Genomic DNA, 55,310 nt, shown 5'->3' on the forward strand with positions numbered 1-55,310 from the left:
GGCGCGGGTGCTGCGCGCGTACGCCGGCGCGGCCCTGCGGCTGGAGCGCGAGCAGCCGGGCTGCCGGCTCGGGTGGAACACGCTCGCGGCGATCGGCGCGGTCGAGTCGGAGCACGGCACCATCGACGGCTCGGTCGTCACCGACGACGGTGTAGCCGACCCGCCGATCGTCGGCGTGGCGCTCGACGGCAGCGACGTGCGCGCCCTCAGGGACACCGACGACGGCGAGGTCGACGGCGACGACCGCTGGGACCGCGCGGTCGGCCCGATGCAGTTCCTCCCCTCGACCTGGGAGCGGTGGGGCGCGGACGGCGACGGCGACGGACGCGCCGACCCGCAGCACGTCGACGACGCCGCCCTCGCCGCTGCCCGCTACCTGTGCCACGGCGAGCGCGACCTGACCCGCGGCCCCGACTGGGTGGCGGCGATCTCCTCCTACAACGAGGGCAGCGAGTACCACGCCCGCGTCCTCGAGCAGGCGCGTTCCCTGGCGTCCCTCGCAGCGCGCTGACGTCGCGACCGCTCCGCGGGGTCAGGCCACGCGGTGCTGGACGGCCTGTGGCTCGACCAGCGCCTGCGGGTCGACACACACCTCGCGCACCCCGATCGGGTCGAGCATCGCGTGCGCCGCGGCGAGGCACATCCGTGCCGCGGGCACGTCGCGACCGAGCGCGGCACGCAGTCGCTCGACGTCGCTGAACGCCACGGCCACGCGACGTCCGTCGACGCGGCGCGCGAGCCGGAGCGCCGTAGTCGTCGAGGGTGACGCGAGCGGGAACAGCAGCATCGGGGAGGCGTGGTGGGAGGAGGGAACGCTCACCCGTCGAGTCTGCGTCCCACCGACGACGACCCGGAACCGTCGCGGCGACAAGATCGCGTCAAGATCGCGTCAGGCACCTGGCCGGCGCCCTCCCCGCCGCCCACGATCGAGACATGACCGAGCTCGTCCGCACCCTGCCCGCCGCCCGCCACGACCACGTCGAGGTGCAGGTGCGCCGCGCGTTGCGGCTGCTCGCCCTCGGCTGGGACACCGCACTCTCGGCGGTCCTCGCCGACGACCCCCGTGTCGCGCGCACCGTGCTGCGCACGGCTCCCGCGCGACGCCAGGCCGTCCGGGTCGCGGAGGAACGGGCTCGGCACGACGGTGACGGCGCGGTCGACCTGCTCCCGTTGCTCGCCGAGTCCGAGCAGGTCAACCGGCTGCTCGCCCGGCTCGCGCAGACCGTCCTCACCGAGCACGACCGTCCACTCGTCGACGACGCCGACCGCACCCACATCATAATCGCCCGGCGCCGCGGCACCGAGCGGCTCTGCCACCTCGCCGGCACGCCACACCTCCCCGTCGCCAGCGACGACGTCCACACCTGTACGACGGCGCTCCTGCGGGTCCGTGACCACCTGCGCGCCGACGAGCACGAGCACTCCCCGGCCGCGCACACCTGCGGCGACCTCACCGCCTACCTCCTCGAGATCGCCCGCCACTCCGCACGATCCGGTACGTCATCGCCCGTCTGAGGCCGCACTCCGGGCGATGACGTTCCACATCCTGGTGGGGGGAGCTGCCGGGATCCCTCCGACGGCCGCTCCGCGGCGCAGGGTGGGGCCCACTCGATTCACGGTGCCTGATTCACCGAGCCTCGAAGGCCCCACACAATGCACGAAAGCCCCGCACCGTCACGAGGACGGTGCGGGGCCTTCGAGGCTCGGTGGAGCTGCCGGGATCCCTCGCTGGGCGGCTGCGCCGCGAAGGGGGGCCCGACTCGATTGCTCTGCCCGATGCACGTCCCGGCAGGACCCCCGACCAGAACGCACAGGACCCCCGACCTCGCGAGAGGTCGGGGGTCCTGCCGTGACGTGGAGCTGCCGGGAATCGAACCCGGGTCCTCTGGCGCTGAGTCAGGACTTCTCCGGGTGCAGTGCGTCAGATCGCCTTTCTCAGCCCCGGTGCTCGGACGAACACGTCACCGACAGGCTCAGTCACGAAAAAGTCCCGACCGCGTCACGTGACGCTACGCGGCCAGCAAGTCCCCTAGATGAGACAGACGATCCGGGACGGGGACGCTCCCGGGTCTGCCCTTCACCAGTCGCTGTCAGGCAGCGAGGGCGAAGTCAGTGCGCTTGGAATCGGCACTTATGGGTTGCGACGAACGTTAAAGAGATGACGTCGCGTTCTCTACCCGCTTCTCCTGAGTCGAACGACCAAAGTCGAAACCGATCAGCCCCTCTTGAGTTGTCAACCACGCCCACCCTCGCGGGCACGGCGTCTCACCACTGTACAACCCCAGGCCCCCGTCGAAGATTCCCGACGCCCGGCGTCGGTGGCCAGGCACCCGCAGCAGCGCTGCTCAGGATGCCCAGCCACCGACACGCCGTCCCGCCGGCGCTGAGGTTGCCCAGCCACCGATGGAGGGCGGAACCGTCAGCCGAACACCGACTGCGCCCACTCCGGGTGGTCGATGAACGGGTTGCGGTTGCCCTGGTACTGGGAGTCGATGATGTCGTTGCGACGCTGCTCCGCCGACGACGGCGGGTCCTGCGCGTGCCACTGCAGCAGCACCGAGATCTTCCCCAGGTACGGCGTGCTGCCGTTGACCTGGTTGTTGGCCTCCAGGTCGGCGAAGCCGTCGCCGCCCTCGTAGCGCACCGCCATGTACATGACCATCCGCGCGACGTCGCCCTTCACGGCGTTCGGCGGCTCGAAGGAGTCGCCGTCGGTCAGGCACGACGAGCAGTTGCTCACCGCCGAGCCGCCGGTGTCGAAGTCCTTGTTGCTGCGCGTGCCGTTGACCTGCACGTCCTCCGGTCGCAGGTGGTGCAGGTCGGTGCCCGGTCCGGCGGAGGTGCCGAAGTTGCCGTGCGACTGCGGCCACACGTGCTCGCGGTTCCACTGGCCGGTGTTGCCGCCGTTCGCGGACTTCGCGCGCGAGACCTGCGAGTAGAACAGCCGCACGTTGCTGCTGTTGTTCGGGTCCTGGTCGGTCACCTTGAGCGCCTCCCAGACGGCAGAGTAGGAGATCGTCCGCTGCACCGAGATGATGTCGTGCAGCTCGTTCTTCAACGCCTCCCCGCTGAGCCCCTGGGCGCTGTCGTAGTAGCCGTCCCGCGGTGCGGCGTCCGCGGCACGCGGCACCACGGTCAGGACGAGCGTGAGGATGATGGTCAGGCCGGTGTACCGGGACGTGCGCCGGCTCGTGGCCGCGCACCCCCGTCCGGCTCCCCCGAGTCGGTTCATGGGCACACCCCACACCATCGGCGACACGACGCGCCAGAGGGCGCGCCGGAGTTCACCGGATGGTCACACAGGGCGTCACGACGTGGTCGGCGCGCGCTCCGGGTCGGCCGAGCGTCCGTGCACGAGAGCGGCCGCGCACACCGAGGCGACGACCAGCAGCCCGACGCACATCAGCGTCCCTGCCCGGAAGCCCGGCCCGAACACGTCCGGCGACGCGAAGTCGGCGCCGGCGATGCCCGCCAGCGGCGGGATCGCCGCCACCGCGAGCAGGCCGGCCGTGCGGGAGACCGCGTTGTTGATGCCCGACGCGATCCCGGCCTGCTCGTCGGGTGCCGCTGCGAGGACGGCAGTCGTCAGCGGCGCCACCAGCAGCGTGATCCCCAGACCCAGCAGGGTCGCGCCCGGCAGGACGTCGACCCAGAAGCGCGCGTCGGCGCCGACTCGCAGGAGCAGCAGCAGTCCCGCCGCCGACACGAGCGGCCCGACCGTCATCGGGATCCGCGGTCCGACCCGCTGGCCGAACGCCCCCGCGCGCGACGACAGCAGCAGCATGAGCACCGTGAGCGGCAGCGTCGCGAGGCCCGCCTCGAGCGGCGTGTAGCCGGCCACGTACTGCAGCTGCAGCACCAGCAGGAACATCGTGCCGCTCAGCGCCGCGTAGATCGCGAACGTGCAGATGTTCGCGGCCGTGAAGACTCGGTCGGCGAACAGCGACAGCGGGACGAGCGCGTGCGGCGAGCGCGCCTGGTGCACGACGAACGCCACGAGCAGCACCACGCCGACCAGCGCCGGCCACGAGGTCTGCTCGACCAGCCCGTAGGTGAGGAACGCGAGCGTGCCCACGGTGAGCGCAGCCCCCTCGACGTCGAGCCGGGTCTGCGCGCCCCGCGACTCCGGCACGTGCCGCAGCGTCACCCACACCACCGCCACGGCGAGCGGCACGTTGATCCAGAACACCGAGCGCCAGCCGACCGCGTCGACGAGCGTGCCGCCGACGAGCGGGCCCAGCGCGGTCGTGACGCCCGCCAGGCCCGACCACAGCCCGATCGCCCGACCGCGGTCCTCCGGCCGGATCGACGCCGAGATGATCGCCAGGCTTCCCGGCGTCAGCAGCGCTCCCCCGACGCCCTGCAGACCGCGCGCCGCCACCAGCACCTCGATCGTCGGCGCCACCGCGCAGAGCACCGACGCCGCGCCGAACCAGACGACCCCGACCACGAACACCCGACGTCGGCCGTAGCGGTCGCCCAGCGACCCGCCCACGAGGATGAGCGAGGCGAGCGCGAGCGTGTAGGCGTTGACGGTCCACTGCAGCCCGGCGACCCCCGCCTGCAGGTCGTCGTCGACCGCCGGCAGCGCCAGGGTGACGATCGAGCCGTCGAGGAAGGCCATCCCCGTGCCGAGCACCATGGCCGCCACGAGCCACCGGCCCGCCGCGGAGTCGAGCCTCACGTCTCGCGCCCGAACAGCGCGGCCCCGTTGTGCCACAGCACCCGGCGCAGCCAGTCGTCGCCGAGCTCGAGCCGCTGGAGCACCTCCACCTGGTGCGCGTAGGCGTAGGGGATGTTCGGGTAGTCGGTGCCGAACAGCACGCGGTCGCCGAGGTCTGCCAGACGCGGTCGTAGCGCCGTCGCGAGCTCGTGCGAGCCCTCCCAGAAGTCGACGAGCACCATGGTGGTGTCGAGGCGGACCTCGGCGAAGCGGTCGGCGAGGTCGAGGAACGCCTCGTACTCCGGCATCCCGAGGTGGGCGACCACGATCCGCAGCCCCGGGAAGCGCTCGAGCACCCGCGCGACGCCGTCCGGACCAGTGTGCGTGCCGGGCGCCGGACCCGACCCGGCGTGCAGCACGACAGGCGTGCCGCTCTCGGCGAGCGTGCCCCACACCGGGTCGAGCAGCGGGTCGTCGGCAGCGAAGTCGCCCACCTGCAGGTGCGCCTTGAACACCTCGACCCCCGACGCCACGAGCGCCGGCACGTAGGTCGCGGCCTCCGGCTCGGGGTAGAACGTCGCCGAGCGCAGCGCCTCGGGCACGCGTCGGACGAAGTCGAGGGTCCAGTCGTTCATGAACGTCGCGACGCCAGGGCGGTGGGCGTACGAGAGCGCCGAGAAGTGCCGGACGCCCATGTCGCGCAGGTGCGCGACGCGTTCTTCGTCGCTGCCGCGGTACGTGATCGGCCAGGGACGGCCCAGCAGCGGGCCAGCGGAGTCGAAGTACGCCCAGACCTTCGCCAGCACCTTCGGGTGCATGAAGTGCACGTGCACGTCGAACAGTCCGGGAAGGTCGAGCGACGCCGTGAGCGACGGCAGGTCGGCGTCGGCCAGCCCGGGGCGGTCGGCGTCCGCCGAGGTCATCTAGCGGATGCCCTTGATCTTGCGACCGATCTCGCGCTGCGCGTCGGCCTTGGCCTGGCGCTCGGCGATGGCGTGCCGCTTGTCGTACTGCTTCTTGCCGCGGGCGAGGGCGATCTCGACCTTCGCGCGACCGTCCTTGAAGTACAGCGCGAGCGGCACGATCGTCAGGCCCTTGGCCTGGATGCGCTGCTCGATCTTGTCGATTTCCTGGCGGTTCAGCAGCATCTTGCGACGCCGCCGCGTCTCGTGGTTCGTCCACGTGCCCTGGCTGTACTCGGGGATGTGCACCTGGATCAGCCAGGCCTCGCCGTTCGCGATCTCGCCGAAGCCGTCGACCAGGGACGCCCGACCGGCACGCAACGACTTCACCTCGGTGCCCGTGAGGACCAGGCCGGCCTCGTAGGTGTCCTCGATGTGATAGTCGTGGCGCGCCTTCTTGTTCTGCGCGATGAGCTTGCGCCCGGTCTCCTTGGCCACCGACCCATCCTAGTGCGTCGGGCCACACGGCCCCGGGCCGGTCACGGCCGGCTCGTCAGAGCCAGCCCATGGGGTTCACGGTGACGCCGTTGGCGATGACCATGAAGTGCAGGTGGCAGCCGGTGGAGTAGCCCGTGCTGCCGACGTAGCCGATCACCTCGCCGCGCGAGACCCGGGCGCCGGCGCTGCGGGCGAACCCGGAGAGGTGGTTGTACGTCGTCACGATGCTCTGGCCGCGCTTGATGCCGTTGGCGAGGATGACGCGGTTGCCGTAGCCGGCGTTGTAGTACTGCTGGATGATGGTGCCGCTCGCGGCGGCGTGGATCGGGGTACCGCAGCCGACGCCGAAGTCGGTGCCGTCGTGCAGCTTGTACACACCGGTGACCGGGTGCACGCGCATGCCGTAGGGCGACGTGATCGGGCCGTTGACGGGGTAGGACAGCGCACCGTTGTCGTCGCCGCCGGAGAGGCCGCCGTTGTTGCCGCTGCCCCCACGACCGGCGCGCTCGCGGGCGCGCTGGCGCTCCAGCTCGCGTCGGGCGAGCTCGGCGAGCTCGTTGTTGAGGCGGTTCCGCTCGGCCTCGTAGGCGGCGAGCAGACGCTCGTCCTCGACCTTCGCGGCGCGCGCCTTGCCGCTGGCGTCGGCGCGGGCGTCGACGAGCTTGCCGACCTCGGCGGTCTGCGCCTCGGCGGCGGCCTCGAGCTCGGTCATCTTCTGCAGGTTGGCGGCGGCGGCCTGGCGGGCCACAGCGACCTGGTCGCGCAGCTTCTCGACCTTGTCGCGGTTGAGGCGCAGGATGACCTTGGCGGCCGCGAGCTTCTGCATGCGCGAGACCTGCGCGTCGCCGACGGAGGCGTTGAGGCTCATCCGGTCGGTGAACGTCGAGGGGCTCTCGCCGCCGAGCAGCTCGCCGAACGCCTTCATCCCGCGGTCGCCCTCCTGCACGGTCTGGACGGTGAACGCCTTCACCTCGTCCTCGGACGCCTTGAGCCGCCGCTCCCCCTTCTTCAGGTCGGCGACGGCCTTGTCGAGGGCGGCCTGGCTGCGGTCGAGCTCGGCCTGCATGCGGGCGTCCTCGGCCTGCGACACGGCCAGCTGGCCGCGGGTCTTGCCGAGCGTCGCGCGCGCCGACGAGAGCTTGGCCTGCGCGGCGTCGAGCGCCTTCGCGGCCTTCGCGTACGCGGCGCTGGAGGAGTCGAGCGACTTCTGGGCGCCGTCGATCTTGCCGTTGACGCCCTGCCTCTGACGCTGGAGGTCGTCCTTCTTGTCGGCCAGCACCGGGTTCATCAGCCCGACCACGAGCGCGCAGGTCGCGAGGATCGCGAGCACGCCCCGCCCCGCGTGACGACGCGTGACGGTACGGGTGGGACGGGACGACGTGCGGTGGGACATGGGACCTCGGCCTTGGGGAAGGAGAACTGCGAGGCGACCCGCCGCGAGGCGGGTGGTGCAGGTGTTACTGGTGTGACTCTAGGCCATCACGGTCACACGTCAAGGTACTTGCGGGTCATCACGAGTGTCGGGACGAGCGCCAGGAGCATGGCGAGCACGGTCGTGTAGCCCATGACGGCGGCCGCCTCCTGCCACCTGATCCAGGTGGTCAGCTCCCCCAGCTGGGTGCGCAGGTAGCCGTAGACGACGAACGACATGAACGCGGCCAGGCCTCCTGCCGCCAATGCCGCCGACACCAGCGCCGCGAGCAGCGACTCGAGCACGAACGGCAGCTGGATGTGCCAGCTGGAGGCGCCGACCAGACGCATGATGCCGATCTCGCGACGCCGGGCGTAGGCCGTCATGCGGATGGTGTTCGACACCTGCAGGATCGCCGCGACGATGAGCAGCAGCGACGTGGCCAGCGCGGCCCACCGCATCTTGTCGAGGATCTCGAACAGCGGTCCGAGCAGCTTCTTCAGCGACTGCACGTTGCCGACGCCGTCCATGCCCGAGACCTGGCTGACGAGACCGTCGAACTGCTGCGGATCCTTCAGGGTGACGAAGTAGGACTCGGGGAAGTCCGACGGCTCGACGGTGTCGAGCTGGGCCTTGCCGGAGTCGGTCTGGCCGAGCAGCTCACGGGCCTTGTCGTAGTTCTCCTGCGGGCTGCGGACGTCGTAGGACTTGACCTCGGGGTTCGTCGACAGCGCCTCACGGACGGCTGCGGTCTGGTCCTTCGTCGCGGCACCGCCGACGCACGTGGGCGCCGTGGAGTTGTCGGTGCACAGGTTGACCTGCACCTGCAGCCGGTCGCCGTAGAACTGCTCGGTGCGGTCGGCCTGGCTCTGCAGCAGCAGGCCGAGCGCCGCCAGCAGCAGCGAGACGGTCATCGTGACGACCAACGAGATGGTCATGGACGTGTTGCGGGACAGGCTCGCGCGGAGCTCGCTCAGGATGGTGCGCACAGGATCGCCTCAGGACTGGTAGCCGTAGATGCCGCGGGCCTCGTCGCGCACGACGCGCCCCTCGTCGAGCTCGATGACGCGCTTGCGCATCTGGTCGACGATCGAGGAGTCGTGGGTGGCCATGACGACGGTGGTGTCGGTGCGGTTGATGCGGTCGAGCAGCTTCATGATGCCGACGCTGGTGGTGGGGTCGAGGTTGCCGGTGGGCTCGTCGGCGATGAGGATCATCGGCCGGTTGACGAACGCGCGGGCGATGGCGACGCGCTGCTGCTCGCCGCCGGACAGCTCGTCGGGCATGCGGTGGCCCTTGCCCTCCAGCCCCACCATCTCGAGCGTCTCGGGCACCAGCTGGTCGATCTCGGAGCGCGAGCGGCCGATGACCTGCAGCGCGAACGCGACGTTCTCGTGGACGGTCTTGTTGGGCAGGAGGCGGAAGTCCTGGAAGACCGTGCCCACCTGGCGGCGCAGCTTCGGCACCTTCCAGGACGAGAGCTTGTTGATCTCCTTGCCGGCCACGTGCACGCGCCCTGACGTCGGCCGCGCCTCGCGCAGGACGAGACGCAGGAACGTCGACTTGCCCGACCCCGAGGATCCGACGAGGAAGACGAACTCCCCCTTCTCGATCTCCAGGTCGACGGCGTCCAGCGCAGGACGCTTCTGGCCCGGGTAGGTCTTGGTGACCTTGTCGAAGCGAATCACCCGACGAGTCTAGGCACGCGGGTCCACGTCCCCGTGCAGACTCGCCCGCGCTCGGTAGCGTGACGGCATGCTCCCCCGCCTGCCCGACCCGCGCCGTCTGCCGGACCTGGTCGAGGCGGCCGCCTCGCTGCTGCCGCGGGCCGTGGGACTGCTCGACTCGGCCGAGGACCTGGTGCGCCGCGCGCACCGGCTGGTCGACGACATCGACGCCACCCGCAAGGCGGCGGACGCCGTCGTCGTGCGCACCGCGGGCACGGTGGCCAGCGTCGAGCCGACCCTCGCGCGGGCGCAGGGCCTGCTCGACACGTTCGGACCGATCCTCGACGACCTCGGTCCGTCGATCGAGCGGCTGGCCCCCACGCTGCAGCGCATCTCCGAGACCACGTCGCCCGACGAGATCGAGGCGCTGGTGGGCCTCATCGATCACCTGCCGATGCTCGTGGAGAAGCTCGAGACCGACATCGTCCCGATCCTGGAGGACATGAAGAACGTCGGACCCGACATCCACGCGCTCCTGGACACCGCGACGGACCTCGCGGGCATGCTCGAGAAGGTGCCCGGCCTGAACCGACGTCGCAGCAGGGCTCGACCCGACTGACGCGCGGTGGCAGGGTCGAGGCATGGCCGAGCCCCAGAGCCCCGACGTCGACGTCGACGTCGACGTCCACGGCACCGTGCCCGAGAAGGACCTCCTGCGCGACTACCTCTACACGGCGCGTGACGCGCTGCGCTGGAAGGTGGAGGGTCTCGACGAGCTCGACGCGCGCCGCAGCCTCACGCCCACCGGCCTGAGCCTGCTCGGGCTGGTGCACCACACAGCCGTGTGCGCGTGCGAGTACTTCGGGGTGGTGTTCGACCGTCCGTTCCCCGAGCCGACGCCCGACGTTGACGCCGACCCCCACGCCGACTTCGTGGTGCCGGCCGAGGTCAGCCTCGCGGAGGCGCTCGGCTACGTGGACCGCGCGTGGGCGCACGCCGACGCGACGATCGACGCGCTCGACCTCGACGCGACCGGGGTCGTGCCGTGGTGGACCGCCCCGCGCGACGTGGTGACGCTGCGGCGCGTGCTGGTGCACATGGTCGCCGAGGCACACAGGCACGCCGGTCACGCCGACGTGCTCCGCGAGCGCCTGGACGGTCTGGCCGGGCTGCGGCCCGACGCCACGAACCTGCCCGACGACGTCACCTGGCAGCACCACGTGGCGCGCGTCGACCGCACGGCACGCGAGGCCGCCGAACGATCCGCCTGAGGCGCGAGACCTCCTGGACCGCGGGGCGTCACGACGCACCCGCCGGGGGACGAGAAGGTAGGTATGCCTTACCTTGATCGCCATGGTCGATCTCTCCGCCCCGCAGCTGCGCGGCACCGGCGTCGTCGCCGGCTACCGACGCGCGACGGTGGTGCACGGCGTCGACGTGACGTTGCGCGCCGGGTGCGTCACCGCCCTGATCGGCCCGAACGGGTCCGGCAAGTCGACGCTGCTGCGTTCCCTGGCACATCTGCACACCCCCGCAGCGGGTCAGGTCGAGCTCGGTGACGGCACCCGCCTCGCCGACCTCTCCGGCCGCGAGGTGGCGCAGCGACTGACGCTGCTGTCCCAGTCGCGCAGCGTGCCCGGCGGCGTGTCGGTGCGCGAGGTCGTCGAGTACGGCCGGCACCCGCACCGCGGACGCTGGGGTGCGGGCGACCCCGACGGACCCGCCGTCGTGGAGCGCGTGATGGCCCTGTGCGGCGTCGACGAGCTCGCCGACCGCGCCGTCGACACCCTCTCCGGCGGACAGCTGCAGCGCGTCTGGCTCGCCAGCTGCCTCGCCCAGGACACACCGGTGCTCCTGCTCGATGAACCCACCACGTTCCTCGACCTGCGCTACCAGGTCGAGCTGCTCGACACCGTGCGTGACCTGGCCGACCAGCACGGCATCGCGGTCGGCATCGTCCTGCACGACCTCGACCAGGCCGCCGCCATCGCCGACGAGGTCGTGCTGCTCGTCGACGGTCGCGTCGCCGCCTCCGGCCCCCCGGCCGAGGTGCTCACCGCCGAGCGGCTCACCGCCGCCTACGGCATCCGGGTCGACGTCCACGTCGACCCGTCCACCGGCCACGTCCGCACCCGCGCCGTCGCCCGCCACCACTCCCGCACCCTCACCCCCCAGGAGATCCCGTGACGTCCATCCGCCTGCCCCTCGTGGCAGCCACTGCGATCCTCGCTACCGCCCTCGCCGCCTGCGGCACCACCGAGGAGGCGTCCGACGGCGCCTCGGAGTCGACCGGCGCGACCATCACCCTCACCGACTCGCGCGGCAAGGAGATCACCCTCGACGGCCCCGCGACGCGCGTCGCCGCGACCGAGTGGAACGCCGCCGAGTACCTCGTGTCGCTCGGGGTGGAGCCGGTCGGCGTCGCGGACGTCAAGGGCTTCGAGACCTGGGACAGCGCGGTCGAGCTGCCGGAGGACGTCACCGACATCGGCACCCGCGGCGAGCCCAGCCTCGACACCCTGGCCTCGCTCGACCTCGACGCGCTGATCGTCACCGACGGGCTCACCGGCGACGCCGTGAAGCAGATCGAGAAGACGATCCCCGTGATCGTGCTGCCGGGTGGCAAGGCCGGCGAGCAGATCGACCAGATGTTCGCCAACGTCGAGCTGGTCGCGAAGGCCACGGGGACCGAGGACAAGGCGCAGGAGCTGCGCGACGACTTCGACGCGAAGCTCGCCGAGACCAAGGAGGCCGTGGCCGACTCCGACCTCGCCGGCACCACCGTCGCGCTCGCCGACGCCTACGAGAACGGTGGCTCGGTGACGGTCCGCCCGTACACGCCGACGTCGCAGCTCGGCACCATCGTGGGCGAGCTCGGCCTCAAGAACGCGTGGGCCGACGTGCAGGGCCTGGAGCCCGACGCCGCCTACGGCCTCGCGCAGACCGACGTCGAGGGTCTCACGAAGCTGCCCGACGACGTGCGCTTCTGGTACTTCTCCAACGACACCGAGACCGACCCCTTCCGCGTCACGCTGAAGGACAACACGGTCTGGACGTCGCTGCCGTTCGTCGAGGGCGGCGACGTCACCCGTCTGCCCGACCGCATCTGGATGTTCGGCGGACCGGCCTCGATGGACCAGTTCCTCGACGCCGTGCAGGACCTGGCCGGCTGACCCCCGCCCACATGACCCTCACCACCGAGCGTCCCGGCGTCGAGGAGCAGGGCTCCTCGACGCCGGTGGCGGCACCGATGTCCGCGGTGCGGCTCACCGCCGTCAGCGCGACGCTGCTGCTCCTCATCGCCCTCGTGGCGGCGGTGCACGTGGTGCAGGGCACAGCCGCCGTGGGCCCGGCCGAGCTGTGGGGCTGGCTGACCGGGTCGACCGACGGCCAGGCCGCCGCCGTGGTCGTCGAGTCGCGGCTTCCTCGGCTCGCGGCGGGTGTCGTCGTCGGGCTGAGCCTCGGCGTGGCCGGAGCGGTCATGCAGTCCGTGGCCCGCAACGTGCTGGCCTCACCCGACACCCTCGCGGTGAACTCCGGGGCGTTCCTCGCGGTCACCGTGGGCGCGACCGTCGGCCTGCCGTCGGCGCTCGGCGGCGACCTCGTGCTCGCGTTCGTCGGCGGGCTGCTCGCCGCGCTGCTCGTGTTCGCGCTGGCCGGCACCGAGTACGGCACCGTGCGCCTCGTGCTCGCGGGCACCGTCATCTCGATGGGCCTCGCGTCGGTCTCGACGATGCTCATCATCCTGAACCCCATCGAGGGTGTCGGCCTGCAGGCGTGGGAGGCCGGAACCCTCACGCAGAACGGCCTCGGCACGGTGCGCCTGATGACGCCGCTCGTGGCCGTCGTGCTGGCGCTGGTGCTGCTGCACGCGCGGCGACTCGACCTCATGGCCCTCGGCGACGACGAGGCGCGCTCCCTCGGCGTGCCGGTGCGGCGCACCCAGCTGACGGTGCTGCTGCTCGCCGTGCTGCTGTCCGCGGTGGCCGTGACCCTCGTCGGCCCGATCGGGTTCGTGGGTCTCGTGGCACCCGCGCTGGTGCGCCTCGGCACGTCCCGCGTCGCCGGTCTGCACCGCCACCGGGCCCTCGTCCCGCTCTCGGGGCTCACTGGTGTGCTCGTGGTGCTCGGCGCCGACGTGGCAGTGCGTGCCGTGATGGGCTCTCAGCGGGCCGTGCAGGTGCCCACCGGCGTGGCGACGACGCTGCTCGGTGCCGCCGTGCTGCTGGGCTTCGCACTGCGGCTGCGCGCCTCGCGACTCGACGAGGGCGGCAACGCGCTCGACGTCCGCGGCCTCGGCGTGCGTCGCCCGCTGCTGCTCGTCGGCATCCTCGCCGTGCTCCTCGCGGTGGTCGCGGGGGCCTCGATGCTCGTCGGCGACCGGATGTTCCTCGTGGGCGACCTGATCAACTGGCTTGCCGGGCGCGGCGGCCCGGTGACGTCGAGCGTCATGGACGCCCGCGCACCGCGCGTGCTGGCCGCTGCCCTCGCCGGGGTCGCGCTCGCCGTGTCCGGCGCGATCATCCAGGGCGTCACCCGCAACCCCCTCGCTGACCCGACGCTGCTCGGGGTCTCCGGCGGCGCCTCCGTGGGCGCCGTGCTGGTGGTCACCGCTGCGCCGGCGGCGACCTACTGGGCCATCTCCGGCGCCAGCGCCGTCGGTGCGGTCGTGGCGGCGACGCTCGTGTTCGGACTCGCTGCGCGCAGCGGGTTCGCGACCGACCGGCTGGTGCTGCTCGGCGTGGGGGTGGCGTATGGAGCGATCGCCCTGGTGACCGTGCTCATCGTCGCGACCGACCCGTTCAACGCTTCCAAGGCCCTCACCTGGCTGTCGGGCTCCACCTACGGCCGGGCGTACGAGCACCTCGTGCCGCTCGTCGTCGCCTGCGCCGTGCTGCTGCCGGTGTGCGTCGCCGGCGCACGGCGCCTCGACCTGCTCTCTGTCGACGAGGACACGCCGCGCGTGCTGGGCGTCGACCCCGCCCGGTCGCGTCTGCTGCTGCTCGGGTGCGGCACCTTGCTCGCCGCCGCGGCGGTCTCGGTGATCGGCGTGGTCGGGTTCGTCGGGCTGGTGGCACCGCACGCGGCCCGCGCCCTCGTGGGCCGGCGGCACCGCCTGGTGCTGCCGGTCGCGGCCCTGCTCGGTGCCGTGCTGCTGAGCCTGTCAGACCTGCTGGGACGCACGGTCATCGCGCCGACCCAGCTGTCGGCCAGCCTGCTCACGGCCGCCATCGGCACGCCGTACTTCCTGTACCTGCTGCACCGCTCGCGCCGCAGCGGATGAGTGGGCCTGGCCGACCCGTCAGGGTCGGTCAGGCGGTGGCCTCGGCCTCCTGGCCGCGGCGCCAGCGGATGCCGGCCTCGATGAAGTCGTCGATCTCGCCGTCGAGCACGGCCTGGGTCTGGCCCGTCTCGTGCTCGGTGCGCAGGTCCTTGACCATCTGGTACGGGTTGAGCACGTAGTTGCGCATCTGGTCGCCCCACGTGGCCTGCACGTCGCCGCGCAGCGAGTCGAGGTGGGCGCGCTCCTCGGCCTTCTTGAGGGCGAGCAGCTTGGCCTTGAGGATCACCATGGCGCTGGCCTTGTTCTGCAGCTGGCTCTTCTCGTTCTGGCAGCTGACCACGACGCCCGTGGGGATGTGCGTCAGGCGCACGGCCGAGTCGGTCGTGTTGACGCTCTGGCCGCCCGGACCCGACGAGCGGTACACGTCGACGCGGATCTCCTCGTCGGGGACGTCGATCTCGTCGGTCTGCTCCAGCACGGGCACGACCTCGATCGCCGCGAACGACGTCTGGCGCCGGCCCTGGTTGTCGAACGGGGAGATGCGCACGAGACGGTGCGTGCCGGACTCGACCGAGAGCGTGCCGTAGGCGTAGGGCGCCTTGACGGCGAACGTCGTCGACTTGATGCCGGCCTCCTCGGCGTAGGAGGTGTCGTAGACCTCCACCGGGTAGCCGTGGCGCTCGGCCCAGCGCGTGTACATGCGCTGCAGCATCATGGCGAAGTCGGCGGCGTCGACGCCGCCGGCGCCGGAGCGGATGGTCACGAGGGCCTCGCGCTCGTCGTACTCGCCCGACAGCAGCGTGCGGACCTCGAGCGACTCGACGGCCTGCTGCAGCTTGGTCAGCTCGGACTCCGCCTCGGCGAGGGAGTCGGCGTCGCCCTCCTCCTGCGCGAGCTCGACGAGGACCTCGAGGTCCTCGAGCCGGCCGCGCAGACCCGTGATGCGCTCGAGCTGCGCCTGCAGCGTCGACAGACGACCGGTGACGCGCTGCGCGTTCGCCTGGTCGTCCCAGAGGTCCGGCGCGCCGACCTGCTCCTGGAGCTCGTCGATCTCGCGCTGCATCGCGTCGAGGTCGAGCACCTTCTCGATGGAGGTCAGGGTCGCGCCGAGCTCCTTGATCTGCTCGGGGAAGTCGGTGGCCACCTGTCGAGGTTACCGGCCCTGTGGTGGGATCGAGACCGTGGCGTGCCTGTTCTGCAAGATCGTCGCCGGCGACGAGCCGGCCGAGGTGGTGCTGGAGGACGAGCACGTGCTCGGCTTCCTCGACGTGCGGCCCGTGTTCAAGGGCCACACGCTGCTCGTGCCGCGCGAGCACGTGGACACCCTGCTCGAGCTGCCGGAGCCGATGACCGTGCCGCTGTTCGCGGCGGCCCGCCGGGCTGCCGCCGCGATGTCGAGCGAGCTGGGCGCGCAGGGCACGTTCGTGGCCATGAACAACGTCGTCTCCCAGAGCGTGCCGCACCTGCACGTGCACGTCGTGCCGCGCACGAAGGGCGACGGCCTGCGCGGCTTCTTCTGGCCGCGCACCCGCTACGCCGACGGCGAGGCGCGCGAGTACCGCGACCGTCTGCGTCACGCGCTCGTCGACTGATCGTCACCGCCGGGGGCTTGCGTCATGGCGCCGACTCGGGTTGGCATGGGAGCCATGAACACATCGGGGAACCAGAAAGCACCTGTCCTGCGACGGCTCGTCGTCCTCCTGACCGGCGCCCTGCTCGGGCTCGGCAGCGTGGTCGGCGTCGCGTCGTCCGCGTCGGCCGTGACCCAGGCGCAGGCCGAGTCGGCCTTCCGCGCGGCCGGCATCACGTGGTCGTCGTCGGGAGGCTGCACGACGCGCAGCAACTCGTCGTGCACGTCGTTCGAGGGCCTGCGCCAGACCAGCGTCGACGGTGCGCGCACCCTCAAGTCGGCCAGCGGCTGCGCGCTGAACATCACGGGCGGCACCGAGGTCGGCCACGCGTCGGGCACGTACTCGCACTACAACGGCTACAAGCTCGACTTCAGCCTGTCGACCTGCCTGACGTCGTACGTGACGAACACGTTCACCTACGTCGGCACCCGCAGCGACGGCGCGCAGCTGTACCGCTCCGCCTCGGGCAACGAGTACGCGAAGGAAGGCAGCCACTGGGACGTCACCTTCTACACCTGCGGCGGCTGCTGACGTCGCACCGACCCGTCCACCTCACGACGACGCCCACCCCGAGGTCGGGGTGGGCGTCGTCGTGTCTGGGTCCGTCGGTCGGGCGGGGTCAGTCGTTCGAGACGCCGAACCCGGCGACGGCGACGCGCGTGGCGTCGGCGACGAGGTCGTCGTCGGCCTCGGCGTCCTGGTCGTCCTTGGACGACATGATGGCGATGACGATCGGGGCGCCCTCCGCGCGGCGCAGGATCGCGATGTCGTTGCGGGTGCCGTACTTGGCCGCCCCGGTCTTGTCGGCGACCTCCCACGTGTCGGGGACGCCGGCGCGGATGAGGTCGTCGCCGGTGGTGTTGCGCACCATGAGGTCGGTGAGGAAGGCGCGCGCGTAGCCGTCGTTCACGTCCTTCTCGCCGTCGGCCGCCGGGAGCGCGAGCCGACGCAGGTCGGTGGCGAGCGCCTCGGGCGTGGTGGTGTCGCGGTCGTCGCCCGGCGTGGCCTCGTTGAGGTCGGGCTCGATGCGCGACACCTTCGTCGTCCGGTCGCCGATCTCGCGGAGCACGCCCTGCAGCTCCTCAGGACCACCGAGCAGGTCGAACAGCAGGTTGCCGGCGGTGTTGTCGCTGTACCGGACGGCCGCGTCGGCGACCTCGCGGACGGTGAGCTCGGTCTGCCCGGCCTCGAGCGCCTTCTCGACCTGCGGGGAGAAGTCGACGAGGTCGTCCTCGCTGATCTGCACGGTCTGGTCGAGCACCGACCGGGGCTTCTCGTGCAGCAGCGCGCCGACCGCGATCGCCTTGATCGTCGACGCGTACGCGAACCGCTCCCCCGCCCGGTGCTCCACGACCTGGCCGGTGCCGGTGTCGATGGCGTAGACGCCCAGCCGCGCGTCGTACTCCTGCTCCAGGTCGGCGAAGTCGGCCGAGAAGGTGGGCGACGCGGTGGGCGTGGAGGTGGCGCCGGGGTCGGCGCTGCTCCCTCCGCCGGTGCACCCGGCGAGCAGCAGGGCGGTGGCGACCACGGGCAGCAGCAGGCGACGCATGGCCCCTATTCGACCATCCCCGTCCACACGGAGGTGTCTGGGTGGCCCGCGGCGGGTACGCCTCCGGCCACCACGACGTGCGGCACCGCGCGTCGGAACCCACGAGGAGCCGACATGTTCACCCACCAGAAGCCGCTGCAGTTCACTGCTCGCCCCGACGCACCCGATCCCGCGTTCGCCCGTCGCTTCCAGGAGGTGCTGGGCGGCAAGTGGGGCGAGATGACCGTCGCCATGCAGTACCTCTACCAGGGCTGGAACTGTCGGCTGCCCGGCAAGTACAAGGACATGCTCATGTCGATCGGCACCGAGGAGCTGAGCCACGTCGAGATGATCACGACGATGATCGACCAGCTGCTCGACAAGGCGCCGCCGATGGCCCCGGACGACACGACGGGCTCGACGCAGGCCAGCGAGTTCGGGCAGCAGAACCCGCAGCAGACGATCGTCAACGGCGGCGGCGCCTACCCGCACGACAGCAACGGCGTGCCGTGGTCGGGTGCGTTCGTCACGGCGAGCGGCAACCTGATGGCCGACTTCCACCTGAACGTGACGGCCGAGATGCAGGGTCGCCTGCAGGTGGCGCGCCTGTTCCACATGACCGACGACCGGGGCGTGAAGGACCTGATCCGGTTCCTGGTCACACGTGACCACATGCACCAGATGCAGTGGTTGTCGGCCATCGAGGAGCTGAAGGCCGACGGGCTCGACGGCGTGCCGACGCCCGAGGCGTTCCCGCTGGAGGAGGAGTTCGACGAGTTCTCCCACACGTTCATCCAGGCGAGCGACGGCGAGGCGGCGACCGAGGGGTCGTGGGCGTCGGGTCCGGCGCCGGACGGTCGCGGCGACTTCCGCTCGGCGCTGATCGAGGCGCACGGGCAGATCCCCGAGCTGGCTCCGGGCGACCCGCGTCTGTACGGGACGCAGGAGCTGCAGGAGACGAAGGGGCTCATCGACAAGGCGAAGGACGCGCTGTCGTGAGCCCAGTCGCCTACGCACGGCAGGCGCCGACCGCGCCCGCGGCGCCGCGCGGCGTCGCCCGCCTCGTCGTCTTCGTGGCGGCGTGGTGGGCGGTGCTGGCGGTCACGGCAGCGGGAGGCCGATGGTGATCACGCTCGACGTCGCGCCCGGCGTCCACCGGGTGGAGCACGCGTCGACCTGCTGCTACCTCGTCGAGGACGACACCCACCGTGGTGGCGTCCTCGTCGACGGTGGCCTGCCCGGGTGCAGGCCGCTGGTCGAGCAGCTGCTCTGGCAGCGCAGGATGAGCTGGGAGTCGCTGGAGGCCGTGGTGCTCACGCACGCGCACTTCGACCACCTGGGCGTGTGCGCGGTGGCCGAGCGGCGCGGCGTGCACACCTGGGTGCACACGGGTGACGGGCCGATCGCGCAGCGCCCGTACCGCTACCGGCCGGGGAGGCCGCGGCTGCTCTACCCGGTGCTGCACCCCGGCTCGTGGCGCCACCTGGCCGCGATGGTGCGGGCGGGTGCCCTGAACGTCGAGGGGCTCGACAGTCCTGTGCTCGTCCAGGACGAGCACACGCTGCTCCCGGGCGGTCTGTGCGCGGTGCCCACGCCGGGCCACACCGACGGCCACGTGGCCTTCCACCTCCCCGACCGTGGCGTCGTGCTCACCGGCGACGCCCTGGTGACGCTCGACCCGTACACCGGACGTCGCGGGCCGCGCGTCGTCGCGCGCGCCGGCACCCGTGACCGCGACCGTGCGCTCGCCTCGCTCGACGCCATCGCCGAGACCGACGCCGCCGTCGTGCTGCCCGGCCACGGCGAACCGTTCCTCGACGGCGCCCGCGCCGCGGCCTCGATGGCCCGCGTCGCCGGGGCCGCCTGACCTGCACGCCCTGACCTGCCCTGTCCTGCCCCTGACCAGCACCGAGAGGTACCACCGTGTCCGAGAACCACCACCTGTCCAGCACCGGCCCGCGCCCCGACGAGGACCCCGTCGTCCTTGCCCGCGGGGCAGCCCTCCTCTTCGGTGCCGTGTTCCTCCTCGTCGGCGTCCTGGGCTTCGTCCCGGGCGTCACGACCGACCTCGACCAGCTGAGCGGCAGCGGCCACCACAGCGGCGCGGAGCTGTTCGGCGTGTTCCAGGTGTCGGTGCTGCACAACCTCGTGCACGTGCTGTTCGGTCTGCTCGGCCTAGGGGCGGCGCTGCGCCCACGCCTCGCTCCCGCCTACCTCGTGGGCAGCGGCATCATCTACGCCGCCCTCACCATCTACGGGCTTGTCGTCGACCACGGCTCCGACGCCAACGTCGTACCCCTCGACACCGCCGACACCTGGCTGCACGCCGTCCTCGCCGCCGCCCTCCTGCTCATCGGCTTCGCCGTCGGCTCGGCGTTGCAGCGGAAGGGGCAGTACACGCGCTGAAGCAGGTCGGCATCTGCCTCCCAGCCCCTCCCACAGGACGCATTCGTGTCGAGGTGAGACCGAGGTGGGACTCAGCGCATTTCTCCGTGCCTCTGCCTCGTCGGACATCCACAGGCGCGCACGACGAAGTGCTCCGGCGGAGACGGGGACCTACCGGCTCGTCGCTCGGTTCTCGTCCGTCCGTATGGCCGCAGCCAGGAATCGCGCGACGCCACTACTCCCCCAGCCTTCTTCCCTCTACGGTGCGCGGCAGATCCAGCTGTACCCCGTGATCGAGCCGACCTCAGCGAGGCGTTGGAGGGTGATGGATGGCGAGCCGACCAGCCATGATGCGACGACCTCACGTGAACGTCGTGCTGCTCCTGGTCCTTCTGTCCGCCTGCGCCTCGGCACCAGTGAGCCAACGCGAGTTCGATCGCCTCAGCGCTGAGGCGCAGACCGTAGAGGTCGCGCTGTCGAAGCGACTGGCAGCAGCCCTTCCGGGATCTCGGCCAATCTTTCGCGTCGCTCATCCTGTCACCTGCAAGGGATCGGACGCGGAAGAGAGCTTCATCGTCGAGAGGAGGTTCACGTCCCCGAGGCGTCGGTCGGGGACGTGATCGACTCGGCCACAGAAGTGCTTCGAGACGAGGGCTTCGAGGTGCGGAAGCCGGATCCACTGACAGCCCTTGGACAGAAGAGGAGCATCGACGTGAGCGTCTCCGTCTCACGGTCGGGTGCAAGCGACGCTGCCGTCGCCACGTCGTCGTCGACCGCTTGCGTGAAGGTCGCGCGACCGTGACCCGCTGAGCGCGCTCCAGCTCCGTCTCGCCCGGACCGAGCCGAGGGCACAGGGCGCTCGACCGTCCGGACCGCTCGAGGCAGGCACACCGGAGCGCCCCTGACTTGGCACCTCTGCGGCCGGATGTCAAGCCGTCTTCAGAAGATCGTTCGAACGCTTCTGCCCGCAACTCCTCCCATGGGTTGATCGACGCACACACCGTCGACGCTCCCAGGGGGGACACATCATGTTCAGTTCGCGACGCCGCCGCAGGCAACGCACCACCACCGGTCTCGGCCTCGCCGTCCTGTCGGCCGTCACGGTCGCCGCGCTGCTCGCGGCGGCTCCGGCCTCCGCGGCGGACGAGCCGGCCACGCCCGAGGGTCGGGGCATCGCGTTGCCCAGCGGCTACGAGTCACTCGGGGACCTGCCGTCGGTACAGGCCGAGAAGCCGCTCAACGACGCCCTCGACGCACTGCACGCGCTCTACGCCGAGAAGTACCTCGCCGGTGGAGCCGGCGCCGCGACCGCGCAGGCCGACGGCGAGCCGACGCTCGACGAGCGGATCGCCGCGGCACGCGCGGAGGTCGAGCGCGTCGCCGGGCGCCCGTACTCGGAGATCGAGCCCGAGCCCGACTTCTCCGCCGACGCGTCGACCACGTCCGACTCCGACTCCGACGCCCAGATCATGGCGGCGACGCAGAAGGCGCTGCCCGTGCGCCACTCCACCCAGCGGACCTCCTACTACTGCGGGCCCGCGTCCGTCGCGATGGCGATCCGCGCGTCGTGCAGCGCCTGCGAGCGGAGCCGCTACAACTCCTCCGACACCATCTCCCAGACGACGCTGGCAGCGTCCCGCTACCTCGCGACCACCACCAGCGGCACGAACATGTCGCGCATCCCGCTCACGCTCAAGAGGTGGGCCGGCTTCGCGTCCCGCCTCGTCTCGAGCCCGTCAGCGGCGTCCATCAAGAGCGGTGTCGTCAACTCGATCGGCGTCTACAACCGTGCCGTCGTGTACGGGACGCGCGAGCTGGCCGGGGCGGGCAACCCGCACTACAACTACCACTACACGACCTTCACGATCGACCACCTGATCATGGGCTACGGCTACTCCGGCTCGGGCTCGAGGCTCGCCTACGCGGACCCGGTCGCGGGCCGGTGGACGAACACGGGCCAGTCGAAGGCTCCGCAGAAGACCAACGCGATGCGGAACACCAGCATGCGCATCTTCACCCAGCCGTGGGGCGTCGTCCTGTGACGTCAGCGCGCAAGACCGCCGCCATCGCCTCGGCGATGGTGGCGGTCGTACTCGGCACGACGTCCTGCACGACGACGAAGGAGCCCGAGCCGCAGCGTCAGTTCGCGCTCTCTCCCGCGCCGCCGTCGTTCACGGAGGGCGACGACTACACCGTGGAGTCACGCATCCCGACGGTCCTGGACGGACAGCAGGTTGTCTACTTCGACCGCACCGATGGTCGGCTGATCATGTCCCTCTCGGGAACCTCCAAGTCGGGTCAGCCCTCCGAGGACGACCCTCGCGGAGGTGCACTGATATCCGTCGACCCGAAGACCAACGAGGTCACAGAGCTTGCCCGTCACGGGAAGCCGGGGGCCCCGCGCTACATCGTCGACGTCGCCGTTGCCGGCAAGACCGTGGTCTGGGTCGAGACCACGCAGGGAAACTATGACGCGATGCCGTGGCGGTTGTACGCGCTGAATCTCGAGACGGGAGTGGAGAAGGAGCTCGCGTCCTACCAGCAGCTCGGCATCAAGGACCCGCCCTGGCCGTCACCCGACGCCATCCGGCCGCAGGTCGTGGGCGACGACGTCTACGTCGTCGCGGTCGATCGTGTGGACGACCAGCAGAACGTCGTCCAGACCTCCGCCTACCGCGTGCCTTTGACCGGCGGCAAGCTCGAGAAGGTCGTGCCCAAGGCAACCGGCGCCTGGGCGGCGGGCCGCGAGCTCGACGTCCTCGTCGACAGCACGCTCACACGCTGGGACCCGGACCGTGGATCTTCCGGAGAGGCCACGGGCGCAGGGTTGCCGGCGGATTGCGGCGCCTTCGCTGCGAAGGGTGTCCGCGTCGCCTGCACGACAGCCGATGGCCGCCGCCGTCTGACGGTCGAGTCGACCGAGCACGGTCGCTTTACCGTCGACCTCGGCAGGAACACGGTCGGCTACCTCAACGGCACCAGCGACTGGGTCAGCTTCTCCACAGGCGACCGCGCCTTCGTCCTCGACCTGCGACGCGGGAAGCTGTTCTCCCTCCCCGGCAGCAACGACACCGGCACGAGTCGTCTCAGCGGACGCAGCTTCATCTACGTCAAGCAGACGTCCAGTCCCGACGCGATGCGGCTGGTGACGCTCGCGGACAAGGACCGGTGAGCACGATCCACGTGCCCGAGGTTTCTCGGATTCTGACAACTCCCATACGCGCCCCGCGGTTCCAGTGCTGCAAGGGTGCGCTGACGGGGTTTCAATTGGGGCGCATCGCTTGTTCGTTAGGGCGGTGAGTGGAAGCGGCGCGGTGGCCGGAACCTCTGTGGCGGCCGGGGGTCGCCGCCTGACTGACCGACCGTTTGGCAGAGCAGCGTTTGGTGCTTGATGAAAGACCGCCGCGCACCAGCCATCGCGACTCAGGCGGTGCGTGCCTACTTGGGATCGGGATGCCGTAGTCCCGCGACTGGCTCAACGACTACGTTGGTGATGTGAGCGAGTACGAAGTCTTTCTAAGTTGCGCGCACTTGATGACGACGACGGATGGATCGAAGGATTCCGCAACGACCTTTCGAAGGCCATTAATAGGTTGGCTGGCGAGCCTCCTAGGATCTTCTTCGACCGGACCGAGCTCATGACCTCCGACCTCTGGGAGTCGCGGATCGCGACAGCTCTGGAACGCAGCCAGCTGGCGGTTGCGATCTTGTCTCCTTCATATTCTCGGTCCGAGTGGTGCAGGCGCGAGTGGGCATCCTTCGCCGGCCGCGAAGGCGAGTTGCGTGCCAACCGAACCTTCGCCGAAGACCGCGGGTTGATCTTTCCGATTTTATTCTCTCCTCTCGGCCGTGGACGGTACGCGGATGGCGATGAGGAGTTCGTTAAGGCGGTAGGAAAGCGGCAGATGGTGGATGCCACATCCCTAGTCGAGGGTGCGCCCGTGCGCCCGGCGCAAGTCCGCGGGTTGGCGGAACAGGTGCTCGACACTGTCGACGAGCCTCGAGCCGCTACGCGCGACGCGAAGTCGGAAAAGAAGTCAACCTCACCTGATGTCACCATCCGGGACTCCGGTTCGGGTCTCGAATGGACGGGTTCTTTCAGTCCAAGCGAACTCAGTTACGAAGCTGCGCTCATGTAGGTCGAGTCGCTCGACTTCGCGGGTCATCGAGACTGGCGCCTCCCGACGCGGGAGGAGCTGGAAGGGTTGATCGATCCCGCCCTCCGGGACGACCAGGCAGACGACCCATTCCCCTTCCGCGAGCGTCTGGTTCCGGGCTCGACGTGTCGCAGCCGTTCGTCGACGCGATGCTGTCGGGTGGGAACTGGCTGCATGTGGCGATCTGGACGGGATCGCGCGCGGGTTCAGCCCGGTGAACGTGCGCCACTTCGTGGCGCGGGCTTATATCTGGAGGACTTTATCGAGCGCGGCGCACCTGTTGCGCGTATCACGAGGGCGAGCTTGGTGACGGGGCTGAACGTGGTCGTCTTCGGCGGGGCGCAGTCTGTGAAGCCGGCGAGCGACGCACTATGCGATTACTCGACGCAGCCTGTTGAGTAGTAATATCCGTCCTTGACCCTTCTTCCCGGTAGGCTCTGCGTGTGCCGCAGCTCCTCATCGACGTTCTTGGACTCGATGAGCGATGGGCTCGTGAGGACTCGTGGCAATTGGTGACAGCAGTCGTGACGGTCGGCGGTTTCTACCTTGCCTGGAGGCAGCTGAGTCGAACCGCCACCGCGCAAGAACAGTCAAATCTTCTGCTGACTAAAGTGCAGAGGCGCCTAGTCATCAATGATCTACTTCTTCTTTTGCCGAGGATTCAGGAAGTTGAGGACGATGTCCACCACAAGTTCGCTGGCAATGACCGTCCTCGTCTCGCTTCTTCGCTCGTTGGCTATGCGCAACTGTGCACTGAGGTCGCGGTAGCGGTGTCGCAGAGCGATCCTGACGAGGAGCAGGACTTCGTTGAGATGCTTGAGAACGTCTCGTTGTTGGCGAAGCGCGCCAAGGGTGAACTTTTGACCGACCCGGGCAGGGACCAAGTTGTCATCATGAAGCGGATTTTGAAGCTCATGCCGACAGTCTCCACTCGATCGCACACGCTCATAGCAAGATTGAAGAGAGAATCCGGAGACGAATGATGCTTACGGAAGAGGAAGCGGGCGAGATCTTCGCCAAGCTCTTGACGCGCACTGTCGAAAGGTCCGTCCGCTGGACTCAGTTTATGGACTCGTCATACGAATTCGACTACCGAACTTCGAGGTTTGGGTTCTTCGTCAGGTCTCGTGATGCCGATGACCAGTCCCCGTATGTTGTTGAGATTTGGGCCTATCCCGAAGGCGACGGCTCAGGCACAAAGGTCTTTGAGAAGTCCAGCCACCTAGCCCATGAAGTCGGCCCACTCATCGTGGATTTGTACGAGGCGGCGAAGCGGTCAGCGTTGAATCTGGATCATCTCAAGGACTCTATTCTCGACGATTTGGGCTGAAGGCTCGAGGGTTGCGCTCGACCTTGTACCGCGATGAAACTCGCTTGCCCGGAGTCATTGCAAATGAAATGCAGTGGTATGAGTTTCTCGCGAAAGTTGCCCGTGGCTGCTCGGTTCAGCCGCGTACACAACCTTCAAGTCTCGCTCATTGACGCACGTCTCTCGGCCCGCGGTCGTCCCGGTTCACGCGACGGCGGAGCTCACTCCGTCGCCCAAGATCCAGATGCGGGACTCACGGCCGTCTCGACGTCGGCAGCAGGATCCCGAGAACTGCCGCTGCTCTGCGTAGCGCGACCATCGGAGATCCGACGTAGCGCACGAGCTAACGATGACGTACTCGCCACCCATGAGAGTGACGAAACGGCTCGGTGGCTTCCGCTCCTTCGTCATGGTCGTAACAATTCACGAACCTTCTCGGCTGCGGCGAGTGACAGCGCCCTGATCGCGCTGTGTCCAGCCGCTTTACGGCTACCGTCGAATAGTGACTACTGCATGTCCCTCGACTGCGGCCGTGCGTTCGCTCGTTCATCCCGTCGTCGAGCACGCTCGATCCAGTGCGACGGAGCCGCTCCTGACACAAGCGGGCAAAGTGACATACTTGGACGATTTCGTGACGATGATGCGCTTGCGCGTCGAAAGCGACGCTGCTCTGCAAGGAGTGCGCAGTCTCGTTCCGGGCGGCCGTCACGGGGACGACATCGATGGAAGTGTCGCCGGCGGCGTGCTCCTGTGGCTTGACGCTCGCGAATTTATCGACGTCTTGGAGTATTGGTGGGTGACCCATGAGCAACCGACCGAACTGCCCGATGTCGGGCAGGTCCGCTAGCACGTTCGGCGCGCTTTCAAGCCTCGCGGTTTCGTACTGATCTCCTCGACCGTCAGGTAGCCAAGAACGACTGCAACGGAACAAGATCGGCGACGTCCGCCACTATCTCACCGACCTGCGAACCGCCGCGAAGGTCATGAGTGGCGAGACGGTGAAACCGATGCTCGACGAAACCCGTCCGTCCACCGCCGACCGCAGCTGCGACGACGCCTCCGCCGTCACCCGCGTGCGGGCGGGCCAGCCGGGCGGGGTGAGGGGAAGGGCGACGACGCGCTCCAGACGCACCGTGACCGTCCCGTCCACGACGCCCACCCGCACGGAGGACACCTCCTCCCCGGCCAGATAGTCACCGACCAGCGCCCGCGCCGACGCCGCGTCGAGCTCGACGCGCTGGTCGGCGTAGAAGGCGGCCTCGTCGAGACCGTCGGCCGCGGCCAGCGCCGCACCGTCGGCCAGGTTCGCGACCTCCTGACGCTGCAGGTAGGCGGCCGTCGCGTTCACCACCACCGCCAGCAGCAGCGCGACCAGCACCAGGAACCCGATCGTCATCACCGTCACGCTCCCCCGCTCGTCCGCGCGCGTCATCGCCCCTCCCGGAACGACCCGTACGGCTCGACATGGGAGGAGTCGACCGCGACCCCACCCACCTCGTCCCCCAGCACCGACGGCGTCAGCGGCAACGGCTGCACCGTGCTCACCGACACCCGGACCGACGAACCCGGCTGCAGGCACGACGACGGCGCCGGCAGGCACACCACCTCCACGTCGGCACGGACCCTCTGGTCACCCAACGCCACAGCGGCCGCGCGCTGCGCCCGCAGGGTGGCCGTCACCGTGTCCGGCGCCTGCACGTACGCCCGCGCCGCCGCCTTGCTCGCCGACGACACCGCGTACGCGGCCCGCTGCGCGTCGAACACCGCAATCATCACGTACACGAACGGCACCAGCAGCAGGATCGTCAGCCACACCAGCTCCACCGGCGCCGACCCCCGCTCGTCCCTCACGGCTCCACCTGCACCAACGCCCGCCCGCGCACGTCGAGCGGCACCCCCGGACCCAGGACACCCAACGCCGGCACCCTCGCGCGCACCCGCACGACGACCGCAGGCGCACCGTCGACCGACGTCCGCGTCGCGCTCACCGACCGAGCGAACCGGTCCGACAGCGAGTCGGTGATCATCCGCCGCGCCCGCACCTCCGCGTCCTCGGGCGTCGCCCCCAGCGGCGCACCCGCCCGAGCCCCGTCCGACGCCGCCGCGGTCAGCGTGTTGCGCACGTGCAGCACCAGCCCCAGCTGCACGATCCCCAGCACCAGCGGCACCAGCAGAACCATGACGAGCACGAAGTCGACCACCGCCGAGCCGCGCTCCCGGCGCATCAGCGCACCGAGCTCAACGCGTCGCGCAGCATGGCCGTCAGCTCCGGGCCGGCGACCGCCGTCAGCACCGCGACGAGCCCGGCGGACATGACCGTGATCATCACCCAGCCCGGCACGTCACCCCGTTCGTCGTGCGGAGGCTCCAGCAGACGCGACCTCAGCCGCAGGGTCAAGGACGACATGACACCACTCCTTCAGCTCGACAGACGCAGACCGACGAGGCCCGGGTAGAACGCGAAGACGACCGTGACGGGCAGGACGAGGAAGACGACGGGGATCATCATGAGGATCTCCTTGCGGCCACCGGACTCCATCAGCTCGCGGCGGGCGGACTCCCGCACGTCGGCGGCCTGCGCGTGCAGCACGTCGACAAGCGGGGTGCCACGGTCGACGGCCACCGCGAGACCCTCGGCGAAGCGCGCGATGCTCGGGACCCCGGTGCGCGCCGCCAACGCGTCGAACGCGGCCGGCACGGTGTGGCCGGTGCGTACGTCGGCGAGCACCCGGCCGAGCTCGTCGGCGAGCGATCCCCGCAGCACGCGCAGAACGCGGTCGAGCCCGGCGACGGGGCTCTCCCCCGCGGCGACCGCCAGCGCGAGCAGGTCGGCGACGGCGGGGAACTCCTCCGCGAGCCGCTCCTCACGTCGGGCCACCTGCGAGGTCAGGAACGAGTCACGGCCCAGCACCCCACCCACGAGGCCGACTCCACACAGCACCAGCAGCACCGTCGGCGAACCACCCGACGTGCTCCACACCAGCACCGCCAGGGCCGCGGCCACCGCGAAGCCCGCCGCGCCCCACGCCAGCTGCTGGACGCGAAAGGCGTCGACGCCGTACGGCGAGCCGAGCCGCACCAGCCGCCGCTCGACGCTCGACGTCCCGCCCGTCAGGCGCCCGACGAGCTCCGCCGCGCCACGCAGCCACGGGCCGTAGACCGCGCCGACCGTGCTCGACGCCCGCGTCCGGGCGGGCAGGAGGTCGCTGAGGTACGGGTCGACGCGCATCGCCGGCGTCGGACGCCGGACCTGCCACCAGGCGACGACGACCAGCAGCAGCCCGACCGCCGCCGCGGCTCCCGCTGCCGCTCCGAGGAGAGTGGCCGTCATGCCAGCACCCGCCGTTCCTCCGGCAGCCGACCGAGCCACAGCATGAGCCGGTAGGCCACGACGCACACCACCGCGCCGCCCACCAGGACGACCGCGCCCGTGCCCGTCGCGTACCGCGCGACCACCTTCGGCTGCAGGCTCATCGCGGCCAGCACCACCCACGGGGCGGCGACGGCCAGGCGGGCTGCGTTGACCGTCCACGACTGGCGCGCCTCCAGCTCGCCCCGCGTCCGGCCCTCCTCGCGCAGGAAGCCTGACAACGCGCGCAGCATGCGGCCGAGGTCGCCGCCGCCGACGTCGCGAGCGATCCGCAACGCCTCCACGACGCGGTCGCCGGTGGGATCGGCCAGACGCTGCTTCAACCGGTCGAGCGCGATGTCGAAGCGCCCCGTCGACTGGTAGTCGCGGCCGAACCGCGCGAACGGCTCGCGCAGACCCTCCGGCCCCCGCTCCCCCAGCTGCACGACCGCCTCGGGCAGCGAGAGCCCCGCCCGCACGGCCGACGCGAGGTTGTCGACGGCGTCGGGCCACAGGTCGGCGTGCTCGCGTGCCCGACGTCGGGCGCGTCCCCGCAACGTCGCCACGGGCAGCAGCGCCGCGAGCGTCCCGAGGACGAGACCGATCACCAACACACCCGACACCGCAGTCATCACCAGACCGGCGACGACGAACGACCCGACGCACAAGGCGAGCAGCGCGCCGGGCTCCACGTCGGACAGCCCGGCGCGGTCGAGCAGCTCGCGCACCCGACGGCGGCCCGACGTCCTACGTTGCGGCAGCGGAGCGAGCGCCCACCACACCAGCAGTGCGACGCCGACCCCGGCGCACAACCCAGTCAGCGTGGCCATGGCGCGTCTCCGTCGGCGGCGAGCACGGCGTCGAGGTCGATGCCGACGCGTGCGAAGGCCTCGGTCCGCGAGGGTCGCCCGTGACCACGACGCAGCACGCCCCCGTCGCGCACGAACACCGTCTCGGACTCGATGTGGCCGTTCTCGACCCGTCCGCTGACCGCTGTGACCTCCTGGACGGCGCGGCGGCCGTCGGCGCCGAGCGCGGTGTGGACGACGAGGTCGATCGACGTCGCGACCGTCGGCACGACGAAGTCGCTGGTGATGTTCGCGCCGGCGAGCAGCGGCAGCGTGCACAGCTTCGTGAGCGCCTGCCGCGCGGAGCTGGCGTGGACGCTGGCCATGCCCGGCAGGCCCGCGTTCAGGGCGAGCAGCATGTCGAGCGCCTCGGCCGAGCGCACCTCGCCCACGACCACGCGGCTCGGCCGCATGCGCAGCGCCTCCTTCACCAGCATCCGCAGCGTCACCTCGCCGGTGCCCTCCAGTCCGGCCTGGCGGCACTGCAGGGCCACCCAGTCGGGGTGGCGGCCGCACTGCAGCTCGAACACCTCCTCCACGGTGATCAGCCTCTGCGACCCGGGGATCGCCGCGGCCAGGCAGTTCAGCAGGGTCGTCTTCCCCGCCTGCGTGCCGCCGGAGACCACCACGTTCAGCCCCGCCACGACGCTCGCCCTCAGGAACCGCGCGACGGCGGCGTCGATCGTGCCGAGCTCGACGAGATCCTCCAACGAGTGCGCCCGCGCCACGAACTTGCGCACGTTGACCGCGCTGAACCCGCGCGCGATCCCGTCGAGCACCACGTGCAACCGGTGCCCGCCCGGCAGCATCGCGTCGACGAACGGCTGCGACACGTCGAGCCGGCGCCCCGACGTCGACAACATCCGCTCCACCAGCTCCCGCACCTGCGTGGCCGTCAGGATCACCGACGTCAGCTCGTGCCGCCCCTCCCGCGCGACGAACACCCGGTCGGGCTCGTTGATCCACAGCTCCTCCAATGAACGTTCAATCCACGAGAGCAGCACGAACCACTCCGGCCCATTCCTCGGAACAGCCACACCGAGGAGCAACCGTGAGCATCGAACTTCCCGAGGCGTCCCGTCTCGTCGACTTCTACGTACGACTGTCCAACGCCGACGAGGGCGCCGACTCCCTCGAACGCCAAGAAGCAGACCTCCGCCAGTGGGCAGACCGCGAGGGCCTGTCCGTGCGCACCGTCTGGAGCGACTACGGCCGTTCCGGCTACCGCGAAAACGTCGAGCGCGAAGCCTTCAAGAGGGCGACCGCTGCCGTCATCGCTGGCGAAGTGGGCACGCTCGCGGTCTGGAAACTCGATCGCCTTTCGCGCCGCGGCGCCGGGGAGATCGGTCTCGTTCTCGACGATGTCGAGCGCGCTAAAGGCCGCATCGTCTTTCTCCGCGACGGCCTGGACACCTCGACGGGCGCCTCCCGAATTCCTATCGCAGTCCTCTCAGAGATTGCGCGCGCGGAGTCGGCGAACACGTCGGTCCGGGTCAGGTCCCGGAAGGCGAGTGATCGAAAGGCCGGGCGCTACCTGGGCGGGGCGGCCCCGTTCGGGTACGTGGTGGACGCAGACAGGCGCCTCCGTCCGCACGAGACTGAGTTCGCCCTCATGCGAGAGTTGGTCGACCGTGTTCTGGGCGGCGCGTCGCTCCTCGACGTCGCCCGCGACTGGAACGCTCGCGGTGTGCCAACGCGTCGCCTCGCGACCTGGCAGAAGCGCCGCGACGAGGGCCGGCTGAGCGCCCGCCAGAGGGCGGCAGGTCCCCCGTGCTGGCGGCCGAGCACCCTGTCCAGCGCCCTCCGCTCCCCGACGCTCTCCGGGCTCATGACAGAAATGGTGACCGTCACGGTCGCCGATCCCGACAAGGGCCCGCGCGCCGTGAAACAAGTCCGCGCCTACCGCGATCCCGTCTCAGGCGAGCACGTCCCGATCATGGCAGACGGATTCGATCCCGTAGCCAGCCCAGCGCAGCACGCACGACTCCTCGAAGTCCTGGACGGACGACTGCGGGCCTACGGCCGCGGTCGCTTCCCCGCGCGGTCGTCGCGGAGCCTCCTCGGGACGCTCGCCCTGTGCGCGTCGTGCGGTCGCACCCTAACGACGTTCGGAGAGTCGTATCGCTGCAAACGCTCGTTCGCGGACGGCCTCACCTGCCCGGCACCCGTGAGCGTTCAAGTCTCTGTGCTCGACGACGCCGTGCGTCGCGCTTGGGCTCGGCGCCTCGCCGCCCTGGACCCGGAATCCCCACTTCTCGACCGCGTCGGCGACCGTTGGCTCCAGAAGTTCGACCCCGCGCCCATCGCCGAGCGTGCGGAGATCGAACAGCGCATCGCTGACTCAGCCGCTCGACTCTCGACGGCCGACGACGACCACTACCTGCACGGCACTCTGGACGCGACGCGGCACGGCCGGATCGCGGGCACCCTCACGCGGACGCTGGCAGCGCTACGCACACAACTTGCCGCACTGCCTCGACCTGAGGCGAATCTCGGGGCGCTGCTGGACCCCGAGTTGTCCCTCCCCGCGATCGAGACGGCTCCAGTACAGGAGGCCCGTGATCTCCTCGGCCTTGTGCTGGCAGCCGTACGAGTGTCGAAGGCGCCACGGGCGGGTGCTCGATTTGTCGCTATGGAACGGCTGGAGTTCGAATGGATCGCATGACTCACTCCCCCGACATCGTCGGCCGCTTCCGCTCTGGCTACCAGGCCAACGACCGCCCGGTCGCCCTCCAGAACTGGCGCATCACCTCGGGTGACCCCGAGGTCGCCGACAAGGTCGCTGACCAGTTCGGCGCGCCCAGTCTCGCCGCCGTCGAGGTTCTCATCGAAGGCGTGTCAGAGGCCAACGAGATCACCCTTCGGCTTGCCGAAGAGCCCGCACTCGGCGTGTTTGCCTGGCGCCCACCCTCGGGGCTCGCCGACGAGGCCGCGCGGCTCGCCCGTATGCGCAGGGGCCGGCCGGCGCGCCTCAGCCTGGAACCGGCGTCGTACGTCGCTGCCAACGGCCCACGTGCCGGTCAAACGATCAGGTACACGCGCCCGTCACTTTCCGCCGACGAGGACTAGCGCCGCCGCGTGTAAACGCCCGGCGGCCGAGCGCCGGGGCGGGTCCCGGTGACGAAAGTGACAGAACTCCGTCACTTCTCTATTCCTACTCAAGATTTCGATTCTTGAAGGCAGATAAGAGAAGTGACGGCTGATCGTCACTTTCGTCACCGGCCGTGCCGGAAGGTGCGTGCACCCTGCTCCGACGGGCGAAACCTGTGGTCACGGGCGGGCCCATTACAACTACGGATCGAAGCGAGTCCGTACCCCCTGCGAAGGAGAACTGCCGTGCCCTGCCCTGTGTGCTCCTCACCTGTCCCGACCCCGCGCCGCGGACCCGCTCGGCGGTTCTGCTCTGAGAAGTGCCGCGGGGAGGCACGCCGAGGCGCGTACCGCGCCGAAGTCCTCGCCGCCGCGCAGACCGTAGAGGCGCTCACCTCCCGGTTGCGAGCGCTCGAAGCCGAGCGCGCCGCCGAGCGCGCCGCCGCCGTCGAGGAGATGACACGCGTCACGGGCTACTTCCAAGCGCTGGTCGCCGCGCTGGCTGCGCGACAGGCCGCCGCATGAGCGCCCGCGCCGCCGCCGAGCGCGCAGCCCGCGCAGCCCGCCGCGCGCAGGAGGAGGCGTCCGCCGAGGCCGTCGTCTCGGCGTGGCTTCGTCGGGGGCTCCTGACTTCAGGGCGCCACCTCGCCGCGCATCTCTACGGCGCCGCCCGCCGCTCGATCCAGGCGGCGCAGGCTGCCGAGAAGAATCTCCCGGACGGCCGCCCCTACCTCGTGCCGGGGCCTCGCATCTTCTACTCCGTCGCCGACGACCTACTCGGCGCGAGCACACGGTCGAACGCCGGCCGCGTCTACACCATCGAACCGAAGGCACTCTCCGTGAACAACTCCCCCACGATGGGCGACGCGATCGACCGTCTCCGCGCCGTCCGCGTCGCCGCTGAAGCCGCGATCGCTTCCAACAGCGGAACTCTGACTGCCGTCATCGACGGTGCCCCGGTCCGACTCCTCGACGCCGCTCTGACGACGACCGGCGTCGTCGGCTGGCCCGCGGAGTGAACGTCGCCGCCCGCGTCGCCGTCTCGCTGAGCCTGCTCACGCTGCCCGCGGGCCTCTGGCTTGGCGGGAGCCCCTGGAAGTGGCTCGCTACCGCCGCGACCCTGTTCCTCGTCGCCGTCATCGCCGATAGCGGCCCGCCGCGGTCTGCGCGCCCCGAGCGCGGCGACTGCCGTCTCTAACGCCCTTGGCGTTCTCCTGACTGGCGCCTAACGCGCCCCCCATTTGTCCTCGGGTTGGTTACCCGTCGACGGGTACCGCCGCTCTGCGGCGGGCTCCTTTCCGATCAGCGTCGCCCGCTTACTCGCTCATGGTGAGCGGGCGGCGCTGTGGACCTCGTTCTCGCCCTCGTGCGCCCTGCGTCTGGGGCTTTCTTGCGTGCTCCCGCGGCCCCGTACACGCCGCGCCAGCGAGCCGCCACCGCCTGCTTCCGGCGCCCGCACGGGCTACGCCACGGGCGGGAATCCGAGCGCGCCCCTAGCGCCCGGTTTGCGCCCCCAGTCGGGCGCCTCCTCCGAGCCGCACGGCTCCCCCTCCGCTCGCCGCCGCACGGCAACCGCGGGCACTGCCCCCTCCCCTCTTCTTGCTCGAAGGAGCACCGCATGACCAACACCACCTCTACGTCTGCCGCGGCGTGGCGCCCGGATCAGACCGCGTACTTTGACCTGGACAGGATGCCCGACCTGCTCCTCCCGCAGGTCGCCACGGTCGCTGGGAGCGTCGAGGGCGACGCCGTCGCCGTCCGCGTCCCGTATGTTGAGACGGACGGAATCTCCAGCGTCGTTGCTGAGGGCGCGCCCATCACTGAATCCGACCCTGAGTTCGCCGAGGTCGTAGTGATGACTCGCAAGATTGCGACGCTGAGTGTCGTCTCGCTGGAGCAGTACCGACAGCCCGAGGCGCGACACCTCATCCTGGAGTCCCTTCAGCGCTCCGTGACCCGCGAGGCGAACAAGGAGTTCATCTCCGCTGTCGGCGCCCTCTCCGCCGACTTCATTTCGGGCGGGACACTCGGCGAGAACTTGGACAGCATCTCCGACGCCGTCGCCGAGATCGAGGCCAACGACGGCCGCGCCTCGCACATCGTCATGCCCGCGAGCGCCTGGCAGACCCTCGCGAAGGTCAAGCAGGCCACCGGCTCCAACATGCCTCTTCTCGGAGTCGGCACGAACAGCACCGAAGGGTCTCGCCGCTCGATCTTCGACCTCCCGGTCATCCTGTCGGCGACCGCCCCGGCCGTGTACGTACTGAGCAAGGGCGACCTCCTCGCGGCGACCGGGCAGATCGCCGTGTCGATCTCCGAGCATGCTGCGTTCAACCGCGACGCCGTGTCCATGCGCTCAACCCTGCGCTTCGGGATCGCGCCTTCGCGCCCTGAGCGGCACGCCGTCATCGCCCTCAGCTGACCCCGAGCGGGGAGCCTGGCAGGCCGCCAGGCTCCCCGCTCTCTCTGTTTCGGGAGGTCCTCGTGCCTGACGCCGCTCCCCTGTGGTCCCACCCCGCCGACGTCCGCGCCCGGTGGGTGGGCCCCGCCCCACTGACCGCCGACGACGCGCAGATCGCGACGCTTCTCGGCGACGCGGAGGACACCGTCCTTCGCGAGTTCCCCGACATGGCGAAGCGCGTCGCGCGTGCCGACGGGACCGACACGAGCGAGGGCCTCGCGACGCCGAAGCGGCGCGTCGTGAAGGTGCTCTCCCGCATGGTGATCCGCCACCTCCGCAACCCGGAGGGCCGCCGCCAGACGCAGGAGAGCGCGGGCCCATTCCAGCGCTCGACGACCTACTCCGGCGACGAGCCGGGCGAGATGTACCTGACCGACGTCGACATCGCCGAACTCGGCGGTCACCCTGCCGCAGGCGGTGCGTTCACGATCGACACGATGCCTGCCCACTCGACGCGCGCGCTTCACCCGTCTATCGAGCCCCGCCTATGGGGCGGGGAGAGCGCCGAGGGGTGACCTAGGGGGCCCTCCCCCTCCCCCGCCCCTGCTGCCTCACTCTCGGCATTGCGTCATTTCACACACGGGTCTCCCGTTCCACATCATTTCCAGCGAAACCCCGCGAATCCCCTGGGATTCCGGGGTTTTTTCATGCCCTAGGAGCACCGCTCATGACCCCAACCCGCGCAGAGCAGAGGTACGCCGCCCGCATCCGTCGCGCGCTCCCCTCACCACCTGTCTATCTGCGGGCGCTTCCCGACTCCAACCTGACGGCCGGGCCGCACACCGCCCGCCGCGTTCGCGCATGGTGCGCCCGTGAGGGTGTCGAGGTCCCGACTCTCCTTGACGTCGCCGCCGAGCGGGCGCGTCGGTCCATCCGCGCCTCGACGGAGCCGTGCCCGTGAACGCGACCGGGATCGACCTCGGTGCCGCGTACCTCGCGATCCTCCCCGACACGAGCAAGATCGCGCCTGGGATTAAGGCGGCTCTCGGCGTGGCGGAGAAGGGCGCCGCGGACTCGGGCCGTCGGGTCGGCCGCGACTTCTCCGGTGCCGCCGCGGCGGCGGTCAAGCGAGCCGCGCCTGTCCTCGCCGCCGGCCTCGTCGTCAAGGGCGGTCTGAACCGCCTCCTTCAGATCGACGACGCCCGCGCGAAGTTGCGCGGAATGAAGATGGACGCCGAGGAGATCGGCAAGGTCCAGGACTCCGTCTCCGCGGCCGTCGACGGGACCGCTTTCAGCCTGGCCGACGGCATGAACGCCGCGACCACGGCCCTCGCGTCCGGCGTGAAGCCCGGCGCCGAACTCGAGAAGTACCTCCGCCTGATCGGAGACGTTGCCACGCAGGGCGGCGCGACCTTTCAGGAAATGGGCTCGATCATCAATCAGGTCACCGCCCGCGGCAAGGTCGGGCAGGAGAACCTCAACCGCCTTACCGAGCGCGGCATCGGCATTCAGACGATGCTCGCCGACTCGCTCGGGGTCTCCGGTGACCAACTGTCCGAGAAGTTGCGCAAGGGCTACGTCTCCGCGAAGGACTTCCAGAAGGCGCTAGAGCAGAACTTCGCGGGCTCCGCGAAGAAGGCCGGCGACACCGTCCGCGGCTCCTTCGCGAACATGCGCACGAGCATGTCGCGGCTCGGCGCGACGATCCTGGAGCCCGCCTTCAAGCAGGCACCGGCCCTGTTCCAGGGCATCACCGTCGCCGTGAAGGAACTCGCCGCCGAGGGTGGCGTCGCTACCCGCATCGGCGAGGCCCTCGGGAAGGCGCTCGCGACGACCGTCTCGGTCCTCGGCGACGCCCTGAAGGTCGCAGGCAAGGTCCTGAGCATCGCGAAGGAGAACAAGGAAGTCCTCGCGGTCCTCGTGGGCGGCTACGTCGCCTATCGCGCTGCCGTGAAGGCTGCCGTCATCGTCGAGGGCGCGCTCGCCCTCTGGCGCGGACGGCAACTCGTCCTCATGTACGCCGTGACGGCCGCACAGCGCCGGATGAACACGGCCATGAAGGCGAACGTCATCGGCATCGTCGTGACGGCTCTGACCCTCCTCGTCGCCGGCTTCGTCTACGCGTACAAGCACAGTGAGACCTTCCGCTCGGTCGTCGACCGCGTGTGGTCGTCGGTCAAGAGCGCGTTCGCCTCCGCGTGGCAGGCGATCCGGCCCGTCGTGACCGAGATCGGCCAGTGGCTCGCCCGCGCGCTGCCTGTCGCGTTCGGCGTCCTGCGCCGTGTGGCGGCCGTGCACCTGAAGATCATCGGGACGTACTTCCGCACGGTGTGGGCGCTCGTAAAGCCGATCCTCCGCCTCCTGGCGTGGACGATCCGCAACCTCGTCGCCCCCGCGATCCGCTTCCTCTGGACGAACGTCGTCAAGCCCGTGTTCGGGTGGATCGTCGCGCGGATCAAGAGCGCGTGGACGTCGATCCGACCTGCCTTCTCCGCGATCGGCCGTGGTGCCAGCAACCTCGCCGACGCCTTCACCTCCGTGCGTCAGCGCGTTGCGTCTTCCTGGTCGAAGATCGTCGACGCCGTCCGGAAGCCACTCGACAAGGCGAAGGGAATCATCAACGGGTTTCTGGACCTGATCAACAAGATTCCGGGAGTCAACGTCCCGCTTCTCGGCGCTGCCAAGGTGGCGACCGAGACGGGCTCTGACAAGGCGCGTGCGGCGCGCGGTGCAATCCACCGTGCCCGCGGCGGCGCCGTCTTCGGGCCGGGGACATCGATCAGTGACTCCATCCCCGCGTGGCTCTCCGCTGGAGAGCACGTCCTCGACGCCGCCGACGTGCGCAACATGGGCGGACACGGGGCGATCTACGCCATGCGCGAGGCAGCAGCCCGCGGTGTGCTGCCGGCGTTCGCGCGAGGTGGCGCAGTGGCACCGGGAACTGGACGGCAGCACTCCAAGATGCAGTATCCGTGGGCGACGTGGGCTGGCGACTTCCCGAACCCGATCGGCACGCCGGTCAAGGCGTGGAAGGCCGGCACCGTGGCTCTCGTCAAGAGCCTGACGACGTCCTACGGCAAGCACATTCGCCTCAACCACACCGACGGCACGAGCAGCCTCTACGCTCACCTCTCCTCCTTCGCCGTGAAGGTGGGCGAGGCCGTGCGCCAGGGCCAAATCATCGGCCGCGTCGGGTCGACCGGCAACAGCACCGGCCCTCACCTCCACGCGGAGTTCATGGGCGGCCACTACAAGGGCGGTTCGGGCGGCTCGGTGTGGGACACGCTGAAGGGCGCTAGCGGAAAGATCACCGGCTGGATCAAGTCGAAGTTGCTCGACAAGGCCAACATCGGCGGCCTCCTCGGCAACGTCTCGGGCCTGTTCGGCGAGATCGGCAACGGCGTGAAGAAGAAGGTCCTCGGCGGCCTGTTCGACTCCGGCGGCGTCGCCTCCGGGCTCGGCTTCATGGCGAAGGGCACCGTCCAGCCTGAGCGCGTGCTGTCACCGCGCCAGACACGCGCCTTCGAGGCAGCGCTCGCCCGCGACTTCCAGCCCGGCGAGGGCGGATCGGGCGGCGTGTCCGTCACGGTCGCCGACTTCGAGATCACCGATTGGGAGGCCGGCATGGCTCGCATCTCGCTTCTCGTCGAGGACGCGATCGACAACTACGACGCCCACCAGGGCCAGGTAGCCCGCGCTGCCTAAACCGAAAGCCCCGTCCCTAGCGCTATGCGCCGGGGGCGGGGCTTTTCGTCGTTTAGGTGCGCGCGCGGCGACTAGCCGCCGCTCAGGCGAGCGCAGAGAAACGCGCGAGGAGGCCGTCGACCGCTTCGTCGACGAGATCGGCAAACGCGCAGTCGTCCAGGAGGCGCCCGAGCGGCGTGTCATGCAGCAGTGTCGCCGCCTCGTGAGCGAGGTCGAGGTACGCGTCGTGAGCGACGGGGCCATTCGAGGGAGCGGCGTCGCGCTCCTGTGGGAGGATCACGGTCATGGCTGGCAGCCTTCCTTGTAAGGGCTTCCGGTCTAGGTCCCGTCGGGCGTTGCCGCGCCCTGCGGGACCGTTCTGTTACGACGACCGTACACGCCAAGGGCGGCGATGTCGCCTGTTCGACGAGAGTCATTTTGCACTGCGATTCCAGTCGCGAAAGGCGACTTGCGTGACCTGTCGCCGCCCTTCGCTAGCGTGTCTCGCATGAGTACCGCAGCGTGGGCAGTCATTGGCGTCTTCGTCGGAGCCGCGTTGCAGTTCCTCGCCAACACCCTTAGCGACCGACGAGCCGATCGGAGAGCCGACGCCGACCGCGCGGAAAGCCGTCGCGCGCGCCTGGAAGCCAGACAAGAGGAACGCGCGGCCCGGTTGTTCGACTCTCGTCGGACGGCCTACGAAGCGTTCATCAGCACCGCGAGGAGCGAGAGTTCGAGGCTGTGGACCGCGGGCTCAAGGTTTCTCATCGGCGAACGCTCGACCGACTTGCATCGGCCCGTCGGCGATGAGTTGCTGGATCAGTGGGGAACGGTGGGCCTCTACGGATCACCCGCGACCGGGAGGGCCGCCGAGGAGGTGTATGCGGCACTTTTCGAGTTTGCCAATCTCTGCCGACGAGGGCCAAAGAACCTTGAAGAGGTCGCCCAGCACTACGGCCGCGTGAGCGCGTTGCTAGAGGCCTTCGCCGGGGCCGCCCGCGTAGATATGGGTGCGGCGATCCCCGCTGACGGCGGCATGAGCGCCGAGACTTCGACACAATGAAGTCATGAGCGATGATGACGGCGTCCGCTGGGTGCTCGCCAACGACGGCAAGGCGCACGCGCTGACGTGGCTATCCAAAGACAAGACGCACGGGGGCCTGGCGTGCCGAGCCGGCGTGAACAGGCCTACACCGGCGGGACCGGGTGACCGACGGTGCTCGGAGTGTCGGAGCGAGATTTCGAGCCTGGAGGCTCAGAAGCAAAGAGGCTCGTCGACCTAGCCGGGGTCGATGCATGTCAGGTGGCGCGACACGCCAGGCCGCGCCACGTGTCGTCGTCCACGTCCCATCACACGAGACGCTCGTGGTTTCGTACTAACCTCCTCGACCGTCGGGTCGTCCAGGAACGGCTGCAACGGTCCGAGCCCGGCCACGTCGGCCACGATCCCGCCGACCACCCGGTCGGGCTCTTCCAGCGACCGCACCGCACCCGTCAGCGACCGTCGCTCGTGCTCGGCCACCACCTCGTGCGCGACCTCGCGTACCGCATCCGCGTCCGTCTGCGGGTCGAGCCGCCGACGTCGCACCTGCTCGCGCACCCGCTCCGCGAGCGTCGCCTGCACCGGATCCACCACTGACCTGTCCCCCGAGAAGTCGTGTCGATGACCAGGACCATGACAAGAACGGCGCGATCTGTGAAGGGGACGCCCGCCTAAACTGTGGACAAGTGGGACGGACGGACGATCGCGACCCGCGTCAGGAGCCCCGCACCTCGGCGACGACGTCGCGGAGCAGCGTCGGGGTGACCTCGGCCGAGGCGATCCGCGCGGCCACCCGTCCGCGGGTGTCGAGCACCCACGTACCAGGGACGGCCTGGACAGGGAGCACCTGGCTGAACCGCAGGGCAAGACGACTGTCGCGGTCGACCAAGGTCGGGTACCGGACCCCGAAACGCTCGTTGAAGGCTCGCGCAGCGGCAGGCGAGTCCCGCGCGAGAAGACCGATGAAGGCCACGTCCGACGGCGCCTCATCGGACACTCTTGCGAAGACCGGGGCCTCCTTGCGACAAGGAGCGCACCACGAGCCCCACCAGTTCACGACGACGACCTTGCCGCGGTAGCTATCCAGGTCGACCGGTGCACCGTCGAGCGACTCCCCCTCGGCGCCGTGGAGCACCTCGCGCTCGCTCGGGCGGAGGATGGTCACCCCCGCGCTCGCATCCCCGCTCTCAGCGCCCGCACAGCCCGACAGGAGCAGCGCGCACGCCATCACCGCCACGACACTCGCCTTCACCTACAACCTCCAGAAGGACATCGACCCTGCTCCGGACGTTCGCTCACCGTCACAGGGACTCTGCCAGCGAAGACTGCACGGCAACACACACCGCTCGCGAGGTGGTGTGTCCGCCCCAGGAGCGGATCGTGCTTCGGACGCTGACGCCGGCGCCGCCCCGGTCGTCACGTCGTGCAATCACGGCTGGTCAAGCGTGTGATCGGTCACGTACAGTGGAAGCCGGACTGCGAAAATGACCCGTTCGGGCTAGAGCGCAGGTGATCGCGGTCCGGGAGCATGTCCTCTGGGAGTGGGGAGAAGTGGAAGACATGGTGACGACCACCCGCGTGGTGCAGCCGTCGTTCGACGACGACGCCCTCGTTCCGCACGCCTACCTGCGCAGCCTCCTCGAGGAGGCCGCCACCCTCGCCCCGCGCGAAGGCCTGGCCGACGTGCTCACGCTCGTCACCGCAGCCGTCGAGGAGTGCGCGCTCACGCCCGACGTCGCGTTCTCGCTCGGCCAGCAGCTTCGTCTCGTCATCGGCGCCCACCCCGCCGACGGCGACCTCGACGCCCACCTGCTGCTCCACGCCCTGCTCTCGGAGCTGATCGAGGTCACCAGCCTCGTCGACGGCGTCCACCTCGACGACCTCGAGCCGCTCGTGCAGCACCTCGTCTCCATCGGCGACCTCGCCGAGGCGCAGCGCACCACCCGCCTCGCCGACGCCACGCGCGCCCGCGTCCGCGCGCTCGAGAGCAGCATCGCCGCCGACCTCGGCGCCGCCTGACCCGCACGCAGCCCGCTCACAGGAACCACACAGGTTCCGCACGGACAGGCGACGGACAGGCCGTCCACACTGGACCCATGACCGCGCCCCTCACCCGCGCCGACGGCACGCCCCTGCGCGTCCTCGTCGTCGACGACGAGCCCAACATCGCCGAGCTGCTCATGATGGCCCTGCGCTACGAGGGCTGGGACGTGCGCACCGCCGCCACCGGACGCGACGCCGTGTCCACCGCCCGCGAGCACGCCCCCGACGTGATCGTCCTCGACTGGATGCTGCCCGACGTCGACGGCCTCGAGGTCCTGCGACGCGTCCGCCAGCACGACGACCGCGTCCCCGTCCTCTTCCTCACCGCGCGCGACGCCGTCGAAGACCGCGTCGCCGGGCTCACCGCCGGCGGCGACGACTACGTGACCAAGCCGTTCAGCCTCGAGGAGGTCGTCGCCCGCGTCCGCGCCCTCGTGCGACGCACCGGCGTGCTCGAGCAGCGCTCCGACCACGTCGTCACCGTCGGCGACCTCACCCTCGACGAGGACAGTCGCGACGTCACCCGCGCCGGCACCCCCATCGAGCTCACCGCGACCGAGTTCGAGCTGCTGCGCTACCTCATGCGCAACCAGCGTCGCGTGCTCAGCAAGGCGCAGATCCTCGACCGCGTGTGGAACTACGACTTCGGCGGCCAGGCCAACGTCGTCGAGCTCTACATCTCCTACCTGCGCAAGAAGATCGACGCCGGCCGCGAGCCGATGATCCACACCAAGCGCGGCGCCGGCTACGTGCTCAAGCCCGCCGAGAGCGCATGAGCCTCACCCGCCGGCTCGTCCTCACCGTCGTCGTGCTGGTGGCCACCGCGAGCCTGCTGGTCGCCGCGGCCGCGACGCTGCTCATGCGCAGCTCGCTCACCGACCGCCTCGACGCCCAGCTCGCGCAGGCCATGGACCGCGCCAGCACCGAGGCGCGCGGCAACCCGCTCGGACCCGGCGGCGGGCCGGGTGGGCCCAGCAGCCGCGTCGACGTCGTGTGCGGCGAACGTCCCCGACCACCCCTCGGGCAGGCCGCCGGCAGCCTCACCGCCGTCTACACCTCCGACTGCGCCAACGGCGTGCAGATCACGTCGAGCGGGAGCCTGCGCGGCCTCTCCACCACCGCGCTGCAGCGCCTCGGCGGCGTCGACGCCGACGAGACGCCCCGCACCATCGACCTCCCCGGCCTCGGGTCGGTGCGCGTCGCCGCCACCACCACGCCCGACGGCACCGTCGTCGTGCAGGGCCTGCCCACCGACGACGTCGACCAGACCCTCACCCAGCTGCTGTGGTGGGAGGTGCTGCTCACCGTCGTCGGCGCCGCCGTCGCCGCAGCCGTCGGGGCTGCCCTCGTGCGCCGCCAGCTGCGTCCGCTGCGCGACGTCGCCGCCACGGCGCACGAGGTCTCGGCCCTCCCCCTCGACTCCGGCGAGGTCGGCCGCACGGCCCGGGTGCCCGACGCGCTCACCGACCCCGGCACGGAGGTCGGCCAGGTCGGCGAGGCGCTCAACCGGCTGCTCGGGCACGTCGAGGGGGCGCTCGACGCACGTCACGAGAGCGAGCAGCAGGTGCGCCAGTTCCTCGCCGACGCGTCCCACGAGCTGCGCACCCCGCTCGCCACCATCCGCGGCTACGCCGAGCTCGGCCGACGCACCGGCACCGACCAGCTGGCCAAGGTCGAGGAGGAGGCCCAGCGGATGTCGACCCTCGTCGACGACATGCTGCTGCTCGCCCGCCTCGACGCCGGACGCCCGCTGGAGCGGGAGCCGGTCGACGTGAGCCGGCTCGTCGCCGAGGCCGTCGCCGACGCGCAGGTCGTCGACCGCGAGCGGCGCTGGCGGCTCGCGCTGCCCGACGTCGCCGTGGAGGTGCCCGGCGACGCGATGCGGCTGCACCAGGCCGTCACGAACCTGCTGCGCAACGCCACCCGGCACACCCCGCCCGGCACCGAGGTGACGGCACGGGTCGACGTCGACGACGCCACCGTGCGGATCGAGGTGCACGACGACGGTCCCGGCCTCTCCCCCGACCTGCTGCCCGTGGTGTTCGAGCGGTTCACGCGCGGCGACTCCTCGCGGACCCGCGCGTCCGGCGGCGCCGGCCTCGGGACGTCGCTCGTCCGGGCGATCGCCGAGGCCCACGGCGGCCGGGTCGAGGTCGAGAGCCGCCCCGGCAGCACGACGTTCCGCATCACGCTGCCTCGCTCCTGAGCCGCGCCACCACTCACAGACGACCCACAGCGCGACGAGACGAGCACCCCAGCGGGGCCGCCCAGCATCGACGTCATGCACCCGACGACGACGCTCCGCGCGGCATCACGACCCGCCGAGCCACCCCAGGCCCCGACTCAGCGCGACACCGCGCCCCGGCCCCTCGCCCGCCTCTGGCGTGGACGCCCGGAGGACCACCCCGCGGCCCGCCCCGCCCTGCTGCTCCTGCTCGCAGCGACGGCAGCGCTCTACCTGTGGGGCCTCGGCGCCTCCGGGTGGGCCAACTCGTTCTACTCCGCCGCCGCGCAGGCCGGCTCCGCGTCGTGGAAGGCGATGTTCTTCGCCTCCTCCGACGCCGCCAGCTCGATCACGGTCGACAAGACACCGATGTCGCTGTGGGTGATGGCCCTGTCGGTGCGCCTCTTCGGCCTGTCGTCGTGGAGCATCCTCGTGCCCCAGGCGCTCATGGGCGTCGCGACGGTGTGGCTGCTGCACGGGACGGTGCGCCGGACCACCGGCAACGCCTGGGCCGGTCTCGCCGCCGGTCTCGTCCTCGCCCTCACCCCGGTCGCGACGCTGATGTTCCGGTTCAACAACCCCGACGCCCTGCTGCTGCTTCTCCTCGTGGGCGCGACGGCCGCGACGCTGCGCGCCTTGGAGGACCCGGCCCGCGCGGTGCGCTGGCTCGTGCTCGCAGGCGCCCTCGTCGGGTTCGGCTTCCTGACGAAGATGCTGCAGGCCTTCCTCGTCCTGCCGGCGCTCGGCGGCGTCTACCTGCTCGCGGCCACTGTGCCGTTCTGGCGTCGCGTCGGGCACCTGCTCGTCGCGTTCGCGTCGATGGTCGTCGCGGGCGGCTGGTGGGTGCTGGCCGTCGAGCTGTGGCCCGCGTCGAGCCGACCGTGGATCGGCGGCTCGCAGAACAACTCGATCCTCGAGCTGACGCTCGGCTACAACGGCCTCGGACGGCTCAACGGCAACGAGGTCGGCTCCGTCGGCGGTGGCGGTGGCGGCGCCGGCGGTGGCATGTGGGGCCAGACCGGCCTCACGCGGCTGTTCGACGCCGAGATCGGTGGTCAGATCGCCTGGCTGCTCCCTGCGGCCCTGCTCCTGCTCCGCACCGAGCTGGTGGCGGTCGTCGGCGCCGCGGTCGTGCTCCTCGCGACCACGGCCATGGCGGTCGTCCTGCTGCGCCGTGCCGACGGGTTCCTGCCATGGCTCGCGCCCACCGTCGCGGTCGCCGGCGTGCTCGTCACCGGCGCCCTCCTCGCGCTGCCGGTCGTCCGGCGTCGGCTCCCCTACCGCGCCGCACGACGCCTCGGTCTCGGCCTGGCGGGCGCCGCCGTTGTGACCATGCTCGCCGGACCTGCCGTCTACGCGGTCGACACCGCCGCCTCGCCGCACACCGGCTCGATCCCGACCGCCGGCCCCGACACCGGTCGCGGTGGACCTGGCGGCTTCGGCGGCGGACGTCCTCCGGGCGGCTTCCCCGGAGGTCGCCCCGGCGCGACCGGCCAGCAGGGTGCGCCGCAGGGCGCACCGCAAGGACAGGGCTTCCCCCAGGGGCAGGGCTTCCCGCAGGGACAGGGCACCAGTCAGGGACAGGGCTCGGCGCAGGGCCAGACCGGCACCGGACAGAACGGCACCGGACAGAACGGCCCGACCGGCGGAGCAGGCGCCGGTGGGCTGCTCGAGGGCTCGACCTCGTCGGCCGAGGTCGACGCGCTGCTCACCCAGGACGCCGACTCCTACACCTGGGTCGCCGCCGCCGTGGGCTCCAACAGCGCCGCCGGCTTCCAGCTGTCCACCGAGGAGCCGGTGATGGCGATCGGCGGCTTCAACGGCTCCGACCCGTCGCCCACGTTGAGCGAGTTCAAGCAGCTCGTGGCCGACGGGGAGATCCACTGGTTCATCGCCGGCGGCGGTGGCGGACGTGGCGGGCCGGGTGCGAGCGGCAGCACGAGCACCGAGATCCAGGAGTGGGTCGAGGCGACGTTCACCGCGCAGACCGTCGACAACACCACGCTGTACGACCTGTCGGGCGGCGTGCAGTGAGCGCCGTGATGGAGCCGACCACGTCGCCGGCGCGTCGGCTCGGCACGCTCGACGTCGTCATCCCGGTGTTCAACGAGGAGCGCAGCCTCGTGGCGTCGGTCGAGGCGGTCGTCGCGCTCCTGGATGACCTGCCCCTCGTCTCGACGGTGACGGTGGCCGACAACGCCAGCACCGACCGCACCGGCGCGCTCGCCGACCAGCTGGCCGCCCGGCACCCCGGCGTGCGGGTCGTGCACCTGGAGGAGAAGGGGCGGGGTCGCGCGCTGAAGGCGGCGTGGTCGAGCTCGGACGCCGACGTCCTCGTCTACATGGACGTCGACCTCTCGACCGACCTGAACGCGCTGCTGCCCCTCGTGGCGCCGCTGCTCACCGGCCACTCCGACCTGGCCATCGGCAGCCGGCTCGCCCGGACGTCGCGCACGGTGCGCGGACCTCGGCGCGAGATCGTCTCGCGCGGGTACAACTACCTGCTGCGCGGTGCGATGCGGGCCCGGTTCAGCGACGCGCAGTGCGGCTTCAAGGCGATCCGTCGCGACGTCGCCGACCGGCTCCTGCCCCTCGTGCACGACGACGCCTGGTTCTTCGACACCGAGCTCCTCGTGGTCGCCGAGCGGTCGGGGCTGCGCATCCACGAGGTGCCGGTCGACTGGGTCGACGACCCCGACAGCAGCGTCGACGTGCTCCGCACCGCGCTCGACGACCTGCGTGGCATGGCACGGCTCGGCTGGTCGCCGCAGAGCTCGGCCGCGTCTCGCGCCAGGGCGCGGCCGGCGGGCTCTCCGCCCAGCTGGCCGGGTTCGCGGTGGTCGGCGTCCTCTCGACCCTCGCCTTCGCCGTCCTCTACCTCGGGCTGCGCGGACCCCTCGGCGCACAGGGCGCCAACGTGGTGGCCCTGCTGCTCACGACGGTCGCGAACACCGCCGCGAACCGGCGCTTCACGTTCGGCGTCCGTGGTCCGGGCGGTGCCGCCGTCCACCAGCTGCAGGGCCTGGTGGTGCTCGGAACCGGCATCGCCGTCACGAGCGGCGCCTTGGCGCTGCTGCACCAGCTGGCCGGCACGCAGCACCGTGGGCTCGAGGTGGTGGTGCTCACCGCGGCGAACCTGATCGTCACCGTGGGCCGGTTCGTGCTCATGCGCGGGTGGATGTTCCGGCGAGGCGCGGCCAGGACCGGGTGAGCCGACACGCCCCGGCGCGCGCGGTTGTCCCGCAACCAGCGATCCGCAAGGATCGACGTGTGATGCCGCGCTTCGTCCGCCGTGCCCTGGCCGTGACCTCGGCCCTGCTCGCTCTCGGGGTCGTGGGCGTCGTCGGGGTCGGGCCGGCCGCCGCGGAGGAGCCCGTCGACGTCAGCGGCCAGATCACCGACCGTGCCGACGCTCTCGGCGCCGACCGTCCGCAGGTCCAGGCCGCGCTCGACCGCTACTACCGCGACACCGGCCGTCAGCTGTTCGTCGTGTACGTCCGGACCTTCGACGGGCTGACGGGTGCCGAGTGGGCGACGCGCACCGCCGAGCGGTCGGGCCTGGGCCGCACCGACGTGCTGCTGGCCGTCGCGCTGGAGTCGCGATCCTACGGCTACGACGCCGACAGCGACGAGCTCTCCGACGCCGACCTGGAGAAGGTCGACCGCGAGTACATCCTCCCGGCCCTTCGGCAGGACGACTGGGCCGGTGCAGCCACCGGCGCCGCCCGGGGGCTCACCGACGTGGACCGCGACACCGGCATCCCGTGGGGCTGGGTCGTCGGCGGCACGGCTGTCGTGGCCGCCGGTGCTGCTTACGGGGTCCACCGCTCCCGTCGACGCTTCGACCACACGCACCCGGTGGTCGACGAGCACGGCCAGCCGGTCGACCCGGCGGCGATCCTCGACGACGACGAGCTCGAGGCCGCCGTCGCGGAGGCGCTCGTGGTGGTCGACGATGCGCTGCAGACCGCCGACCAGGAGGTCGGCTTCGCCGAGGCCCAGTTCGGCGAGGCCGCCGCAGCCGACTTCCGGCGCACGGTCGTGGAGGGGCGGGCCACGTTGCGCGAGGCGTTCACGCTGCGCCAACGGCTCGACGACGCCGAGCCCGAGACCGACGCCGAACGTCGCGTGCTGCTGTCACGGGTGCTGCACCTCTGCGACACGGTCGACGACGCGCTCGATGCCCAGGTCGAGCGCCTCGACGCGCTGCGCGACCTGCAGACCCGCGCGCCCGAGGTGGCCGACACGCTGCAGCAGCGCCTCGATGCCGTCGTCGCGCGGCTGGCGCCCACCGCCGAGACTCTCCGCGCGCTCCAGTCCGAGCACGCCGGCAGTGCGCTCGCCGCCGTCTCCGGCAACGTCATCCGCGCGGAGTCGCTCACGCGCAGCGCCACCGAGCAGCTCGGCCAGGCCCGCGCGGCGCTCGGCGGGTCCGACCACGCGACCGCGGCCGTGCGGCTGCGCACCGCTGAGGAGGCGACCGGCCAGGCCGTCGCCCTGCTCGACGCGGTCGACACCGCACGCGACGACCTCGCCCACGCCGCCGACGCGGCCGACGACCTGCTGGCCCAGGTGACGGCCACCGTCTCCGCGGTCTCCACCTACGTCGAGACGCACCGTGGCGCCGTCGGCAGCACCGCCCGCACGCGGCTCTCGGAGGCAGGCCGCCTGCTCGACGCCGGACGCCAGGCCGTCGACAGCGACCCCGAGGAGGCGACGCGCACGCTGGAGCGCGCCGCCGGGCTCGTGAAGGAGGCGCAGACGAGTGCCGAGGCCGACGTGGCCGCCTGGCGCGCGTCGTCGGCGCCGAGCGACGACCTCTCCCTGGGCGGGATCCTCGGCGGCCTGGCCATGGGGTCGGGCAGCCGTGGACGCGTCCGACGCTCCGGCCGGACGACCCGCTCGAGCCGCCGCACCGCCAGCCGCCGCACCCGCAGTCCCCGCTCCACCAGCAGACGGAGCCGTCGCAGCGGCGGCGGACGGTTCTGACCCCCGACCCCACCCGCACGTCCCACCGGAAGAGAGAGCACCATGGCCCAGAAGCAGTCGATCCTCGGTCGTATCGCCCAGCTGACCCGCGCGAACGTGAACGCGATGCTGGACAAGGCCGAGGACCCCGAGAAGATGCTGGACCAGCTGGTCCGCGACTACACCAACAGCATCGCCGAGGCCGAGGACGCCGTGGCGCAGACCATCGGCAACCTGCGGCTCGCCGAGGCCGACCACGCCGAGGACGTCGCCGCCGCCAAGGAGTGGGGCGCGAAGGCGATCGCCGCGTCGCAGAAGGCCGACGCCCTGCGCACCGCCGGCCAGCCGTCGGAGGCCGACCGCTTCGACCAGCTCGCCAAGGTCGCGCTCGGCAAGCAGATCGGCTTCGAGAACGAGGCCAAGACGGCCGCCCCCGCGATCGCCCAGCAGAACGAGACGGTCGAGAAGCTCAAGACCGGGCTCGTCACCATGCGCAGCCGGCTCGACGACCTCAAGACCCGTCGCGACCAGCTCGTCGCACGTCAGAAGACGGCCGCCGCGCAGGCCCAGGTGCAGCAGGCCGTCGGCTCCATCAACGTCCTCGACCCCACGAGCGAGCTGTCCCGCTTCGAGGAGAAGGTGCGGCGCGAGGAGGCACGCGTGGCCGGGCACGCCGAGCTGCAGGCCTCGAGCCTCGACGCGCAGTTCGAGGAGCTGGAGGCCGACACCACCCAGCTCGAGATCGAGGCGCGGCTCGCGGAGCTCAAGGGCCAGCTCGGCACGTCGTCGGCGCCCCAGGTCGAGTCCGCGCCCGAACAGCCCGCCTCCTGAGCGCAGAACTGCAAGGATGACGCCATGAAGATCAACGAGACCCACTCCTACGGCGACGCCGACGTCGAGGCCGTGTTCGGCCTCATCTCCAGCGAGGCGTTCCGCACCGAGGCTGCCGAGGACGCCGGCGCGAGCGACATCGACGTCGACGTCACCGAGTCCGGCGGGGCCGTGACGATCACGATCGTGCGCACCCAGCCCGCCGAGATGCCCGACTTCGTCAAGAAGCTCACCGGCGACACCGTGAAGGTCAAGCAGACCGAGAAGTGGAGCCCGCCGGAGTCCGACGGCAGCCGCAAGGCCGACGTGAAGGTCAGCATCATCGGCCAGCCCGCCGAGATGCTGGGCACGGCCGTCCTGGAGGCCAAGGGTGGTGGCACCTCGTTCACCGTCGCCGGCGACGTGACGGTGAAGATCCCGTTCATCGGCAAGAAGATCGAGCCCGAGGTCGCCAAGGCGATCAAGGGGTCGCTCAAGCACGAGGTCGAGCTGGGCAAGACCCGCCTCTGACCCCCGCGGGACCGCCCCGCCCGCGGTCCACGCACGAGGGCCCCCGACCGTGCAGGTCGGGGGCCCTGCTGCGTGGTGCGCGGCTCAGCCGAGCAGGCCGAGGACCGTCTCGAGCTCCTGCGGGGCGTACCAGGCGAGGTTGCCGCTGCCGTCGGCGTCGACGTGCAGGGCCTCGACGTCGGCGAGGGTCACGTCGGCGGTCGACCCGTCGGCCGACTGCGCCACCTCGGCCACGACCACGACCGGACCGTCCTCCGCCGCGGCCTCCAGCGCCTCGAGCTCGTGCTGCTCGTCGTCGGACTCCGCGGCGACGACCTCGCCGTCGAGCGGGCTGCCGTCGCGCAGGGCGCGCAGCCGCTCGGCGTCGACCCCGACCCACACCCGCACGCTCATGCCTTCCTCGGCTTCTGCCGGCCGCGCGGGGCCCGACCCCGACGCGGTCCGACGGTCTCCACCAGCTCCTCGAGGGCCTCCTCGATGCACTGCCCCAGGACGTCGACGTCGGGCACGGCCTCGCGGTCGGCGACGATCCCGAAGAACACGCCCCCGTGGTACGACGTGACACCGATCGACACGACACGCTGGTCGATGAGCGGGATCGCCGGGTACACCTCGGCCACCTGCTCCCCCGCCATGTAGACGGGCTCCTGCGGGCCGGGCACGTTGGTGATCGTCAGGTGGTGCCCGCGCGACGTCTCGGTCGCGGCGACGCGTGCGCCGACCGCGTGGAACGTCGACGTGGCGAAGCCCGGCAGGCTCGCCAGCTGGTTGGCGGCGACGGCGGAGCCGGTCTCGCGGTGGTCCTTCAGCGCGTACGACACCTGGTGCAGGCGCACGACCGGGTTCGTCTCGCCCACCGGGAGCGAGAGCAGGTGCCCGCGCACCTTCGAGCCGAGCGAGGTCGGCAGGCCGTCGTCGGCCGCGACCGACATCGGCACCATGGCGCGGAAGCTCGTCTTCGCGGTGACCGGCTCGGCGCGCGTCAGCATCCAGCCGCGGATGCCGCCGGTGATGACGGCGAGCACGACGTCGTTGACCGTGCCACCGTGCTGGTCGCGCACCCGGCGGTACTCCTCGAGGCAGGTCGAGACGGTCGTGAACCGGCGGTGGCGCGACAGCGTGCCCGAGAGGACGCCGCGCTGCGACGGCGCGCCCGCACCGATGACCGGCAGGTGGCGCGCGACGCGTCCGACGTTCATCTCGGCGATCCGCAACGCCTCGCCCGGGTGGCGCACGTTGCGCTCCAGCGTGGCGGCGACGACGCCGAGCGGACCCGGCCGCGGGTGCGGGTTCCAGTCCTCGTGCGGGATGTCGCGGACCCGGTCGGTCTCCTCCAGCAGCACCTGCGCGAGGTCGATCGTCTCCGAGCCGTCGACGAGCGCCTGGTGCGCCTTGAACAGCAGCGCCACGCTGCCGTCCTCCAGGCCCTCGATGAGGTAGAGCTCCCAGAGCGGGCGGTCGAGGTCGAGGCGACGGGCCACGAGCCGACCGACCAGCTCGTGGAGCGCGTCGCGCGTGCCCGGGCGGGGCAGCGCGGACCGGCGGACGTGCAGGGAGATGTCGAAGTCCTCGTCGTCGGTCCACAGGGGCGTGCCGAGCGCGCCAGGGACCTTGCGCGGCACCTGGCGGTAGCGCGGGACGATGTCGAGCCGTTCGTTGATGACGCCGATGAGTCGGTCGTAGGTGAGCGAGCCCCCGGGCTCCAGGATCGCCAGCGAGGCGATCTGGCGGGGCACGTCCGGGCTGTCCAGGTTCAGGAACATCGCGTCCAGAGGACTCAGGCGCTGCATCTCACTCCTCGCAGATCCCGACGAACCTACCACCGGTATCGACGTCCGGCGTGCGGCGTGGTTCACGTCGTGGGTGCGGCGAGCGTCACGGGACGGACGCGGGTCACGAGCGTCGCCAGCGTCTGGACGGAGGCGACCAGCGCCGACCTCGGGTCGACCTCGGCAAGGGTCGCCCCGCGCAGCGCGGCGGTGTCGACCGTGGGCCCGTCCTGCGGCAGCGCGACGAGCGGGCGGACGCCGGCGAGCCGGTGGACCGTCGAGGCCAGCTGCTCCACGCTCCACCCGATCGAGTCACGCACCTGGTTGAGCACCACGACCGGCTCGTCGGGCACCAGGTCGCGCAGGTCGTGCAGTCCCCGGACCAGACGGGTGAGCCCGACGGGGTCGGCCCGACCCACCACAACGACGACGTCGGCGACCTGGAGCGCGGTCACCGTGGCCTGGTCGCGACCACCGCCCGGCCCGTCGGGCGCCTCGAGGCAGGACGCGACGTCGACGACGACCGCGTCGTGCGTGTCAGCCAGCCGTCGCAGCACGCGCTCGAGGGGCGCCGCCCGCACGTGCACCCACATGTCGGGGCGAGGCAGCCCGGTGAGCACGGCGAAGCCGTCCCGGACGACCTGCAGGTGCTCCTCGACCTGCTCCTCGTGGCCCTGGTTCGCCACACGACAGGCCGCCATGAGGCCCGACACCTCGTCGAGCAGCCCGAGCTGCTGCGCCTGGGCGCCGCCGCTGGTGTCGGCGTCGACGAGCACGCAGCGCCGGCCGGTGCGCGCCATCGCGTCGGCCAGCGCAAGGGCCACGGTGCTGCGCCCGGGCGCGCCCTGCGGCCCCCACACGGCCACGACCAGGCCGTCACGCGGCGGCTCCGCCGCGTCGCGCGTCCCTCCGGGCGGCTCGTCCGCGGCGGGTCCGGCGTCGGCGCGCAGCCGGACCGTCCGCAGCGCCGAGACGACGTCGTCGCTCGCGCCCACGGCGTCGGCGCCCAGGGCCGACGCGCGGTCGGCGGGGCCGAGCCCGACGACCCGCACGCCGGCGGCGCGGACGGCGCGCACGGTCTCGACGTCGAGCCCCGGCACCGACAGGTCGACCGCGGCCACGGCGACGTGGCCCGTCTGCGCCACCGCGACGAGCTCCGCGACGTCGACGCACCGACGCACGAGCTGCAGGTCTGGCGCGGCCTCGACGGCCCGTACCGCTGCCGCCTCCCAGCCTGCACCGGCGGCCGCCAGCACGACCCGTCGCGGCGGGGAGGAGGTCACGAGCGCCGCACGATCGTCACGTGGCCGGACGTCAACCGGGCCAGCGTGGCGCCGTCGAGGTCGGGGCCGACGTCGACGAGCACGGTGCGCGCACCCCCGGACGCCCCGACGGCCCCGGCCCGCACGACGGCGACGCCCTCGAGCAGCAGCCGCGCCGGACCGGAGTCGGTCGCGACGGGGTCGCCGTCGGGTGACGGACCGACCCAGACGTCGACCCGCTCCCCCGCGCGCAGGTCGTCGGGCGCGGCCCCGAGCGCGACGGACAGCGGCAGCTCAACGGTGGCCGTCGCGCCGTCGGCGACGAGGTCGGCACGGCCGACGAGGGCACCCTCGGCACCGGCCCGCGACCACTGCAGCGCCTCGAGCCGACCCGGAAGCGCCTGGTCGGTGCGCAGCAGAGCACCGGCGGCGTCGCCGTCGACCCGGGCGCGGGTCTCGACGGACGGTCACGGCCGGTGACACCAGGCCGTGGGAGCATGGGCCCATGTCCGATGCGACTCCTCGGTTCCTCACCCTCGCCGACGTGGCCGAGGTGCTGAACGTGACGGTGCGCCAGGTGTACGCGTTGGTGCGCTCGGGCGAGCTGAAGGGCATCCAGATCGGCGGACGGAACCAGTGGCGGGTCGAGAACGACCAGCTCGAGGACTACATCCGCCGCCAGTACGCCCGCGCCGAGCAGGCCGTCGCCGAGCTGTCGGACGCCGACCTCGCCGACCAGCCCGACGACGTCACGCGCTGACGGCGACCAGCCCCGGCAGGCTCATCGGGCCACCAGCTCACTGGCCCAGCGTGACCACGGCGAGGGCGCGCAGGGGCACGAGCAGGTCACGCTCGGCCGTGCGCAGCACGACGCCACCGTCGACGACCCGCACCACCTGCGCGCGCAGGGTCGCGCCGTCGGTCCTGACCACCCGGACCTCGTCGCCGTCGTCGCGCAGCCGGCGGAGCACGTGCGGCCAGCCCAGCCGGGCGTCGACCGTGGACGGTGCCGGAGCGCGGCCGTCGGTGCGCACGCCGGTCACCGCGTCGATCGCGACCACGTGCTCGACGCTGCCGGCGTCGAGGCGCACGAGCCGGTCGTTCGCGAACCGGACCTCGCCGGCCAGCCGACCGGCGCCCAGCAGCTCCAGCTCCACGTAACCGCCGAGCAGCGAGCGCCACGGCGTCCGTGACCACTCCTCGTCGCGCAGCTCCGCGACCAGGGCGTCGCGCTCGAGGAGGGCGTCGTCGTCGAGCGACGCCTCGAGCTCGGCGAACAGACGCTCCCAGCGCATGCCAGCACCGTACCCCCGTCCCATCCCCGGCCTCACCTGTGCACGAGGCCTTGACCTCATGCGTCTTCCGACCTTCGATGTCATCAAACGTCGTCAAACGTCAGGAAACAGCATCATGCGTCTTCGGTGGTCCGGTCACCTGTGCTGCACCTGTGCTGGCTCGTCTCGGTCCTGGTGCTCCTCGTGCGGGTTCCGTCCGTGGAGCGCACCGTCGCGGGCCTGGGAGCATCGTCGTTCCCGACGGCGCTCACCTCCCTGCTCGAGCTCGTCCTCCTCACGATCGCGGCCTGGGCCGCCGTCGCGCTCGGCCTCGGTCTCGTCGGCGGCCGCGCGGCGGTCGTCGCGGCGCGGCTGCTGCCCCGTGCCGTCCGCGGCGCGCTGGTCGCCGGCGTCGTCACCACGCTGTCGGTCGGCACGGCGCACGCCGCTACGTCGCCGTCGCCCGACCCGAGTCCCGCCGCATCGACGCTCGACGGCCTCGTGCTCCCCGACCGCCCCGCGTCGGAGGTCCACGACACCCCGCCGGTGGGACCGCCGACGCAGCCGCCCCCCGACACCG

Annotated in this window: 62 protein-coding genes, 1 other RNA gene and 1 pseudogene (2 of these 64 running past the window's edge); 40 read left to right on the top strand and 24 right to left on the bottom strand. The window is 71.1% G+C overall.

Annotated features, from left to right (window positions below; translation table 11 throughout):
* On the top strand, positions 1–511 hold the 3' portion of the coding sequence (locus A6Q81_RS04315; protein ID WP_286689643.1) for a lytic transglycosylase domain-containing protein. The gene continues 263 nt to the left of window position 1, outside the view; the window shows 511 of its 774 coding nt (coding positions 264–774); its start codon lies off the left edge, out of view; its stop codon occupies positions 509–511.
* A gap of 21 nt (positions 512–532) precedes the next feature.
* On the opposite strand, the gene A6Q81_RS04320 is transcribed toward A6Q81_RS04315, so the two are convergent.
* A complete protein-coding gene (locus A6Q81_RS04320; RefSeq protein WP_286689644.1) occupies positions 533–820 on the bottom strand; it encodes an SAV_915 family protein in 288 nt (95 codons plus the stop codon).
* A 113-nt stretch (positions 821–933) separates the two neighbouring features.
* Here A6Q81_RS04320 and A6Q81_RS04325 point away from each other — a divergent pair, with 113 nt between their 5' ends.
* A complete protein-coding gene (locus A6Q81_RS04325) occupies positions 934–1,515 on the top strand; it encodes a hypothetical protein (protein ID WP_286689645.1) in 582 nt (193 codons plus the stop codon).
* 337 nt (positions 1,516–1,852) lie between these two features.
* On the opposite strand, the gene ssrA is transcribed toward A6Q81_RS04325, so the two are convergent.
* From ssrA to ftsE, 8 genes are all read right to left on the bottom strand, one after another.
* Positions 1,853–2,223: a transfer-messenger RNA gene (gene ssrA / locus A6Q81_RS04330) on the bottom strand.
* A gap of 196 nt (positions 2,224–2,419) precedes the next feature.
* Positions 2,420–3,232, bottom strand: a complete 813-nt coding sequence (locus A6Q81_RS04335; protein ID WP_286689646.1) for an endonuclease I family protein — start codon at positions 3,230–3,232, stop codon at positions 2,420–2,422.
* A gap of 75 nt (positions 3,233–3,307) precedes the next feature.
* The gene (locus A6Q81_RS04340) at positions 3,308–4,684 is read right to left on the bottom strand and encodes a DHA2 family efflux MFS transporter permease subunit (protein WP_286689647.1); all 1,377 of its coding nucleotides are present in this window, start codon (positions 4,682–4,684) and stop codon (positions 3,308–3,310) included.
* Positions 4,681–5,586, bottom strand: coding sequence for an amidohydrolase family protein (locus A6Q81_RS04345; protein ID WP_286689648.1), 906 nt, complete (start codon positions 5,584–5,586; stop codon positions 4,681–4,683). The genes A6Q81_RS04340 and A6Q81_RS04345 overlap by 4 nt, the downstream gene beginning before the upstream one ends.
* Positions 5,587–6,063, bottom strand: coding sequence for an SsrA-binding protein SmpB (gene smpB, locus A6Q81_RS04350; protein WP_067855602.1), 477 nt, complete (start codon positions 6,061–6,063; stop codon positions 5,587–5,589).
* A 55-nt stretch (positions 6,064–6,118) separates the two neighbouring features.
* Positions 6,119–7,393 carry a M23 family metallopeptidase gene (locus A6Q81_RS04355; RefSeq protein WP_286689649.1) on the bottom strand — a complete coding sequence of 425 codons (1,275 nt, stop codon included), beginning with the start codon at positions 7,391–7,393 and terminating at the stop codon, positions 6,119–6,121.
* A gap of 155 nt (positions 7,394–7,548) precedes the next feature.
* On the bottom strand, positions 7,549–8,463 hold the full coding sequence (ftsX, locus tag A6Q81_RS04360) for a permease-like cell division protein FtsX (RefSeq protein ID WP_067855597.1): 915 nt from the start codon (positions 8,461–8,463) through the stop codon (positions 7,549–7,551).
* Positions 8,464–8,472: 9 nt separating this feature from the next.
* The gene (gene ftsE, locus A6Q81_RS04365) at positions 8,473–9,162 is read right to left on the bottom strand and encodes a cell division ATP-binding protein FtsE (RefSeq protein WP_067855594.1); all 690 of its coding nucleotides are present in this window, start codon (positions 9,160–9,162) and stop codon (positions 8,473–8,475) included.
* 67 nt (positions 9,163–9,229) lie between these two features.
* Here ftsE and A6Q81_RS04370 point away from each other — a divergent pair, with 67 nt between their 5' ends.
* The 5 genes from A6Q81_RS04370 (at position 9,230) to A6Q81_RS04390 (ending at position 14,425) form a co-directional block, all read left to right on the top strand.
* The gene (locus A6Q81_RS04370; RefSeq protein ID WP_286689650.1) at positions 9,230–9,760 is read left to right on the top strand and encodes a hypothetical protein; all 531 of its coding nucleotides are present in this window, start codon (positions 9,230–9,232) and stop codon (positions 9,758–9,760) included.
* Between the two features lie 22 nt (positions 9,761–9,782).
* A complete protein-coding gene (locus A6Q81_RS04375; RefSeq protein ID WP_286689651.1) occupies positions 9,783–10,412 on the top strand; it encodes a DinB family protein in 630 nt (209 codons plus the stop codon).
* An 82-nt stretch (positions 10,413–10,494) separates the two neighbouring features.
* Entirely contained in the window at positions 10,495–11,328 is an 834-nt protein-coding gene (locus tag A6Q81_RS04380) for an ABC transporter ATP-binding protein (protein ID WP_286689652.1), read from the top strand.
* A complete protein-coding gene (locus A6Q81_RS04385) occupies positions 11,325–12,314 on the top strand; it encodes an ABC transporter substrate-binding protein (protein ID WP_286689653.1) in 990 nt (329 codons plus the stop codon). Before A6Q81_RS04380 ends, A6Q81_RS04385 begins: the two co-directional genes overlap by 4 nt.
* 11 nt (positions 12,315–12,325) lie before the next feature.
* Positions 12,326–14,425 (top strand): iron ABC transporter permease, encoded by a 2,100-nt coding sequence (locus tag A6Q81_RS04390; RefSeq protein ID WP_286689654.1) that lies wholly within the window; start codon positions 12,326–12,328, stop codon positions 14,423–14,425.
* A 28-nt stretch (positions 14,426–14,453) separates the two neighbouring features.
* On the opposite strand, the gene prfB is transcribed toward A6Q81_RS04390, so the two are convergent.
* Positions 14,454–15,569 carry a peptide chain release factor 2 gene (prfB, locus tag A6Q81_RS04395; RefSeq protein WP_286689655.1) on the bottom strand — a complete coding sequence of 372 codons (1,116 nt, stop codon included), beginning with the start codon at positions 15,567–15,569 and terminating at the stop codon, positions 14,454–14,456.
* 37 nt (positions 15,570–15,606) lie between these two features.
* On the opposite strand from prfB, the gene A6Q81_RS04400 reads away from it, so the two are divergent.
* Both A6Q81_RS04400 and A6Q81_RS04405 read left to right on the top strand, forming a co-directional pair.
* Entirely contained in the window at positions 15,607–16,017 is a 411-nt protein-coding gene (locus A6Q81_RS04400) for an HIT family protein (RefSeq protein ID WP_067855578.1), read from the top strand.
* 54 nt (positions 16,018–16,071) lie between these two features.
* Positions 16,072–16,587: a hypothetical protein gene (locus A6Q81_RS04405; RefSeq protein WP_286689656.1), complete on the top strand. Its 516-nt coding sequence runs from the start codon at positions 16,072–16,074 to the stop codon at positions 16,585–16,587.
* Positions 16,588–16,675: 88 nt separating this feature from the next.
* Here the strand turns inward: A6Q81_RS04405 and bla are convergent, their stop codons facing one another.
* Entirely contained in the window at positions 16,676–17,605 is a 930-nt protein-coding gene (gene bla, locus A6Q81_RS04410; RefSeq protein ID WP_286689657.1) for a class A beta-lactamase, read from the bottom strand.
* 114 nt (positions 17,606–17,719) lie between these two features.
* Between bla and A6Q81_RS04415 the strand changes: the two genes are divergently transcribed.
* The 10 genes from A6Q81_RS04415 to A6Q81_RS04460 all read left to right on the top strand — a co-directional run bounded on the left by A6Q81_RS04415 (position 17,720) and on the right by A6Q81_RS04460 (position 26,282).
* Complete coding sequence (locus tag A6Q81_RS04415) at positions 17,720–18,583, top strand: manganese catalase (RefSeq protein ID WP_253023505.1); 864 nt, start codon at positions 17,720–17,722, stop codon at positions 18,581–18,583.
* A complete protein-coding gene (locus tag A6Q81_RS04420; protein ID WP_286689658.1) occupies positions 18,580–18,711 on the top strand; it encodes a hypothetical protein in 132 nt (43 codons plus the stop codon). Before A6Q81_RS04415 ends, A6Q81_RS04420 begins: the two co-directional genes overlap by 4 nt.
* Entirely contained in the window at positions 18,705–19,451 is a 747-nt protein-coding gene (locus A6Q81_RS04425; RefSeq protein WP_286689659.1) for an MBL fold metallo-hydrolase, read from the top strand. Before A6Q81_RS04420 ends, A6Q81_RS04425 begins: the two co-directional genes overlap by 7 nt.
* A 56-nt stretch (positions 19,452–19,507) precedes the next feature.
* Positions 19,508–19,990, top strand: coding sequence for a DUF4383 domain-containing protein (locus A6Q81_RS04430; protein ID WP_286689660.1), 483 nt, complete (start codon positions 19,508–19,510; stop codon positions 19,988–19,990).
* A 1,007-nt stretch (positions 19,991–20,997) separates the two neighbouring features.
* Positions 20,998–22,011 (top strand): C39 family peptidase, encoded by a 1,014-nt coding sequence (locus A6Q81_RS04435; protein ID WP_286689661.1) that lies wholly within the window; start codon positions 20,998–21,000, stop codon positions 22,009–22,011.
* Positions 21,912–23,141 carry a hypothetical protein gene (locus A6Q81_RS04440; protein WP_286689662.1) on the top strand — a complete coding sequence of 410 codons (1,230 nt, stop codon included), beginning with the start codon at positions 21,912–21,914 and terminating at the stop codon, positions 23,139–23,141. The genes A6Q81_RS04435 and A6Q81_RS04440 overlap by 100 nt, the downstream gene beginning before the upstream one ends.
* 349 nt (positions 23,142–23,490) lie before the next feature.
* The gene (locus A6Q81_RS04445; protein WP_353681407.1) at positions 23,491–24,108 is read left to right on the top strand and encodes a TIR domain-containing protein; all 618 of its coding nucleotides are present in this window, start codon (positions 23,491–23,493) and stop codon (positions 24,106–24,108) included.
* Between the two features lie 461 nt (positions 24,109–24,569).
* A complete protein-coding gene (locus tag A6Q81_RS04450) occupies positions 24,570–25,109 on the top strand; it encodes a hypothetical protein (protein ID WP_286689663.1) in 540 nt (179 codons plus the stop codon).
* The gene (locus A6Q81_RS04455; RefSeq protein ID WP_286689664.1) at positions 25,106–25,456 is read left to right on the top strand and encodes a hypothetical protein; all 351 of its coding nucleotides are present in this window, start codon (positions 25,106–25,108) and stop codon (positions 25,454–25,456) included. Before A6Q81_RS04450 ends, A6Q81_RS04455 begins: the two co-directional genes overlap by 4 nt.
* Positions 25,457–26,054: 598 nt before the next feature.
* Positions 26,055–26,282, top strand: coding sequence for a hypothetical protein (locus A6Q81_RS04460; protein ID WP_286689665.1), 228 nt, complete (start codon positions 26,055–26,057; stop codon positions 26,280–26,282).
* Between the two features lie 102 nt (positions 26,283–26,384).
* On the opposite strand, the gene A6Q81_RS04465 is transcribed toward A6Q81_RS04460, so the two are convergent.
* Genes A6Q81_RS04465 through A6Q81_RS04495 form a run of 7 tightly spaced genes read right to left on the bottom strand, consistent with a single transcriptional unit; the run spans position 26,385 to position 30,636 of the window.
* Positions 26,385–26,867: a pilus assembly protein TadG-related protein gene (locus A6Q81_RS04465; RefSeq protein WP_286689666.1), complete on the bottom strand. Its 483-nt coding sequence runs from the start codon at positions 26,865–26,867 to the stop codon at positions 26,385–26,387.
* Positions 26,864–27,286, bottom strand: a complete 423-nt coding sequence (locus A6Q81_RS04470) for a hypothetical protein (protein WP_286689667.1) — start codon at positions 27,284–27,286, stop codon at positions 26,864–26,866. The genes A6Q81_RS04465 and A6Q81_RS04470 overlap by 4 nt, the downstream gene beginning before the upstream one ends.
* On the bottom strand, positions 27,283–27,660 hold the full coding sequence (locus tag A6Q81_RS04475; protein WP_286689668.1) for a TadE/TadG family type IV pilus assembly protein: 378 nt from the start codon (positions 27,658–27,660) through the stop codon (positions 27,283–27,285). The genes A6Q81_RS04470 and A6Q81_RS04475 overlap by 4 nt, the downstream gene beginning before the upstream one ends.
* Positions 27,660–27,842 carry a hypothetical protein gene (locus A6Q81_RS04480; RefSeq protein ID WP_286689669.1) on the bottom strand — a complete coding sequence of 61 codons (183 nt, stop codon included), beginning with the start codon at positions 27,840–27,842 and terminating at the stop codon, positions 27,660–27,662. The genes A6Q81_RS04475 and A6Q81_RS04480 overlap by 1 nt, the downstream gene beginning before the upstream one ends.
* 12 nt (positions 27,843–27,854) lie before the next feature.
* A complete protein-coding gene (locus A6Q81_RS04485; RefSeq protein ID WP_286689670.1) occupies positions 27,855–28,766 on the bottom strand; it encodes a type II secretion system F family protein in 912 nt (303 codons plus the stop codon).
* On the bottom strand, positions 28,763–29,614 hold the full coding sequence (locus A6Q81_RS04490) for a type II secretion system F family protein (RefSeq protein ID WP_286689671.1): 852 nt from the start codon (positions 29,612–29,614) through the stop codon (positions 28,763–28,765). The genes A6Q81_RS04485 and A6Q81_RS04490 overlap by 4 nt, the downstream gene beginning before the upstream one ends.
* Positions 29,602–30,636 carry a TadA family conjugal transfer-associated ATPase gene (locus A6Q81_RS04495; RefSeq protein WP_286689672.1) on the bottom strand — a complete coding sequence of 345 codons (1,035 nt, stop codon included), beginning with the start codon at positions 30,634–30,636 and terminating at the stop codon, positions 29,602–29,604. Before A6Q81_RS04495 ends, A6Q81_RS04490 begins: the two co-directional genes overlap by 13 nt.
* A gap of 47 nt (positions 30,637–30,683) precedes the next feature.
* On the opposite strand from A6Q81_RS04495, the gene A6Q81_RS04500 reads away from it, so the two are divergent.
* The 7 genes from A6Q81_RS04500 (at position 30,684) to A6Q81_RS04530 (ending at position 38,828) form a co-directional block, all read left to right on the top strand.
* Positions 30,684–32,297 (top strand): recombinase family protein, encoded by a 1,614-nt coding sequence (locus A6Q81_RS04500; RefSeq protein WP_286689673.1) that lies wholly within the window; start codon positions 30,684–30,686, stop codon positions 32,295–32,297.
* Complete coding sequence (locus A6Q81_RS04505; protein ID WP_286689674.1) at positions 32,294–32,701, top strand: hypothetical protein; 408 nt, start codon at positions 32,294–32,296, stop codon at positions 32,699–32,701. The genes A6Q81_RS04500 and A6Q81_RS04505 overlap by 4 nt, the downstream gene beginning before the upstream one ends.
* 423 nt (positions 32,702–33,124) lie before the next feature.
* Positions 33,125–33,247: a hypothetical protein gene (locus A6Q81_RS04510; protein WP_286689675.1), complete on the top strand. Its 123-nt coding sequence runs from the start codon at positions 33,125–33,127 to the stop codon at positions 33,245–33,247.
* Positions 33,244–33,741: a hypothetical protein gene (locus A6Q81_RS04515; RefSeq protein WP_286689676.1), complete on the top strand. Its 498-nt coding sequence runs from the start codon at positions 33,244–33,246 to the stop codon at positions 33,739–33,741. The genes A6Q81_RS04510 and A6Q81_RS04515 overlap by 4 nt, the downstream gene beginning before the upstream one ends.
* Before the next feature lie 599 nt (positions 33,742–34,340).
* Positions 34,341–35,144: a phage major capsid protein gene (locus tag A6Q81_RS04520; RefSeq protein WP_286689677.1), complete on the top strand. Its 804-nt coding sequence runs from the start codon at positions 34,341–34,343 to the stop codon at positions 35,142–35,144.
* Between the two features lie 62 nt (positions 35,145–35,206).
* Positions 35,207–35,698: a Gp19/Gp15/Gp42 family protein gene (locus A6Q81_RS04525; RefSeq protein ID WP_286689678.1), complete on the top strand. Its 492-nt coding sequence runs from the start codon at positions 35,207–35,209 to the stop codon at positions 35,696–35,698.
* A 382-nt stretch (positions 35,699–36,080) separates the two neighbouring features.
* Positions 36,081–38,828, top strand: a complete 2,748-nt coding sequence (locus A6Q81_RS04530) for a peptidoglycan DD-metalloendopeptidase family protein (RefSeq protein WP_286689679.1) — start codon at positions 36,081–36,083, stop codon at positions 38,826–38,828.
* Positions 38,829–38,910: 82 nt separating this feature from the next.
* On the opposite strand, the gene A6Q81_RS04535 is transcribed toward A6Q81_RS04530, so the two are convergent.
* A complete protein-coding gene (locus tag A6Q81_RS04535; protein ID WP_286689680.1) occupies positions 38,911–39,114 on the bottom strand; it encodes a hypothetical protein in 204 nt (67 codons plus the stop codon).
* A gap of 201 nt (positions 39,115–39,315) precedes the next feature.
* Here A6Q81_RS04535 and A6Q81_RS04540 point away from each other — a divergent pair, with 201 nt between their 5' ends.
* Together A6Q81_RS04540 and A6Q81_RS04545 are read left to right on the top strand one after the other, a co-directional pair.
* Entirely contained in the window at positions 39,316–39,870 is a 555-nt protein-coding gene (locus A6Q81_RS04540) for a hypothetical protein (protein WP_286689681.1), read from the top strand.
* Between the two features lie 267 nt (positions 39,871–40,137).
* Positions 40,138–40,446: a hypothetical protein gene (locus A6Q81_RS04545; RefSeq protein ID WP_286689682.1), complete on the top strand. Its 309-nt coding sequence runs from the start codon at positions 40,138–40,140 to the stop codon at positions 40,444–40,446.
* Between the two features lie 118 nt (positions 40,447–40,564).
* Here the strand turns inward: A6Q81_RS04545 and A6Q81_RS04550 are convergent, their stop codons facing one another.
* Complete coding sequence (locus A6Q81_RS04550; RefSeq protein ID WP_286689683.1) at positions 40,565–41,014, bottom strand: TlpA family protein disulfide reductase; 450 nt, start codon at positions 41,012–41,014, stop codon at positions 40,565–40,567.
* Positions 41,015–41,409: 395 nt separating this feature from the next.
* Between A6Q81_RS04550 and A6Q81_RS04555 the strand changes: the two genes are divergently transcribed.
* The 9 genes and pseudogenes from A6Q81_RS04555 (at position 41,410) to A6Q81_RS04590 (ending at position 50,425) form a co-directional block, all read left to right on the top strand.
* Positions 41,410–41,868: a hypothetical protein gene (locus A6Q81_RS04555; protein WP_286689684.1), complete on the top strand. Its 459-nt coding sequence runs from the start codon at positions 41,410–41,412 to the stop codon at positions 41,866–41,868.
* Between the two features lie 77 nt (positions 41,869–41,945).
* Entirely contained in the window at positions 41,946–42,668 is a 723-nt protein-coding gene (locus A6Q81_RS04560; protein WP_286689685.1) for a response regulator transcription factor, read from the top strand.
* Entirely contained in the window at positions 42,665–44,098 is a 1,434-nt protein-coding gene (locus A6Q81_RS04565) for a sensor histidine kinase (protein WP_286689686.1), read from the top strand. The genes A6Q81_RS04560 and A6Q81_RS04565 overlap by 4 nt, the downstream gene beginning before the upstream one ends.
* 75 nt (positions 44,099–44,173) lie before the next feature.
* Positions 44,174–46,150 carry a glycosyltransferase family 39 protein gene (locus A6Q81_RS04570; RefSeq protein WP_286689687.1) on the top strand — a complete coding sequence of 659 codons (1,977 nt, stop codon included), beginning with the start codon at positions 44,174–44,176 and terminating at the stop codon, positions 46,148–46,150.
* Positions 46,151–46,158: 8 nt separating this feature from the next.
* Positions 46,159–46,641, top strand: a pseudogene (locus A6Q81_RS17180) (glycosyltransferase); the annotation flags it as partial.
* Between the two features lie 311 nt (positions 46,642–46,952).
* Entirely contained in the window at positions 46,953–47,327 is a 375-nt protein-coding gene (locus tag A6Q81_RS17185; RefSeq protein ID WP_317698662.1) for a GtrA family protein, read from the top strand.
* Between the two features lie 62 nt (positions 47,328–47,389).
* Complete coding sequence (locus A6Q81_RS04580) at positions 47,390–49,105, top strand: TPM domain-containing protein (RefSeq protein WP_286689703.1); 1,716 nt, start codon at positions 47,390–47,392, stop codon at positions 49,103–49,105.
* 42 nt (positions 49,106–49,147) lie between these two features.
* Complete coding sequence (locus A6Q81_RS04585; RefSeq protein ID WP_286689688.1) at positions 49,148–49,915, top strand: PspA/IM30 family protein; 768 nt, start codon at positions 49,148–49,150, stop codon at positions 49,913–49,915.
* 24 nt (positions 49,916–49,939) lie between these two features.
* Positions 49,940–50,425 (top strand): DUF2505 domain-containing protein, encoded by a 486-nt coding sequence (locus tag A6Q81_RS04590; RefSeq protein ID WP_067855513.1) that lies wholly within the window; start codon positions 49,940–49,942, stop codon positions 50,423–50,425.
* A gap of 84 nt (positions 50,426–50,509) precedes the next feature.
* Here A6Q81_RS04590 and A6Q81_RS04595 read toward each other — a convergent pair whose 3' ends face one another.
* The 3 genes from A6Q81_RS04595 to A6Q81_RS04605 form a co-directional block, all read right to left on the bottom strand.
* Positions 50,510–50,818, bottom strand: a complete 309-nt coding sequence (locus A6Q81_RS04595; RefSeq protein ID WP_144433672.1) for a hypothetical protein — start codon at positions 50,816–50,818, stop codon at positions 50,510–50,512.
* On the bottom strand, positions 50,815–52,215 hold the full coding sequence (locus tag A6Q81_RS04600) for a WS/DGAT/MGAT family O-acyltransferase (protein ID WP_083516270.1): 1,401 nt from the start codon (positions 52,213–52,215) through the stop codon (positions 50,815–50,817). The genes A6Q81_RS04595 and A6Q81_RS04600 overlap by 4 nt, the downstream gene beginning before the upstream one ends.
* Before the next feature lie 62 nt (positions 52,216–52,277).
* A complete protein-coding gene (locus A6Q81_RS04605; protein WP_286689689.1) occupies positions 52,278–53,477 on the bottom strand; it encodes a CpaE/TadZ family protein in 1,200 nt (399 codons plus the stop codon).
* 20 nt (positions 53,478–53,497) lie between these two features.
* Here A6Q81_RS04605 and A6Q81_RS04610 point away from each other — a divergent pair, with 20 nt between their 5' ends.
* Positions 53,498–53,671: a hypothetical protein gene (locus A6Q81_RS04610; protein WP_286689690.1), complete on the top strand. Its 174-nt coding sequence runs from the start codon at positions 53,498–53,500 to the stop codon at positions 53,669–53,671.
* Between the two features lie 290 nt (positions 53,672–53,961).
* Entirely contained in the window at positions 53,962–54,216 is a 255-nt protein-coding gene (locus A6Q81_RS04615; protein ID WP_286689691.1) for a helix-turn-helix domain-containing protein, read from the top strand.
* 37 nt (positions 54,217–54,253) lie between these two features.
* Here the strand turns inward: A6Q81_RS04615 and A6Q81_RS04620 are convergent, their stop codons facing one another.
* Complete coding sequence (locus tag A6Q81_RS04620) at positions 54,254–54,751, bottom strand: hypothetical protein (protein ID WP_286689692.1); 498 nt, start codon at positions 54,749–54,751, stop codon at positions 54,254–54,256.
* A 126-nt stretch (positions 54,752–54,877) separates the two neighbouring features.
* Here A6Q81_RS04620 and A6Q81_RS04625 point away from each other — a divergent pair, with 126 nt between their 5' ends.
* Positions 54,878–55,310, top strand: partial view of a LysM peptidoglycan-binding domain-containing protein gene (locus tag A6Q81_RS04625; protein WP_286689693.1) — the 5' portion only. It continues 185 nt past the right edge of the window; 433 of the gene's 618 nt are visible here — the first part of the coding sequence; its start codon is at positions 54,878–54,880; its stop codon lies off the right edge, out of view.

Origin of the sequence: Aeromicrobium sp. REDSEA-S38_B2, from assembly GCF_001628525.1 — a bacterium.
In the GTDB taxonomy this organism is placed as follows: domain Bacteria; phylum Actinomycetota; class Actinomycetes; order Propionibacteriales; family Nocardioidaceae; genus Aeromicrobium; species Aeromicrobium erythreum.

Excerpts from the sequence above, each read along its gene's own strand:
- A6Q81_RS04325 (WP_286689645.1), top strand. The coding sequence starts at position 934 with ATGACCGAGCTCGTCCGCACCCTGCCCGCCGCCCGCCACGACCACGTC.
- A6Q81_RS04335 (WP_286689646.1), bottom strand. The coding sequence starts at position 3,232 with ATGAACCGACTCGGGGGAGCCGGACGGGGGTGCGCGGCCACGAGCCGG.
- A6Q81_RS04345 (WP_286689648.1), bottom strand. The coding sequence starts at position 5,586 with ATGACCTCGGCGGACGCCGACCGCCCCGGGCTGGCCGACGCCGACCTG.
- A6Q81_RS04370 (WP_286689650.1), top strand. The coding sequence starts at position 9,230 with ATGCTCCCCCGCCTGCCCGACCCGCGCCGTCTGCCGGACCTGGTCGAG.
- A6Q81_RS04375 (WP_286689651.1), top strand. The coding sequence starts at position 9,783 with ATGGCCGAGCCCCAGAGCCCCGACGTCGACGTCGACGTCGACGTCCAC.
- A6Q81_RS04380 (WP_286689652.1), top strand. The coding sequence starts at position 10,495 with ATGGTCGATCTCTCCGCCCCGCAGCTGCGCGGCACCGGCGTCGTCGCC.
- A6Q81_RS04390 (WP_286689654.1), top strand. The coding sequence starts at position 12,326 with ATGACCCTCACCACCGAGCGTCCCGGCGTCGAGGAGCAGGGCTCCTCG.
- A6Q81_RS04405 (WP_286689656.1), top strand. The coding sequence starts at position 16,072 with ATGAACACATCGGGGAACCAGAAAGCACCTGTCCTGCGACGGCTCGTC.
- bla (WP_286689657.1), bottom strand. The coding sequence starts at position 17,605 with ATGCGTCGCCTGCTGCTGCCCGTGGTCGCCACCGCCCTGCTGCTCGCC.
- A6Q81_RS04415 (WP_253023505.1), top strand. The coding sequence starts at position 17,720 with ATGTTCACCCACCAGAAGCCGCTGCAGTTCACTGCTCGCCCCGACGCA.
- A6Q81_RS04425 (WP_286689659.1), top strand. The coding sequence starts at position 18,705 with ATGGTGATCACGCTCGACGTCGCGCCCGGCGTCCACCGGGTGGAGCAC.
- A6Q81_RS04435 (WP_286689661.1), top strand. The coding sequence starts at position 20,998 with ATGTTCAGTTCGCGACGCCGCCGCAGGCAACGCACCACCACCGGTCTC.
- A6Q81_RS04455 (WP_286689664.1), top strand. The coding sequence starts at position 25,106 with ATGATGCTTACGGAAGAGGAAGCGGGCGAGATCTTCGCCAAGCTCTTG.
- A6Q81_RS04465 (WP_286689666.1), bottom strand. The coding sequence starts at position 26,867 with ATGACGCGCGCGGACGAGCGGGGGAGCGTGACGGTGATGACGATCGGG.
- A6Q81_RS04475 (WP_286689668.1), bottom strand. The coding sequence starts at position 27,660 with ATGCGCCGGGAGCGCGGCTCGGCGGTGGTCGACTTCGTGCTCGTCATG.
- A6Q81_RS04480 (WP_286689669.1), bottom strand. The coding sequence starts at position 27,842 with ATGTCGTCCTTGACCCTGCGGCTGAGGTCGCGTCTGCTGGAGCCTCCG.
- A6Q81_RS04485 (WP_286689670.1), bottom strand. The coding sequence starts at position 28,766 with ATGACGGCCACTCTCCTCGGAGCGGCAGCGGGAGCCGCGGCGGCGGTC.
- A6Q81_RS04490 (WP_286689671.1), bottom strand. The coding sequence starts at position 29,614 with ATGGCCACGCTGACTGGGTTGTGCGCCGGGGTCGGCGTCGCACTGCTG.
- A6Q81_RS04505 (WP_286689674.1), top strand. The coding sequence starts at position 32,294 with ATGACTCACTCCCCCGACATCGTCGGCCGCTTCCGCTCTGGCTACCAG.
- A6Q81_RS04515 (WP_286689676.1), top strand. The coding sequence starts at position 33,244 with ATGAGCGCCCGCGCCGCCGCCGAGCGCGCAGCCCGCGCAGCCCGCCGC.
- A6Q81_RS04520 (WP_286689677.1), top strand. The coding sequence starts at position 34,341 with ATGACCAACACCACCTCTACGTCTGCCGCGGCGTGGCGCCCGGATCAG.
- A6Q81_RS04535 (WP_286689680.1), bottom strand. The coding sequence starts at position 39,114 with ATGACCGTGATCCTCCCACAGGAGCGCGACGCCGCTCCCTCGAATGGC.
- A6Q81_RS04540 (WP_286689681.1), top strand. The coding sequence starts at position 39,316 with ATGAGTACCGCAGCGTGGGCAGTCATTGGCGTCTTCGTCGGAGCCGCG.
- A6Q81_RS04555 (WP_286689684.1), top strand. The coding sequence starts at position 41,410 with ATGGTGACGACCACCCGCGTGGTGCAGCCGTCGTTCGACGACGACGCC.
- A6Q81_RS04560 (WP_286689685.1), top strand. The coding sequence starts at position 41,946 with ATGACCGCGCCCCTCACCCGCGCCGACGGCACGCCCCTGCGCGTCCTC.
- A6Q81_RS04565 (WP_286689686.1), top strand. The coding sequence starts at position 42,665 with ATGAGCCTCACCCGCCGGCTCGTCCTCACCGTCGTCGTGCTGGTGGCC.
- A6Q81_RS04570 (WP_286689687.1), top strand. The coding sequence starts at position 44,174 with ATGCACCCGACGACGACGCTCCGCGCGGCATCACGACCCGCCGAGCCA.
- A6Q81_RS04580 (WP_286689703.1), top strand. The coding sequence starts at position 47,390 with ATGCCGCGCTTCGTCCGCCGTGCCCTGGCCGTGACCTCGGCCCTGCTC.
- A6Q81_RS04585 (WP_286689688.1), top strand. The coding sequence starts at position 49,148 with ATGGCCCAGAAGCAGTCGATCCTCGGTCGTATCGCCCAGCTGACCCGC.
- A6Q81_RS04590 (WP_067855513.1), top strand. The coding sequence starts at position 49,940 with ATGAAGATCAACGAGACCCACTCCTACGGCGACGCCGACGTCGAGGCC.
- A6Q81_RS04595 (WP_144433672.1), bottom strand. The coding sequence starts at position 50,818 with ATGAGCGTGCGGGTGTGGGTCGGGGTCGACGCCGAGCGGCTGCGCGCC.
- A6Q81_RS04600 (WP_083516270.1), bottom strand. The coding sequence starts at position 52,215 with ATGCAGCGCCTGAGTCCTCTGGACGCGATGTTCCTGAACCTGGACAGC.
- A6Q81_RS04615 (WP_286689691.1), top strand. The coding sequence starts at position 53,962 with ATGTCCGATGCGACTCCTCGGTTCCTCACCCTCGCCGACGTGGCCGAG.
- A6Q81_RS04620 (WP_286689692.1), bottom strand. The coding sequence starts at position 54,751 with ATGCGCTGGGAGCGTCTGTTCGCCGAGCTCGAGGCGTCGCTCGACGAC.